We start from the raw sequence: 55,189 nt of genomic DNA on the forward strand, positions 1-55,189 counted from the left end.
ACCAAGGTCGTCGAATTTGATTTTGAGACTTTAAACAAACGGCAGATAAGCGGAAACATCTATCTCGCCAAGGTCACCAGGGTCGAGCCCTCGTTACAGGCGGCTTTCGTTGATTACGGTGGCAATCGTCACGGTTTTCTGGCTTTCGCCGAAATTCATCCCGATTACTATCAGATCCCGGCCGCCGACAGGGACGCCCTGATCGCCGAGGAACAAGCCTATGCCGAAGCGCAAGAGGCCGAGGACACTGGCAGGAAGCGCCGCAGATCTTCCACCAGGGCCGAGAAGGTCCGCAGCGATGACGCCACGATTTCGGCCGAGCCAGAGACCGGCAGTGCCGAAAACGCTGATACATCCGACGAGGGCAGCGCCGAAGAGGGCAGCGCCGAGGCTACAGATGCCGAAGCCTCCGAAACGGATTCCAGTGACGCGGCCGCAAGGGATGACAGCATCGAATCGGTTGCCGATGAGGATGTGACCGAAGAGATCCGCGCGCCACGCAAACCGCGTCCGCGCCGCTACAAGATTCAGGAAGTCGTCAAGGTCCGCCAGATCATGCTGGTACAGGTCGTCAAGGAAGAGCGCGGCAACAAGGGCGCTGCACTGACCACCTATCTGTCGCTGGCGGGGCGCTATTGTGTTCTGATGCCGAATACCGCCCGCGGTGGCGGCATCAGCCGCAAGATCACCAATGCCGCGGATCGCAAGAAACTCAAGGACATTGCGGGCGAACTTTCGGTGCCCAAAGGGGCAGGGCTGATCATCCGTACCGCGGGCAGCCAGCGCACCCGCACCGAGATCAAGCGTGACTATGATTATCTGCTGCGCCTGTGGGAACAGATCCGAGACGTGACGTTCAAATCCGTTGCTCCTGCGCCGATCTATGAGGAAGGCGACCTGATCAAACGCTCGATCCGCGATCTCTACAGCAAGGAGATCGACGAGGTGCTGGTCGAGGGCGAACGCGGTTACCGTGTTGCCAAGGACTTCATGAAGATGATCATGCCGTCCCACGCCCGCAACGTGAAACACTATGCAGACGCGATGCCGCTTTACGCCCGCTTTCAGGTGGAAAGCTATCTGGCCGGCATGTTCAACCCGGTCGTTCAACTGAAATCCGGTGGCTATATCGTCATCGGTGTGACCGAGGCTCTGGTGGCCATCGATGTGAACTCGGGCCGGGCGACCAAGGAAGGCTCGATCGAGGATACCGCGCTCAAGACCAATCTCGAAGCCGCCGATGAAGTGGCGCGGCAGTTGCGTCTGCGCGACCTTGCCGGGCTGATCGTGATCGACTTTATCGACATGGATGAGCGCAAGAATAATGCCGCGGTCGAGAAGCGTTTCAAGGAACGGTTGAAATCTGACCGGGCGCGGATACAGGTGGGCCGGATCTCGGGCTTTGGCCTCATGGAAATGAGCCGTCAGCGGCTTCGCCCCGGCATGCTGGAATCGACCACTCAGCCCTGTCTGCATTGCCACGGCACCGGGCTGATCCGCTCGGATGACAGTCTGGCTCTGACCATCCTGCGCGCGATCGAGGAAGAGGGTACCCGTAAACGCTCTCGCGAGGTATTGATCAAGGCACCTGTCACGGTGGCGAATTTCCTGATCAACAACAAACGCGAACATATCGCAGTGATCGAAATGCGTTACGGCATGTCCGTGCGTGTCGAGGCCGATCCGGCATTGATATCGCCGGATTACGTCATCGAGAAATTCAAGACCGCGTCCCGTCCGGTTGCCGAAAATATGCAACCGGTCCTGACCGTCGATGCCGAGTTGATGGCGACGATCGATGAAGACAGCGATGATGCCGCGCCCGACAGCCCGCCTGAACATCACGATGAGGCGGAAGATGAGGGGAACGAGGGTGGCCGCTCGCGCCGCCGTCGTCGTCGGCGGCGGCGCCGCGGCGGAGAAAACGATGAGACCGCTCAGGACCAGCCGGTCGATAACGCGGCCTCAAACGATGAGGATCGGGATAATGCAGACGCATCGGAAGTGGTCGTTGCGGAACAGGTACTTCCGGCCGTAAGCGAAAGCCAGCCGGAGACCGTGGAGACAGAGACGGCATCCGAGGACAAGGGAGCCAAGCCGCGCCGGCGGAGCCGCTCTGGCGCGCGCAGCCGCAAAGCCGAGAATGAGCCGGCGCAAGAGCAGGAAGCCGGGGCACAGCAGCCGGCCTTCCCCGAGGTCGTGGATCTCCGTGATCGTGCGGAAGGCGCGCGGGCCGAGGAATTTCCCACGCCTGTTGCCACTACTCCGGCCCGCAAACCACGGTCAAGGAAGGCAGCCGCGGCCGAGCCCGCCATAGAGACGGTCGAGGAGACTGTCGTAGAGACGGATGAACCAACCGGAGCGATGACGGTTCCAGAGCTGCCTGTCGCTGAAGACGTCGCCGACGAGCCGAAACCGGCCCCTGCCGAACCAGTCATGCAAACCGGGGAAGCCGCGGCGGAGCAGAGGGCGGCAGAACGCGAAAACCTTCAGCAGGTTCCGGAAAACGAGCCGCAGCCTGAAGATACGGCGCCTGAAGCCGAGGCCGAACCTTCCCGGGCCAAGCGGCGCGGATGGTGGAGCGTCGGCCGCTGAATTCGGTCCGGGCGCGGTGATATCGCGCCCGGTTTCCCGCACGCAACTGTGACCTTCTGTCCTGTTCAGCCTGCTGCGGAATCGGGTAAGCTGCGCCTTGCCTGAACTGGATGCAAAAGGCATGAAAGCGAAGATCCGGCGCGTGCCGCCGGGTCGGAACCCCGTATTTACCCTTTCCCGCCGGGCCGTGGCGACAAGGATGTCTTCAGACGGCCACGACAGGAAGAACCAGTTGCCATGTTTGGAATAGAGCTTGTAACAGCAGCCTTTCTTCCCGCCGCGTTCGTGGCATTGCTGGCGGGTATTCTGTCATTTCTGTCGCCCTGTGTCCTGCCCATTGTTCCGCCTTATCTCGCCTACATGACCGGGGTGAACGTGAATGGGCTGAAAACGGGTAAGCACAGCGCGGTGCTGCCGGCGATATTTTTCGTTCTGGGGCTGTCCACGGTATTTCTGGTCATGGGCTTCGCAGCCTCGGCATTCGGGCGGGCGTTCCTGCAATATCAGGATCTTTTGGCCAAGCTGGCCGGGATCATGATCATCATCATGGGATTGCATTTCCTGCATGTCTTCCGCATCCCGATTCTGGATCAGGAAGCCAGGATAGAGGCGGGCAAACAGGGTGGCGGGGCGTTTGGCGCCTATCTGCTGGGGCTGGCCTTCGCTTTCGGCTGGACTCCCTGCATCGGCCCGCAACTCGGCATGATCCTGTCGCTTGCCGCCACCGGCGGCGAGTTGTCACGTGGGACAGGGCTGCTGGCCGTCTATGCGCTTGGTCTGGGGATACCGTTCCTGCTGGCGGCACTGTTTATCGAGCGCGCCATCGGCGTGATGAACCGGATCAAGCCCTATCTGAAAACCATCGAGCGCGTGATGGGACTTCTGCTTCTGGTGGTCGGGATCATGCTGCTGACAGGCGCCTTCACCAATTTTTCCTATTGGTTGCTGGAAACATTTCCGGGACTTGCCCAACTGGGGTGATTTTCGGTGTTGCCGCGCAGCGCATGGATTGCGGATCATTTCGCCCATGATCTCACATGTTGCGCCTTGGCTCCGGTTTGGGTCATCTGCCAAATAACCCCTGATGCCAAATAACCCCTGATGATAGATGCAGCCTGTCAAAAACCATTCATGGCAGGATATATCCCGAATTGCCGGTGCGTTATTGCCGGTGTCTTCAGGTAGGAGCGGCGAATTGCGGGAGATGCTCGAACGCAAGCAGGTGTGGATTTACTTCGGATGCGTGGTTCTGGCTGCACTGATAGCGGTTGCCGTTCCGGGAACAGAACGATTTGACGCCGCAATCAATCCGGCTCTTGCCTTCATGCTGTTCGTCACCTTTCTCCAGGTCCCGGTTGCCGATATCGGCAAGGGGTCCCGAGAGACGCGCTTTCTTATTGCACTGCTGGTCAGCAATTTCGTCGTAATCCCCATACTCGCCTTCCTTCTGTCACGCCTGGCGATGGATGATGCGCTCTTGCGGCTTGGTATCCTTATGGTGCTGCTGACGCCCTGCATCGATTATGTGATTACCTTCGCCCATCTGGGGCGCGCAGATGCCCGGTTGTTGCTGACCTCTACGCCGATCCTGCTTCTGGTGCAGATGGCGTTGTTGCCGATCTATCTGGCCCTGTTTCTGGGAGAGGCGGCGGCCGATCTGGTGAATGCCGGGCCTTTCCTTCGGGCTTTCCTGTGGCTGATCGCCGTGCCATTCGTGCTGGCGGGCATGGTTCAACTCTGGGCTGCCCGCCACCGAAGCGGCGAAAGACTGGCCAAAGGTCTTGCATTGCTTCCCGTTCCGGCGACGGCTTTGGTGCTGTTTCTGGTGATCGCCGCCACTATTCCGCTTCTGGGCGAAGCCACCGGCCATGCGCTTTCTGCCCTTCCGCTTTATGCCGCTTTCGCGATCCTCGCACCGCTGATCGGGTGGTGCATCGGCCGTGTCTTTGGATTGAAGGCCGAGGCGGGCAGGGCGATTGCATTTTCCTCGGGCACGCGAAACTCGCTGGTCGTTCTGCCTTTGGCCCTGTCTGTCCCGGGGGCGATCCCGGTTCTGCCTGCCGTCATTGTCACTCAGACGCTGGTAGAGTTGATTGCCGAGCTGATCTATATCCGCGTCATCCCAAGATTTCAGGCGTCATAAAATTGATCCCCATACCGGCCATTGAACACGGCGAAAGCCAAAGGTAGCGTCGGTACGAAATCAGTTTCCGGAAGGCAGGATCATGAATAAACCGCAAAGCTGGGAAGCACGCGCCGATGAATTTTCGATGTATGGCTTCACCGATCTGCCAAGCGTCAAGGCGCGCGGAACGGTCGTGGTCACGCATGGCGAAGGTCCCTATGTCCATGACGTGAACGGGAAACGCTATCTGGACGCGAATTCCGGCCTTTGGAACATGATTGCCGGTTTTGATCACGCCGGATTGGCGCAGGCCGCCAAGGCGCAATATGACCGCTTTCCCGGCTATCATGCCTTTTTCGGGCGGATGTCGGATCAGACGGTCATGCTGTCGGAAAAGCTGATCGAGGTTTCACCTTTTGACCGGGGCAAGGTTTTCTACACCAATTCCGGTTCGGAAGCGAATGACACCATGGTCAAGATGCTGTGGTTCCTGCATGGAAGCGAAGGCAATCCGAAACGCCGCAAGATCCTGACCCGGCTGAATGCCTATCACGGTGTAACGGCTGTATCGGCAAGCATGACCGGCAAACCCTATAACGAGGTCTTCGGCCTGCCGATGGAGGGGTTCATCCATCTGACCTGCCCGCATCACTGGCGTTTCGGTCAGGACGGCGAAAGCGAAGAGCAGTTCACGCAGCGTCTTGCCGCCGAACTTGAAGAAACCATCCTGCGTGAAGGTGCCGATACGATCGCGGGCTTTTTCGCAGAGCCGGTGATGGGGGCAGGGGGCGTCATTCCGCCCTCGAAAGGCTATTTTCAGGCCGTCCAGTCGATTCTGAAGAAACACGGCATCCCGCTGATCTCGGATGAGGTGATCTGTGGTTTCGGACGGACCGGCAATACCTGGGGCTGCGAGACTTATGGATTCGTGCCCGACGCGATCATTTCCTCGAAAAATCTGACCGCCGGTCTGTTTCCGATGGGTGCGGTTATCCTTGGACCCGATCTTGCCGACCGTCTGCAGGCGGCGGCCGAGAAGATCGAGGAATTTCCGCATGGCTTCACCGCCTCGGGCCATCCGGTCGGTTGTGCCATCGCGTTGAAGGCCATCGATGTGGTGATGAATGAGGGATTGGCAGAGAATGTCCGCCGGCTCGCTCCGCGCATGGAGGCGGGACTTCGCGCAATCATGGAGCGTAGCGAGCATATCGGAGAATTGCGTGGTATCGGCTTCATGTGGGCGCTGGAGGCCGTGAAGGACAAGGCGACCAAAACCCCCTTTGACGCCAATCTGTCGGTCAGCGAGCGGATCGCCAATAGCTGCACCGATCTGGGATTGATCTGTCGCCCGCTGGGGCAGTCTATCGTGCTTTGCCCTCCCTTCATCCTGACCGAAGAGCAGATGGATGAGATGTTCGACAAGCTCGAACGGGCATTGACCAAAGTCTTTGCCGAGGTTGCATGATCGCACCGTTCAGCCGGGGCTGCGATGCACTGTCGAAACGGTTTGGACAACCGGGTTGCCTGCCTTGAAATCAATCGCGACGGACCCGCTGTAACGCAGTGCGTAGTGATCGAATAACAGGCATTGCTGATCGCGTTTCTTCAATCCGGTGCGTTCCGTCGCGATGACGATGCGCATCGGCAGACAAGCCGCTGCCGCCTGCGCGCCCGAGCCTTTGCCGGTGAAATGCCAGACCTCCCATCCGCCGGGAAGCATGGCGTAGCGTTGCTTCCTGTCGCCTGACCAGCCTGGACGCTTGGCCGATTCCTCTTGCGTGGCGATATCGCCATCCTGCCGCAGCCAGATCCTGGCAGTAAAACTGCCGCCTGCGGGTTTGGATAATGCCCGCCCCGCTGGTGTCATCAGCCCCGCGGCTTCCCCCTGCGAGGCAATCAGAAGCATGGGACGTTCGGTGCGGACCCATAAGAAGCCTGCCGCCGCCGCCATGGTGATGCCGATCACGCAGCCCGACAGGGGCGCGGCTAAGCGTCGTAATGTCTTCCAGGGGCGCCAGCACAGGACCAGTAGGACCGCGCCAGCCCCGAGAAGCGACAGAACCTGCGGTGCCGGTTGGATGATCGCCGTTACCGCGCCGTCTAGCCCGGCGATCCATTCGGCCATGAACAGCATCCATTCCGTACCTAACCCCATGATCCACAAGGCCGGTCCGGCCAAGCCGAATGGCGCTAGCAGCGCGGCAATCACGCCTGCGGGCATGACCAATGTTCCCATCACGGGAACGACCAGCAGATTGGCCAGCAACCCGTAATGCGTCATCTGGTTGAAATGAGCAGCCGCAATCGGAGCGGTCGCCATTCCCGCAATCAGAGAACTTGTGACAAGCATGGCGAATGGCCGCAGCCAAACCGGGATATGACAGGCGATACGTGACCAAAGGCCATAGACCAGGATCAACGCGACAGTAGCCGCGAAACTCATCTGAAAACCCGGCGAGGTCAGGGCCTCGGGCCTGAGCAGAAGGATTATGGTTGCGGCCAGCGCCACAGTGCGCAGGGAAATCGCCCGGCGATCCGCCAGTATCGCGCCCAGCATGACCGCCACCATGATGAAGGCTCGCTCTGTCGCGACGCCGCCGCCGGAAAGCCACAGATAGGTGGCGGCCGCCAGAAGCGCAAAAATTGCCGCGATCTTGTGGGCGGGCAGGGACCGGCCCGTTCCGGCAGCTTGCAGACCGACCATTGCATAGCGAAAGGCGGCATAAACGAATCCCGCCAGCATCCCCATATGAAGCCCCGAAATCGATATGATGTGATAGAGATTCGAACCGCGCATGATCTGGTTGGTCGCTTCGAGAATCCCTGAACGATCGCCGGTCATCAATGCGGCTGCTACTGCGCCTTTCTGACCGCCGATCTGCTGCTGCATCTGTGCGCTTATCGCCATGCGCAGGCGGTGCATCCGCCATTTTCCGCCTTCGGGCGGGGCCAGATTGACGCTGGGAAGACGCGTATAGCCGACCGCGCCAAGTCCCGAGAACCACGCGTTCCAGCGGAAATCGAATCCATGCGGTGACGCTGGACCGGGCGGCGGGCCGAGATGGCCGGTCAAGCGAATACGCTCGCCCAGTGCGGGCAGCGTGACTGCGGCCTGATCCATCAGTGACAGACGAACCCGTCTGGGTGTCCGCTTCTGGCTGATATCCTGCAGGACGACCTGATCCAGTGTCAGGCGGATCCGGTCACGGGTCGAGCGGTCGATCTGAACGACCATTCCCTCGACCGGGCCATAATATCGCCAGCCAAGGACCGGCGCGGCGACATGAGCCGAGCGGATTCCCATCAGGCCAACACCGGCAGCGATCAGGGAGATGGCGAAGCTGCAATTGCGCGTCGTTTCCGCCAGCTGCCATCCGATTCGGCCTTTTGTGGCAAGCAGGATCATGGAATGCCGGAAAATCAGCCCGGATACCGCCGCGATGGTCAATAGCAACCATGACCAGCCAGTCGGGGCGGAAGGCAAGGCAAACCAGATCCCGATCCCCGTCGCGAGGCAACAGGGCAGCCAGGGTAGCAAGCCGGCCCGGCTTACCAGAGCCGGGCCGGATCTGCGCGAACCGGTATGTCCTTTCCCGTTCATGTGGGCCGGAGCAAAACCCTGAGCGGGCGGGGAGACCGGTTGCGCGGCCGGAACCGTTCCATTTCCGGGGAAGACTGTCATTCTTGTCCTTTCCGGGGCGGTTCTCTATTTCTGCTTACGAACCTGACACGACCGGGTTAAGAAATCGCTAACGTGGCATGTGTCATTTAGAAAATTCATCATCAGGAAAACCAGATGTCCGACAATATTCCGATCGTGACCCGTTTTGCTCCGTCTCCGACCGGTTATTTGCATATCGGCGGTGCGCGTACGGCGTTGTTCAACTGGCTTTATGCCCGCGGCCGAGGTGGAAAATTCCTGCTGCGAATCGAGGATACCGATCGCGCCCGCTCGACCCCCGAAGCGACGGAGGCGATTCTGAAAGGGCTTGAATGGCTGGGTCTCGATTGGGACGAGGAGCCCTATAGCCAATATGCGCGCAAGGATCGTCATGCCGATGTCGCCCGGCAGATGCTGGCCAACGGCTCCGCATATAAATGCTTTTCCACCACCGAGGAAATCGCCGCATGGCGCGAGGCGAATCCCCGGCAGCCGTTTCAAAGCCCCTGGCGGGCTGCAAACGATCAGCCGGATGCGCCCTATGCGATCCGCCTGAAGGCTCCGCAAACCGGTGAAACGGTGATTGAGGATGCCGTGCAGGGGGTGGTCCGGGTGGCGAATGATCAACTGGACGACATGGTTCTGTTGCGCAGCGATGGTTCACCCACCTATATGCTGGCGGTGGTGGTGGATGATCACGATATGGGGGTTACCCATGTGATCCGGGGGGACGATCATCTGACCAACACCGCTCGCCAGATCCAGATCTACGATGCGATGAACTGGCCGCGCCCGGTTTTTGCCCATATTCCGCTGATCCATGGCGAGGATGGGAAAAAGCTGTCCAAGCGTCATGGTGCTGTTGGCCTGCATGAATTCGCGGCGCTGGGATATCCGGCCGTGGCGATGCGGAATTATCTGGCCCGGCTTGGCTGGAGCCATGGCGACGATGAATTATTCAACGATGCGCAGGCACGGGAATGGTTCGATCTGTCTGGTATCGGACGTGCACCGGCACGGCTGGACTTCAAGAAGCTTGAACATGTCAGCGGCCATCATATCGGCGAAATGGAGGATGCCGCACTGCAGGCCGCCTTGGATGAATTTATCAAGGAAACAGGCTCCAAGTCATTGACATCAATTCAGAAAGAAAGACTTGGAGCTGCTTTAACAGTTCTGAAACAAAAGGCCCGTACATTACCACAGCTTCTTGAGCAGGCGCGATTTGCCCTGATCGACCGGCCCGTTGAAATTGATGAAAAGGCAGGGAAGGCACTGAATTCGGAATCCCGTGGTATGCTGAAATCATTGACTGCCGCAGTGCAGCATGCTAGCTGGACGCGTGACGAGCTGGAGCGGTCGGCCAAGATCATTGCCGAAGAAAACGGTGTGGGTCTGGGCAAACTTGCAGGTCCGTTAAGGGCCGCTCTGGCCGGACGAACCGCCACCCCAAGCGTGTTCGATATGATGACGGCGCTCGGCCGCGAGGAAACGCTGGCCCGGTTGCGTGATCAAACGGAATTGGCAGGCTAGGCCTGCCCTCACTCGCCGGGGCCTCTCGCATGTTTTGCGCGTTTGGCCTGGCTTAGCTGAAAGGACGTTTTGATGGCTGATTCCAATAATGCCACACTGCGACTTAATAATGCCGAATATGAATTACCGATTCTTACACCGACTCAGGGGCCGAACGTTCTGGATATCCGTAAATTATACGGTCAGGCCGATGTGTTCACCTATGATCCCGGCTTCACATCCACTGCCAGCTGCGATTCGACGATAACCTATATCGATGGCGACAAGGGCGAATTGTGGTATCGCGGCTACCCGATCGAGCAACTGGCACAAAATTCCAATTATATCGAGGTTTGCTATCTTCTGCTTTACGGCGAACTGCCCAGCGCAGAGCAACTGACTGATTTTCAAAGCCGTGTCACGCGCCACACCATGGTGCATGAGCAGATGCACAATTTCTTCCGGGGATTCCGCCGTGACAGCCATCCGATGGCTACGATGGTGGGGGTCGTCGGTGCAATGTCGGCTTTTTATCACGATTCGACCGATATCGGTGACGAATGGCAGCGTGAAGTGGCCGCGATCCGGCTGATCGCCAAGCTGCCGACGATTGCTGCAATGGCCTATAAATACGCGATCGGCCAGCCTTTCGTGTATCCCGACAACGAACTCGACTATGCGTCGAATTTCCTGAACATGTGCTTTTCGGTTCCGGCCGAGAAATATCACGTCGATCCGGCCCTGTCGAAAGCGATGGACCGGATCTTCACGCTTCATGCCGATCATGAACAGAACGCCTCGACTTCGACGGTGCGTCTGGCCGGATCTTCGGGCGCGAATCCCTTTGCCTGTATCGCGGCGGGGATTGCCTGTCTCTGGGGGCCGGCACATGGTGGCGCCAATCAGGCCTGTCTTGAAATGCTGCGTGAGATCGGGACCGTTGACCGCATTCCGGAATATATCGAAAAAGCCAAGGACAAGGACGATCCGTTCCGGCTGATGGGTTTCGGTCACCGGGTCTACAAGAATTTCGATCCGCGTGCGAAGGTCATGAAAGAATCCGCCGATGAGGTTCTGGACCTTCTGGGCATCCGCAACAACCCGACGCTTCAGGTTGCCAAGGAGCTTGAGAAGATCGCCCTCGAGGATGAGTATTTCGTATCCAAGAAGCTTTATCCGAATGTCGATTTTTATTCGGGCATCATCCTTTCGGCTATGGGCTTCCCGACCTCGATGTTCACGCCGATCTTCGCCTTGTCGCGCACTGTCGGCTGGATCGCGCAGTGGAAAGAAATGATCAGCGATCCGCAGAACAAGATCGGCCGCCCCCGGCAGCTTTATGTCGGCAGTGACAAGCGGGATTATGTCGAGCTCGCCAAACGCTGACCGGTCTGGATGACATGGAATAGAGGGCCTCTTCGGAGGCCCTTTTTCGTCGCGGGGCTTGCGCCGGGGGAATGGCAATGGCAAGTGATCTGATATGAGTGAAAATGACAAACCGGACTCTCTCAAACTCGCCGTGATTACCGGCGCTTCGCGCGGGCTTGGGGCGGCTTTGGCCGAGGAACTGGCGGCGCGCGGATATCATGTGCTTGCGGTGGCCCGCACAGTCGGAGCGCTTGAAGAACTGGATGATCGTATTCGGGTGACGGGTGGCGCGGCCACTTTGGCGCCAATGGATGTGGGCGAAGCCCCCGCGATGCAGCAATTGGCCGAGGCGATCGCGAAGCGCTGGGGCGGGGTGGACCTGTGGGCGCATTGCGCTGTGCATGCCGCGCCATTGTCTCCTGCGCCGCATATAGACGGCAAGGACTGGTCGAAATCGCTGCTGGTCAATACCGAAGCCGTGCGCGGGCTGATCGTTCTGCTGGAACCTTTGCTGCGCGCGCGTGACGGAACCGCGCTGTTCTTTGACGATGCCCGTGCCGGGCAGAAATTTTTTGGCGCATATGGCGCAAGCAAGGCAGCCCAGATTGCGCTTGCGAAAAGCTGGCGGGCCGAGACGGTCAATACCGGCCCGCGCGTGGTCATCGCCGAGCCGGCTCCGATGCCGACCTCGGTAAGGGCAAGATTCTTTCCGGGCGAGGATTCTGAAACATTGAAGCCGTGCAAATCCGAGGCTGCACGGATCCTGGATGACCTTGCGGAGTAGCAGTTCGGGCGGAATGATGGACGAAAGAGGGGCGCTGCCCCTCTCGTCGCGATGCTCCTCACGCTCCGGAATATCTGCGTGAAGAAGAAGCAGGTTTCTCAGGCGATGGGTGCGGTGGCCCGATGCAGCCAGTTCCGGGTTTCGGAATCAAGCAGCGGGGAAAGTTCATCGCGGACGCGCATGTGATAGTGATCGAGCCATTCCGCCTCGTCACGGGACAGTGCCTGCCGATCGATGCACCGCCTGTCGATCGGGCAGAGCGTTAGCGTTTCGAAGCCCAGCATGTTGCGGCCCGGCTCGGCCTCGGCCGTGGTGACCGCAAGCAGGTTCTCGATCCGGATTCCAAAGGCGTTTTCGCGGTAATATCCCGGCTCGTTGGACAGGATCATGCCGGTTTCAAGCGGCAGGTCGCTGATACGGCTGATGCGGACGGGTCCTTCATGAACGCAAAGTGCTGCGCCCACGCCGTGGCCCGTGCCATGATCGTAGTCCAGCCCCTGCGCCCACAGAAATTGCCGGGCCAGGGAATCCAGATGTGCGCCGGCGACGCCTGTCGGGAAACGGCTGCGACTGATGGCGATCATACCGCGCAGAACGGCGGTATAGGGGGCGATGGCCGCTTTCGGCGGCTGACCAAGCGGAATAGTGCGGGTGATATCGGTGGTTCCGTCGGGATATTGTCCGCCGGAATCGATCAGCAGCATGTCATTTTCGGCCAGTCGGCGGTTGCTGGATTCCGTGACGCGATAATGCACGATGGCACCATTCGGTCCGGCGCCGCTGATCGTATCGAAACTGATATCGATGATCCCCTCGTCGCGGCGCAGGGATTCGAGTTTCCGCACCACGTCGATTTCGGTCAGACTCGACGGCGGGGTGCTGTCCAGCCATGCCAGCAGGCGGGTCATCGCCACGCCGTCACGCAGATGCGCGGCATGCATTCCCTTTAACTCAACGCTGTTTTTCCGGGCCTTCGGCAGGATAGCGGGATCCGGGGCGCTGGCAATCGCGGTTCCGGCCTGTTCCAGCAGGCGAAAAGCTGCCTCTGGCGCGGTTGCGGGATCAAGCCGGATGGTGCCATCCAGATTCTGCAAGGCAGCGGCCATTTCTCCGGGGGGGCGGATGGTCACGTCATTACCCAGCTTTTCGCGCAGTTGACCGTCGAATTTCACGGGATCGGCGAAGAGCGCGACATGGCCGTCATCCGACAGAATCGCAAAGCTTTGCACGATGGGATTCTTGGGCACATCCGTGCCGCGGATATTCAGCAGCCACGAAATGGAGTCGGGTAGGGACAGGAAGGCGGCGGATTGCCCGCAATCGCGCAGCCCTGCCGCCAGCCGTGCCCGCTTGTCAGCCGAGCTCTCGCCCGCGAAGGCGTCGTCATGCGCCCGTGCCTGGCCTTGCGGCGGCGCGGGACGGTCGGGCCAGATCGCGTCGACCGGATTGCTTTCGACTGCGATCAATTCGATGCCGCTGTTTTCAAGCCCCTTGCGCATCGCCTCGATTTCCTTGCGGGTATGCAGCCACGGATCGAAGCCCGCCCGTCCGCCATCGGGCAATGCCTCGCGAAGCCAGACCGAGGGCCGGGTTTCCGGCCAGGGAACCGGAGTGAAATGCGCAAGGTCGATCTGCGATTTCACCTGTACGCGGTAGCGTCCGTCGATGAACACTCCGGCCTGTTCACGTGTGATGATCGCAAATCCCGCGCTGCCGGTGAAACCGGTCAGCCATGCCAGCCGGGCATCGGCATCGGCGACATATTCGCCCTGATGCGCGTCGGCGCGTGGGACGAAGAAGGCATCAAGCTTCATCGCTGCCATACGTTCTCGCAGCGTGTTGAGACGAGTCGCGTGATCGCCGCCGCCCGCCGGATCTTCGAAAGATTGAAATGCGCTCACAATTCGATGACCTTCAGAATCTCGGGCTCGATCACGGTGACGCCGGGAAGGCCGCTGGCTAAAGCCTCTGCCGATTGTTCCAGCAGGGGGAAAGTTTTGTAGTGGCAAGGAATGACAGTCTTGAAGTCGAAATATTTTTTTGCGGCGAAGGCGGCGCGTTTCATATCCATGGTGAAATGGCCCCCGGCGCAGAGAATGCCGATATCGGGCTGATGATACTCGGCCATCCATTCCATATCGGCCATGATGTCGGTATCGCCGCTGACATAGATCACATGCCCTTCACCGGCGATCATGTAGCCCGATTCATGACCGGCATAGATCGGCCCGTCGGCTCCGTCCATCGAGCTGGAATGGCAGGCATTGACCATGGTCACCTGAGCGCCGCCAAGATCGATGGTGCCGCCCTTGTTGAAGCCGATGCCTTCGACGTTTTCATGCGTGGTCCAGTGGTTGATCAGGTCATAGATGCCGGCAATCGGAATGTTCAGTTCCTTTGCGATGGGCAAGGCGTCTGCGACGTGATCCCCATGACCGTGGGTCAGCAGGATATGGGTTGCGCCGGAGATTGCTTCCTGCCGCCTGTCTTCCGGGAAGACCGGATTGCCGGTCATCCAGGGATCGATCAGGATCACCGCATTCTCGATTTCAAGCCGAAAGCCGGAATGTCCAAGCCAGTTCAGTTTCATCGCAATCTCCTTTCTGGAACTTGCGCGCAGGTTAGCGCGGGCGTCCAGCCGTGGCCAGCCGCAGTTTGAGCGGGCAGGGCAGGGAATGGCGTGAGGCCGGGCGTCAGTCGTTTCGAGCCGGGGGTGCAGTATCGGAACCGGCCGCGGCAGGAGCGTCCTTTGCGGGTGCTGCGGCTGGTTCCGGGGCCTCGGGTTTCGCCTGGACAGGCCGGATCTCGGGTTCGCGCCGCTCTTCGCCGGCCGGATCGGTCGGCGCGGCTGCTGCGGAAACCGAAGATGCGCTGTCTTCCCCGGCCTGCGACGTCGCGCGGCGGAAAATCAGGAGATTGTGATAGACGGTCGAGCGGCCGGTCAGCCCGGTTCGTTCCTCGCTGGGCAGGACATCGGCGCGAATATATTCCCACCCATCCGCAGCCATCCGGTTGAGTTCGTCCGACAGCGCCAGCGCATAGCGTTCAGCCGGTGTTTTGGCGTCTTTTGCTTTCTCGCCACGGGTGGGGGCCGGGATGGCGGTATATTCGAATTGCATGCTTTGATCCTGCATCACATTATCGCGCCGGGCGACCGGATTATTCGCCCAGCTTCTTGCTGACAAGTTCATTGACCGCCGCCGGGTTTGCCTTGCCGCCGGTGGCTTTCAGCACCTGTCCGACGAACCAGCCCGCCAGCTTGGGATTTTGCTTTGCCTTTTCGACCTGACCGGGATTCGCGGCGATGATCTCATCGACGGCCTTTTCGATCGCACCCAGATCGGTGACCTGTTTCATGCCGCGGGACTCGATGATCTGAGCCGGATCGCCGCCCTCGGTCCAGAGGATCTCGAACAGATCCTTGGCGATCTTGCCCGAGATGTCGCCCTTGGCGATCAGGTCGATCACCCCGCCAAGCTGACCCGAGGAAATGGGCGAAGTCTCGATGTTCAGCCCTTCCTTGTTCAACCGCCCGAACAATTCATTGATGACCCAGTTCGCGGCCTGCTTGCCATCGCGACCTTGCGCCACCTCTTCGAAGAAATTGGCGTTCTCGACATCGGCGGTCAGGACACCGGCATCATATTCCGACAAGCCCATGTCGCGCACGAAGCGGGCTTTCTTTTCGTCCGGCAGTTCGGGCATGCTGGCCGCGATATCGTCGACCCATGCCTGTTTGATTTCCAGCGGCAGCAGGTCGGGATCGGGGAAATAGCGATAATCATGCGCCTCTTCCTTGCTGCGCATGGACCGGGTTTCGCCCTTGTCGGGATCGTAAAGCCGGGTCTCCTGCACGACCTTGCCGCCATCCTCGACAATGGCGATCTGGCGGCGGGCCTCAACGTCGATGGCCTGCTGAATGAAGCGCATCGAGTTCATGTTCTTGATCTCGCACCGGGTGCCCAGATGGCTGAAATCGCCCGTTTCGATATATTTCTCATAGGCGCCCGGAGGGCAGATCGAGACATTTACATCTGCGCGCAGATTGCCGTTCTGCATATTGCCGTCGCAGGTGCCCAGATAGCGCATGATCTGGCGCAGTTTGACGACATAGGCGGCGGCTTCCTCGGGGCTGCGGATATCGGGGCGGCTGACGATTTCCATCAGGGCGACTCCGGTCCGGTTCAGATCCACGAATGACATGTTCGGATCCATGTCATGGATCGATTTTCCGGCGTCCTGTTCGATATGGATCCGCTCGATCCGCACGCGGCGGGCGACGCCGGGGGCCATGTCCACGATCACCTCGCCCTCGCCGACGATGGGATGATAAAGCTGGCTGATCTGATAACCCTGCGGCAGGTCGGGATAGAAGTAATTCTTGCGGTCAAAGGCCGAACGCAGGTTGATCGCCGCTTTCAGGCCAAGGCCGGTGCGTACCGCCTGCGCCACGCAGAATTCGTTGATGACCGGCAGCATTCCCGGCATGGCAGCATCCACGAAGGCGACATTGCTGTTCGGCTCGGCCCCGAATTCGGTCGATGCGCCCGAGAACAGCTTGGCCTTGCTTGCGACCTGCGCATGCACCTCGAGTCCGATGACCAGCTCCCAGTCACCCTTGGCGCCGGCGATGGTTTTCGGTTCAGGAGCGGTGAAGGACAGATGGTCAAGCATGAAAATCTCGTTGTCGCTGTGGCGGTGTTGCAGCGGTTTTAGGGCAGCGCGCGGCACTTGTCACGAGGCGCGATGCGATAAGATTGCGGCGGTTGTTTGGTCGGCCTAAGGCGCCGGATCAAATCGTCAGGCGATGAAACACCCCTGATCACGCGATATCTCTGCCCAAATGCCGGGTGAGTTGCGCGATTCTGGCGTGAAATCGCCGATGCCGGCCCGGAAAGCTTGCATGACTTGCATTTGCCGTTAAGGCGTTTTGCGTCGAAACTGCCTTACGGGGATTTAATGCGTTCTGTTCTTCTGCTTGCCGCTCTGGCTTTGCTTGCCGCCTGTGACATGGAAACCGGCCCTTCATCGGAAGAGCTTGCCCGACAACAGGCGCAGCGCAATCTGCTTGCCGTCAGCCCGCCGATGCGGTGGCAGCATAAGAGCGGCTCGGATGACTGGACCCGCGCGACACTTGTGGCGCTTGAGCGCGAAGGCGTGGCGATGATGTCCCGGGTGCCGCATGATATTCAGACCTATTGCCCGAATTACGCCGAGCTTGGACGGACCGAGCGCAAGGCGTTCTGGGCCGGATTGATGTCCGCGCTTGCCAAGCATGAAAGCACCTATAACCCAAGGGCGTCGGGCGGCGGCGGTCGCTGGTTGGGTCTGATGCAGATCGCTCCGGCGACGTGGCGCAGCTATGACTGCAGCGGCCATATCACCAACGGTGCCGACAATATGAGTTGCGCGGTCAAGATCATGTCGCGTCAGGTCGGGCGGGACAACGCGATTGCGCGCGACGGCAGCGGCGGATGGCGCGGTGTGGCGCGCGATTGGGCGCCGATGCGCAGCGCCAGCAAACGCGCGGATATCGCCGAATGGACCAGCAGCCAGAGCTATTGCACCGCACCGGCGGAAGGCTAGGCGGGCCGCGTCGCTTCCCGCTTGAGGCGAGAAAGGCTTTGTCGTAACCACTACGCTATGAGAATATTATTTCTTGGCGACGTCATGGGCCGCGCAGGTCGCCGCGCGATTATCGAGAGATTGTCCGGATTGCGGCAGCGGCTTGGGGCTGATTTCGTCATTGTCAATGGCGAGAATGCCAGCGGCGGACGTGGGATTACTGCGGGTCATGCGCAATTGCTTCTGCAAGCCGGGGCGGATTGTCTGACGCTTGGCGACCATGCATTCGATCAGAAGGATCTTCTGACCTTTGTCGAACGTGAACCGCGCATTATCCGCCCCCTGAATCTGGCGAAAGAGGCTCCGGGCAGGGGCGCGGGCGTGTTCAGTGACGCGCGGGGGCGTAAATTACTGGTGACGCAGGCGTTGGGGCAGGTGTTCATGTCGCGTCCCTATGATGACCCCTTCTCGGCGCTTGACGGCGTGCTGCGCGCGCATCCCCGTGGCGGGATGGTACAGGCCGCGATCGTGGATTTCCATGCCGAGGCAACCAGCGAAAAGATGGGCGCGGGCCATTTTTGCGACGGGCGCGCCAGCCTTGTGGTCGGCACCCATACGCATGTCCCGACAGCCGATGCGCAAATCCTTCCGCGCGGCACCGGCTATTTGTCGGATGCGGGAATGTGCGGCGATTACAACAGCATCATCGGCATGGAAAAGACCGAGCCCCTGCGCCGCTTCGTTACCGGCATGGCCCGTGATCGGTTCACTCCGGCCGAAGGCGAGGCAAGCCTTTGCGGCGTCATGATCGAAACCGATGATCGCAGCGGCGAATGCCGGAAAATCATGCCTGTCCGGGACGGCGGACGGCTGGAGCAGACCCATGCGAAGGCTATCGAGTGACGGTTTCTTGCTGAAATGCGCCGTCCCTGCGGCGGAAGTAGGGTTTCCATTTATCTTTACTTGCGGGCGGATCGGGTTTCCGATCAAACTATGCCCATCGTGCCGATGAGGTTTATTTTGAGAGCACTATATGTTCGGATTTGAATTGAGCGGCACAGTCGCTGCCGTTACCACGATATTTATCATTGTTGGTATGCTGACCCTTTTCATCCGCGAGGTCTATCCGCCGGAAGTTACCGCGATTCTGGGCGCAGTCGTGCTGCTTGGGCTGGGTATTCTGGATATCGATAGCATTGCGGGTGTCTTATCGAACCCGGCCCCCTGGACCATCGCCTTCATGTTCATCATCGTCGGCGGTCTGGTGCGCACAGGCGCGCTCGACTGGATCGGGCAGCGTGCCGCGCGGCATGCGGGTGACCATCCGTTCATGACGCTGGCATCGATCTCGGTGGTTGTCTGCGTCTTGTCGGGTTTCGTCAACAATACGCCGTTGGTTGTAGTGATGATGCCGATTTTCATGCAGCTTGCCAAAGAGATGGGAAAGTCGCCCTCCAAGCTGCTGATCCCATTGTCATATCTGTCCATTTTGGGCGGAACGATGACAATGATCGGTACATCGACAAACCTGCTGGTCGATGGCGTCGCGCGCAGCTCGGGGATGGATGCGTTCTCGATCTTCGAGATTACCCCGGTCGGCCTGCCGATGGCGATTATTGGTGTGACCTATCTCTTGCTGGTCGCACCGCATCTGCTGCCCGACCGCAATTCCATGTCTCAGCTGATGTCGGGCCGATCCAAAGCAAAGTTTTTTACCGAAGTCGCGATTCCCGAAGAATCATCTTTGATCGGGAAGGCATTGGACGAGGTGGATATTTTCACCCGCGACACTGCCCGCGTGATTGACGTCCTTCGCGGCGATGCTTCGTTGCGCCGGGATCTGACCTCCGTAAAGCTGGAGGCCGGGGACCGCGTGGTTCTGCGCACTCCCATGTCCGAGGTGCTGGGCCTTCAAAGCCACAAGGAATTGCGCATGGTGGACAAGCTGAGCTCGGTCCAGACCTCCACGGTCGAGGTGCTGATCACGCCGGGTTGTCGCATGGTCGGGCGCAGCCTTGGCGCGATGCGGCTGCGCAGGCGCTATGGCGTCTATGTATTGGCGGCACATCGCAGGAACCAGAATATCGGCCGTCAGCTTGACGATCTGGTGGTGCGTGTGGGCGATACCCTGCTGCTGGAGGGGGAAGCCGGGGATATCCAGCGACTGGCAATCGATATGGAGATGGTCGAGGTAAACGTGCCAACCGATCGCGCCTATCGCCGCCGCCATGCGCCGATCGTGGTGGCGACGCTGTTAGCGGTCGTGGCTCTTTCGGCTTTCGATATCGCGCCGATCCTGCTCCTGGCATTTGTCGGCGTGGCGGTTGTCCTGGGTACTCGCTGCATCGACGCGGATGAGGCGCTCAGCTTCGTTGATGGCCGGCTGATGGCACTGATCTTCGCCATGCTTGCCGTAGGGGCCGGGCTCGAAAACTCAGGAGCGGTCGAATTGCTTGTTACGCAGATCGCGCCATGGCTGACTCAGGTTCCGCCATGGGGACTGGTATTGTCAGTGTATCTGCTGGCGACGGTTTTGACCGAGACGGTGACGAATAACGCCGTTGCGGTGATCGTCACACCGGTGGCGATCTCGCTGGGCAACCAGTTGGGCGTCGATCCTCGTCCTTTGGTAATTGCGGTGATGATGGGCGCCTCGGCCAGTTTCGCGACGCCGATCGGGTATCAGACCAATACGCTGGTCTATGGTCCGGGTGGCTATCGCTTTGCCGATTTCATCCGGGTCGGCGTTCCGCTGAACGTTCTGATGGCCATAACGGCAGCCATTGTTATCCCGATCTTCTGGCCGCTGTAACTTGTGCTTTCTGCAATGCTGCCATGCAGCATTGCGGCTTGTTATCATGCTGCACCCGCACAATATTGAATGCAGGGGAGGAAACAGCTTTGTGCAACACAAGGAGTTTCCGATGGCTGGAACCGGAATTGTCGAACGTCATAACGGGCCGAATCATTCCATACTCGGCACGCTGGCCATACCATTTGTCGCCTTTGGGCGTTTCATGGTCCTGCTGGCAGAATCCAATTCGAAAATGCGTGCGATGACCCGTCTCAACGAGTTGTCAGATTCCGCATTGGCGGCCCGGGGCCTGACCCGCGATGCCGAGATGCGCCGGATCATGGGCATAGACGCCAATCTCTGAAATGCTCCGGGTGATGTTCCGAAGCGCGTGCCCCGGGGCGCGCGCTTTGCCATATCCGCCGGTGAGGGGAACATATCGCCGAAGATCTCGGGCAGCATCTTGCGATTACCTGCCTTGCTGGACTAAAAGCGCCCAAATCTTTGCGTAAACACGACTGACGAAGGGCGACCGACCATGGCGGGTCATTCCAAATGGGCCAATATCCAGCATAGAAAGGGCCGGCAGGATGCCGTCCGATCGAAGCTGTTCTCCAAGCTTTCGAAAGAGATCACCGTTGCCGCGAAGATGGGCGACCCCGATCCGGAAAAAAACCCGCGCCTGCGTCTGGCGATAAAGGAAGCCAAGTCGAATTCGGTTCCGAAGGACGTGATCGAGCGGGCTATCAAGAAATCACAGGGCGGGGACGCCGAGAATTACGAAGAAATCCGTTACGAGGGTTATGGCCCCAATGGGATCGCGCTTGTCGTCGAGGCGATGACCGATAACCGCAACCGCACCGCCTCGAATGTGCGCAGCTATTTCACCAAGTCGGGTGGCGATCTTGGTCAGACCGGTTCCGTCTCTTTCATGTTCGACCGGGTGGGCGCGATCATGTATCCGACCGCTGCCGGGGATGCCGACACGGTGATGCTGGCCGCGATCGAGGCCGGCGCGGATGATGTTCAATCCGATGAGGAAGGGCATTGGATTTATTGTGCGGATACCGATCTGAACGAGGTCTCGACGACGCTTGAAGAAAGTCTGGGCGAAAGCGAATCGGCGAAACTGATCTGGAAACCGCAGGCTCCGACCGAGATCACTGATCTGGAGACGGCTCAAAAACTGATGCGCCTGATCGACTCGCTGGAAGATGACGATGACGTGCAGAACGTTACCGGCAATTTCGATCTGTCCGACGAGGTTGCCGCCCAGCTTTAGGCGGATTCAGTCATTCATGCAGAAGAAACCGTCAGGGCAGCAATGCTGTCCGGGCGGCTTTTTTAATGGCGCGGGTCAGCGGCATAAGTGCCGGAGCGGAGATCCGCGCGATTTGCCAATATAGCGGTATATCCAGCGGCTGATCGGGGGCAAGATCGATCAGTTGGCCCGAATCCAGATCAGCCGCGATCATCACCTCGGGATTCATGCCCCATCCCAATCCAAGCCGGGTCGCTTCGGCGAAGGCCTGGGAAGACGCGATCCGATGCAGGGGCAAAGCGATCCGGCGGCCAGCGATCCGCCTTGCCCATCGGTCTTGCAATCCATCCTTGCTGTTGAAGCTTAGTGCCGGCGCGCGTCCAAGGCTTCTGGAATCCGGGCCGTTCGGGAAATACCGGGCGATGAATTCCGGGCTGGCCGTGGCGCGATAGCGCATCCGGCCAAGCGGGATGCTGTCGCAGCCGCTTACAGGTCGGCTGTCGCTGGTCAGGGCGGCAGTGACATGGGCATTCCGTAGCCAGTCAAGCGCATGATCCTGATCATCGATCACCACATCCAGCAGGCCGGGCGCTGCAGTCAGCGGCGGCATGGCCCAGGTTGCAAGGCTGTCGGCATTGATCGCAAGCCGGATGACGGGCAGCGCGTCCGGGATGGTCTGGATCAATCCGCGTTCCAGCAGCCGGACCTGATCGAGATGGGCGGCGAGGCGCAGTCCAGCCTTGGTCCCCTGAACCGGCGGGCCGCGATCGATCAATACGGTGCCGCTGCGATCCTCAAGATTGCGGATCCGCTGCGAGATGGCAGAGGGCGTAATGGATAACGCATGGGCGGCTGCCTCGAAGGAACCGCGGCGAATGATCTCGGCCAAAGCTTCGAGGGCAGGGTAGTCCAGCATCAGTTTTACTTCATTAGGATAAGATATATTCGTTTTACTTAAACCAGAGCGACATGCATCAGCAAGCCGGAAGGAGTGTCATCATGGTCTCTTACCTTGCCGGAATGGGCACGGGATTGTCACTGATCCTGGCGATCGGTGCACAGAATGCCTTTGTCCTGAAACAGGGGCTGGCCCGGCGGCATGTGCTGGCGGTATGCCTGTTTTGCGCGATTTCCGATGCGATCCTGATCGCTGTCGGTGTAGGCGGCATGTCCGTGGCGGGGGCCGGAATACCCTGGCTGTTCGAGGTGATGCGCTGGGGCGGTGTCGCCTTCCTGCTTTGGTACGGTTTGCGGTCTTTCAGGGCAGCCTTGACAGGGGGTGAGACGCTGCGGCCCGAGGGTAAAAGCAATGGGATGGCGGCGACGCTTGCCGCTGTTGCGGCGATCACATGGCTGAACCCGCATGTCTATCTGGATACCGTGGTCCTGCTTGGTTCGATCGCGTCGCAATGGCCTGATCGGGTTGCTTTTGCCTGGGGCGCAATCAGCGGTTCTTTTCTGTTCTTCTTTGCCCTGGGATACGGAGCGCGATTGCTGGCGCCGGTCTTTGCCCGGCCGCGCGCCTGGCAATGGCTGGAGGCCGGGATCGGCTGCGTGATGTGGGGCATCGCGTTGAAACTGGCATTGGGCTAGGGGTCAGACCACGGCGCCTATCTGCCAGGGCAGGAATTCATTGTCGCCCAGCCCGAGGGCCTCGCTTTTCGTAACCTGCCCCGAGGCGGTCGCGAGGATCAGCCTGACGATCTGTTGCGCTTTCTCTTCAAGACTGACGCCTTCCGACAGGATATCGCCGCAATTCAGATCCATATCGTCGCGCATGGCAAAGAACAGGCGGTCATTCGTAGCCAGCTTGATCGTCGGCGCAGGTTTGGAACCAAAGGCCGAGCCGCGCCCGGTGGTGAATACGATCAGCTGAGCCCCGCCGGCGATCTGACCGGTGGCAGAGACCGGATCATATCCGGGTGTATCCATGAAATTCAGGCCCGGCACACGGATCGGCTCGCCATATTCCAGCACGGCTTCCAGCGGCGCTGCCCCGCCCTTGGCGACGGCGCCCAACGATTTTTCGAGGATGGTCGTCAACCCGCCAGCCTTGTTGCCGGGGCTGGGATTATTGTCCAGTGTCGCGCCGAATCGGGCAGTGTAATCTTCCCACCAGCTTATCCGTTCCAGCAGTTTATCGGCGATCGCCGACGAGGCGGCGCGATCCAGCAGCAGGCGCTCGGCCCCATAAATCTCGGGCGTTTCGGACAGGATCGGGGATGCTCCCTGTGCCGCCAGCATATCCGCGGCCAGACCAAGCGCCGGATTGGCGGTGATGCCCGAGAACCCGTCCGAGCCGCCGCATTGCAGCCCGATCTTCAGCGCGCTTGCGGGTGCAGGCGACCGCCGGGCCCGGTTGACCTTTGGCAGCATGTCACGGACGTGCTTCTTGATCGCGTCGATGGTGCGCCGCGTGCCGCCGTTTTCCTGAATGGTCAGCCCGTGGAAACGGGCGGCGGCACCGAGTTCCTGTTTCATCCGGGAAATCTGCATGACTTCGCAGCCCAGACCGACGAACAGCGCCGCCGCGACATTGGGGTGTCCGGCATAGCCCGTCAGCACCCGCTGCAAGGCCCGCCAGCCCGGTCCGCTATCGGCCATGCCGCAACCAGAGCCGTGGGCAAGCGCCACCACGCCATCGACATTCGGGTAATCGTGCAGAACACCCTCGAAGCGCAATTCCTCGGCGGCGTGGCGTATGGCCGTGGCCGAGCAATTCACGGTCGAGACAAGCGCGATGAAATTCCGCGTCCCGACCTGTCCGCCGTCACGGTGATAGCCAAGAAACTCCAATCCCCGCGAAGGGTGCCGGGCAAGCGCCTGACGGGCAATTTCCAGTCCCGCGCCGGGGGTATAGTCCCGGTCATGTAAACCGAAGCTGCAATTATGGCTGTGAACATGTGCCCCTGCCGGGATCGGTTGCGCCGCGTAGCCGATAATCTGCCCGTATTTCACCACGGCATCACCGGCTGCGATATCCTGGCGCGCGATCTTGTGGCCCGCCGGAGCGACGGTTTTCCGGGTCAGGATCGCCACATTGTCAGAGGGGCTCAGGATCAGTGTCTCAGCCATGCAGTTTCTGCACCATGGCCCGCGCGCCGTCCGCCATCAGTCCGGTCAGGGCAGCGGTCAGATCATCGGCAAAGGCGGTGTCTTCGCGAAGGGCGGTTGGAAAGACCGCTTCCAGCTTCAGGAAGCCCTGTACCGTCTGCGCCGGATCCTCGTGCCACAGCGCTGCCAAACTGGGGGCAAGAGGGTCCTTCACCTCGATCGGCTGATCTGCTTCGTCGCGGCCAGAGACATAACGCATCCATGCGGCGACCGCCAATGTCAGCCCGGGCACGTGCCGTCCTGCAGCCCGTGCCTCGGCGATGGTGGCAAGGATACGCTGTGGAAGTTTCTGGCTGCCATCCATCGCGATCTGCCATGTCCGATGCCGGATGGCGGGATTGGCGTAGCGGTCATGCAAGGCCGTGGCATAGTGTTGCAGATCCGTGCCGGACGGAGGGGTCAGCGACGGGATGATCTCGTGCTGCCACAATGCCCTGACATAACCCGAAAAGGCAGAATCCGCCACGGTATCGGCAATCGTCTCATGCCCTGCCAGATAGCCCAGATAAGCCAGCGAGGAATGGGTGCCGTTCAGCATTCGCAGTTTCATATGCTCGAATGGTGTCACATCGGCGACCATCTGCACCCCGACTGCTTCCAGATCCGGGCGCGATCCGGCGAAACGATCCTCGATCACCCATTGACGGAAGGGTTCATGCATAACCGGCGCTTCGTCGCGCATGCCGGTCAACACCTGCAGCCTGTCCAGATCGGCGGCGCTGGTGGCGGGCACGATGCGATCCACCATGGTCGAGGGGAATGCGCCCCGCATGTCGATCCAGGCGGCCAGAGCCGGATCGATGGCTTCGGCCAGCTCAAGCACGACGCCGCGCACCACATGGCCGTTTTCGGGCAGGTTGTCGCAGCACAGGACCGTGAAAGGAGGCAATCCCAATGCATGCCGCGCCTGCAGGGCCCGCACCAGAAAACCCGGCGCAGATTTCGGCAGCGGATTGTCCAGATCATGCCGGATATCGGGATGCTCGCGATTCAGCCTGCCGGTAGAGGGCTCGTGACAATAACCCTTCTCGGTGACGGTCAGGCTGACGATCTGCACTTCGGTTGCGGTCATTGCGTCCAGCACGGCTTGCGGATTTTCCGGCGCGACCAGAACATCGCGCAGCACATCCACGATCTGCGGCTTTTCACCGTCGGGGCCAAGCTTGACAGCCGTATAGGCCCAGCCTTGGGGGCGCAGCCGGTCGCGTGTGCCAGAAGATTGCAGCGATACGCCGGTGATCCCCCAATCCTCGCCCGAACTCTTCATCGCCTCGGCGATATAGATCGCGCCATGGGCGCGGAAAAACGCGCCAAGCCCCAGATGCACGATACGTGCCGGAGTTTGTCGGGGTTCCCGGAAGAGCCTATCTGGCAAGCCAGCCTCCATCGACATTCAGCACCGCTCCGTTGATATAATCCGAGGCGGGCGCGGCCAGAAATACGGCTGTCTGGGCGATATCTTCGGGCTGTCCCCAGCGTCCCGCCGGGATCCGGTCAAGGATTGCCTGCGACCTTTCGGGATCGTCGCGCAATGCCTGGGTGTTATTCGTCTCGATATATCCCGGGGCGATGGCGTTCACGTTCAATCCCCGTGCAGCCCATTCATTCGCCATCAGCTTTGTCAGTCCAGCAACGCCATGTTTGCTGGCGGTATAAGAGGGCACCCGGATGCCGCCCTGAAAGCTGAGCAAAGAGGCGATATTGACGATCTTGCCCCGCCCCCTGGGCAGGGCGGCGCGGGCGAAGGCCTGACATGTGAAAAACAGCGCCTTCAGATTGACGTCCATGACCTCGTCCCAATCGGCTTCCGAGAAATCCACGGCATCCTCGCGCCGGATGATGCCCGCGTTATTGACCAGAATATCGATGGGCTCCTTCGCGAATACGTCTTTCGCGGCATGCGGATCGGAGAAATCCAGATGCAATGTCCGGCCCGATCCCATCAATGCCAGGGTTTCATCGCAGCCCCGGCGGCCAGCTGCGATCACGCTGGCCCCGGCCTGTGCCATGGCAATCGCGATGGCCTGTCCGATCCCGGTATTCGCGCCGGTGACAAGCGCGGTCTGTCCCTGTAGTGAAAACGGGCTCACCGCAGATCCTCCGGCTGGAGGAAGTCCATATCGGTGAAATCGACATTATCTCCGGCCATGGCCCAGATGAAGGTGTAGCCGCCGATCCCCGCGCCGGAATGGATCGACCATGTGGGTGACACCACCGCCTGCTCATTGGCCACGAAAAGATGCCGCGTTTCCTGCGGATCGCCCATCAGGTGCAATACCCGTGCCTCTGGCTCCATGCCCCAGTACAGATAGGCTTCCATCCGGCGATCATGAATATGGGCGGGCATGGTGTTCCAGACCGAGCCATCCTCCAGCGTCGTATAGCCCAGCACGAGTTGGCAGCTTTCCATCACCAGCGGATGGATGAATTGCCGGATGGTGCGCTTGTTCGAGGTCTCGACCGCGCCAAGCTTGACTTCTGCCGCCTCATCCACTGTGACCAGCCGGCAAGGCAGTTCACGATGTGCCGGGGCCGAGGTGATATAGAACCGGCCCTGACCCGAGAATGTCACCGGCCCCGAACCCATGCCCAGATAAAGCACATCGCCCTGTGCCATGTCCCAACTTTGACCCGCGGCCTCGACCCGGCCGGGTCCGCCGATATTGACGATGCCCATCTCGCGACGGTCAAGGAAGGTCGGGGTCTTGGTCTCTTCGATCCTGTCTAGTGTCAGCGGCTTGCCCTTCTTCGGTACCGCGCCGCCAAGGGTGAAACGGTCGTAATGGGTATAAACCAGCCGGATTTCATCATCGACGAACAGATCTTCTGCCAGGAAATGCTGGCGCAAGCTGGCGGTGTCCATTCCCTTTGCATGTTCGGGATGGATCGCGTGGCGGGTTTCGACATGAGTCATGCGGGCTCCTGATTCAGAATGGTTTCAGCGATTTCACAGAAAATCGTCGCGGCGGGGGGTAAAGCTGTCGATCAGCTCGCCCGGCTCAAGGCACAGGCAGCCATGCTCCGCCCCCGAAGGGATCACGAAGGCATCGCCCGGCCCGATCTCGAACTCATCGCCCTCCATGCTGAAGCGATAGCGGCCCGACTGCACATAGGTTGATTGCACATGCGGATGGCTGTGAAGCGCCCCCCGGTCGCCCGCCTGAAAAATAAAGCGGACGACCATCAATTCGGGAGAATGGGCAAGAATGGTACGGATCGGATCGCTCATTTGAACACCGCCGGAAGCCAAAGGGAAAGCGCGGGAATATAAGTGACCAGCATCAGCGTTACGAAAGCGGCGCCGTAGAATGGCCAGATGGTGCGCATGGCCTGCCAGATGCTGATCTTTCCGACGGCGCAGCCCACGAACAGCACCGCTCCGACAGGGGGGGTGCAGAGGCCGATGCCCAGATTCAGGATCAGGATCACGCCGAAATGGACCGGATCGACACCGAAGGCCTGCGCCACCGGCAGGAAGATCGGAGTCGTGATCACGATCAGCGGCGACATATCCATGAAAGTGCCGAGGATCAGCAGGATCAGATTCATCAGCAGCAGGATCACCAGCGGATTGTCCGAGATGTTCTCGAGAAAATTAACAAGCTGCGCCGGCACCTTGAGATAGGCCAGAAGCCAGCCGAAACAGGCTGCGCAACCGATAACCAGCAGCACCATCGCCGTGGTGCGCACCGCGCCCAGCGTGGCCTCGACGAATTCGCGCCAGGGCAGGCTGCGATAAACCAGTGCCGTAATCAGCAGCGCATAGACCACCGCGATATTCGCGCTTTCCGATGCGGTAAAGACACCCGAACGCACCCCGCCGAAGATGATCGCCACCAGAATCAGACCCGGCATGGCCGAGACGAACAATGTGCCCATGATGCGAAAACCGGGGAAAGGTTCGGTCGGATAGCCTTTTTTCCGCGCGACATACCAGGCGGCAACCATCAATGTGAGGGCAAGAAGCAGGCCCGGTATGATACCGGCAGTGAACAGATCGGCGATGGACAGACGACCGCCGGCGGCGATGGAATAGATGATCATGTTATGAGATGGCGGGATCATCAATGCGATGATCGAGCCAACAACCGTAATATTCACAGCATAATCAACATCATATCCGCGTTTCTTCATTTGCGGAACCATCAGGCCGCCGACTGCGCTCGCATCCGCCGCGGCAGAGCCCGAGACGCCGCCGAACATGACGGAGGCGAGGATGTTCACCTGTCCCAGCCCGCCGCGCATATGACCGACGAAACTGCCCGCAAGCGCGACCAATCGTCGGGCGATATCGCCGCGGACCATCAGGTCGCCTGAATAGATGAAGAACGGAATGGCCATCAGTGCGAAAACCGAGATGCCCGAATTGAGCCGCTGGAATACCACGACCGGCGGCAGACCCAGATAGACCACGGTAAAGAAGCTTGACGCGCCAAGGCAGAAGGCAACCGGTGTGCCGATCAGCAAAAGCAGGGTAAAACTGCCGAAAAGTATCCAATATTCCATCGGTTCAGTCTCCGCTATGCATCATGCCGGTTTCCGGCTCGTCGGTGTCTCCGAACCGGAGGGTCCGCAGCCCTGCGGCACGGCGAAGGATGCGCTCGACCGAGAACAGGATCAGCAATGCACCTCCACCGACCAGCGGTGCGAAATTCCACATGCGCGAGATGCCCAGTCCGGCAATATCCCCATTCGCCGCCTTCGCCGCGAGTTGCCAGCCGAACCAGACCATGCCGAAACCGAAGGAGGTCACCACCAGATCAGAGAGGCTGTGGAACCACGGTGTCCAGCTTTTGGGCATGATCATCAGGCCAACGTCGAAAGACAGATGATATCCCTCTTTCACTCCGACCGCCGCGCCCAGCAAGATGAACCAGCCCATCAGCATCACGCTTGCGGGCTCGGCCCAGAACAGGCTGCTGCCGAGCAGGTAGCGGAAACAGACCTGAGCGAAGACGAAAACCGTCATCAATATCAGGCCGATACCCGCAACCCACAATCCGGCGCGGGCAATCACGCCGGTCCATCCGGCCAGTTTCACCAATGCGTCACGCATATCCCCTCCAATCAAGCGAACCCGCCCGCGGGATGACCTGCGGGCGGGGTATAATTACTCGGTTTCCTGAATGCGTTTGACCAAATCCTGCGCCTCGGGCGTGGTCACGTATTTCTCGTAAACGGGAGCCATGGCATCAATGAAAGGGGTCTTGTCGATTTCCTTGACGATTTCGGCTCCGGCCTCGACCACCTTGGCCTCCGATGCCGCTTCCTGCTCGGCCCAAAGCTTGCGCTCCAGCACTGCCGAATTCTGTGCCGCTTCGCGCATGATTTCCTGATCTTCGGGGGGGAGATTATCCCATGCGGTTGTGGAAACGGCCACGACTTCGGGAACCATCAGATGCTGGTCCAGCGTGAAATACTTGGCTACTTCGTTATGCCCGGCGCTGTCATAGCTTGGGAAATTGTTTTCGGCGCCATCGATCACCCCGGTCTGGATCGCCGAGTAAACCTCGCCATAGGGCATGGGGGTTGCGTTGGCGCCCAGCGCATCCATCATATCGACGAAGACGTCATTTTCCATGACGCGGAATTTCAGCCCCGCCAGATCCTCAAGCGTCTCGACGGGCTTCTGCGAGTTGTAGAAGCTGCGCGAACCGCCGTCGTAATAGGCAAGCGCGACCAGATCATGCTCGGCGAAGGCCTCGGCCAGTTCGTCGCCGATGGGGCCGTCCATGACCTTGTACATATGTTCCTGATTGCGGAACAGATATGGCAGGGAAAAGAGCTGCGTTTCCGGTACGATATCGTTGAACGTGCCGAATGAGGCGCGGACCATGTCGATCACGCCGAACTGGGTCTGCTCGATCGTGTCTTTCTCTTCACCAAGTTGGGACGAGGGGAAAACCTCGATACATATCCGGCCTTCGGTCTTTTCCTTGACCTCTTCGGCCATGGCCTTCACGCCTTCGACCGTCGGATAGCCATCGGGATGGGTATCGGATGACCGCAATGTGGTTTCGCATTCGGCGGCTGCTACCGTCGCCAGGGCAGCCGAGGCCAGCAGCCCGGCCAGAGTTGTTGTCACGAACTTCATTCTTTTTCCTCCCAGTCAGAAGCTCAAAGTTTATAGGCCCGTTTGGCGAGCCCATATGTCAGGTCATGTGCGACCTCATGCGCCTCGTCTTCGGCCAGCCGGCCAGTCGTGACCAGCGTCGCCAGATAAGCGCAGTCCACCCGCCGGGCGACATCGTGCCGGGCGGGTATCGAACAGAAGGCGCGGGTGTCGTCGTTGAAGCCGACCGTGTTATAGAAACCCGCCGTCTCTGTCGTCATTTCGCGAAAGCGGCGCATCCCCTCGGCACTGTCGAAGAACCACCATGCGGGGCCAAGCCGCAGACAGGGATAGACCCCGGCCAGAGGTGCCAACTCGCGTGCATAAGAGCTTTCGTCCAGCGTGAACAGGACCACAGTCAGGTCGGGCCGCATCCCGACCGCGTTCAACAGCGGGCGCAGCGCAGTAACGTAATCGGTGCGGCCCGGAATGTCGAAACCCTTGTCGCGTCCGAAAGTCGCCATCACCTGATCCGAGTGATTGCGCCGCGAGCCGGGATGGATTTGCAGCACCAACCCGTCTTCAAGGCTCATCCGTGCCATTTCGGTCAGCATATGGCCCCGGAATGCATCGGCTTCCTCGGATGAACATTCCCCGCGCAGCGCCTTCTGAAACAAGGCCGCCGCGTCTGTCTGCGGCAAATCCTCGGTCCGGGCGGTGGGGTGCCCGTGATCGGACGAGGTTGCCCCGAATTCCTTGAAATAGGCGCGGCGGGCCCGGTGCGCATCCAGATAGCCGCCCCATGTAGATGTATCAAAGCCGGTCTGCTGTCCCATCAGGGCGATATTTTCTGCGAAACCGTCCATTTCGGGATCGACCACACCATCCGGGCGATAGGCAGTGATCACCCGCCCATCCCAATCGGAGTCCCTGATCATCCGGTGCCAGCGAAGATCGTCGGTGACGGCCTCGGTCGTTGCGATCGCCTCGATTCCGAAACGGCGATACAGGGCGCGGGGGCGGTATTCCGGTGCGGCCAGGCATTCCGCGATATGGTCGTAATACCAGTCTGCGGTTTCCGCGCTTAACTTCCGGTCGATGCCGAAGACATGCTGAAACGAATGATCCAGCCACATCCGCGAAGGCGTTCCCCGGAACAGGTGGTAATGGCTGGCGAAAAGCCTCCAGATCTTGCGCCCATCCGTTTCGACTGCGCCACCATCGGTGCGGGGAACGCCCAGATCAGTCAAAGCGACACCCTGCGAACACAGCATACGGAAGACATAGTGATCCGGTGTCACGAAAAGCTGGGCAGGGTCGGGAAATGCCGAGTCCTCGGCATACCAGCGGGGATCGGTATGGCCATGCGGGCTGATGATCGGCAACTCACGGATCCCGGCGTAAAGGGCTTTCGCCACGTCACGGACGCGGGTCTCTGCCGGGAATAACCGATCCTCGTCAAGCAATGCCATGCGTCTCCCCCCGACTCGCTTGCTCTTTTGCTAGTCATCTAATATGCTAGTTTACAAGGAAGGTCAACTGGAGCCGTTTGCATGCCGACACAAAAGATTTCGCCCCGCCCAGTTTTGCCGGCACTTGATGAGATGCGCCCGCCTACGGTGACGGATCAGGTTTTCGAACAGCTTTACAAACGGGTGATCGACCTGACCTTGCCACCCGGCAGCAAATTGTCCGAGGCAGAGGTTGCGGCGACGATGGGAGTCTCGCGGCAGCCGGTCCGGGATGCCTTCTACCGGTTGTCCCAGCAGGGCTTCATCGAAATTCGTCCGCAACGCGCCACTGTGGTTACGGCGATTTCGGAAGAGGCGATCCTGCAGGCGCAATTCATCCGGCTGGCGCTTGAAACGGCCTGTCTGCGCAAGGCTGTCGAGCGGCTGACAACCGAACATCTGGCGGCTCTTGATGAATTGGTCGAGCGTCAGGAAGAGGCGGTCGCAGGAGACAAGCGTGCCGAATTCCACGCGCTTGATGATCAGTTCCATCATGACATCTGCGATTATTCCGGGCTGGAATTCGCATGGACCCTGATCAAGGAAACCAAGGGGCATATGGACCGGGCGCGCTATCTTTCGCTGTCATTCGGCGCGGCGCGGGCCTTGGCGGAGCATCGCGACATCATGCGGGCGCTTCATGCCCGTGACGCCGAAAGGGCCGTTATCGCCTGCGAAAAACATCTTGGCCGGATTGCCGAGATCTTTCCCCGGCTGCGGGCGGACAATCCGAACGCATTCGGGCGCGATTGATCGTCCCCGGGAAATAACGGCGATCAGATCGCATCGGCTATGTGTTCAAGGATATCTTGAAGTGCGTCAGGTCAGGATGCGGGCTTCGGTCACGGCCTGAACCTCTTCAAGGCTGTTTCCCTCGGCCAGATCGATCAGTTTGAATCCTTCGGGCGTCACTTCGAGGACGCAGAGATCCGTATAGACGCGGGTCAGAACCCCGGCGCCGGTCAGCGGATAAGTGCAGCGCTTCAGCACTTTGGGCGTACCATCGCGCGAGTTGTGGCGCATCAGTGCATAGATCTGCGGCACGCCCGCCACGAGATCCATCGCCCCGCCGACGGCAGGCGGAAAATTCTGTTCAAGCGTCGCCCAGTTCGCCAGATCGCCATTTTCGGCCACCTGATACGCGCCCAGCACCGCGATGCTGAGATGATTGCCCCGCATCATGGCGAATGAAAGCGTATGATCGAACAGGGATGCCCCCGGAACCATCGTGATCAGTTTCTTGCTGGCATTGATCAGTTCGGGATCTTCCTGTTCCGCTTGTGGCATGGGGCCGACGCCCAGCAGGCCATTTTCGGTGTGATACATCACTTCGCGGCCTTCAGGGACAAAATGCGCGACCCGGTTTGGCAGGCCGATCCCCAGATTGACATAAGCGCCGTCCGGAATGTCCTGCGCGAGCCGCGCCGCCATGCCGTTTTCATCAAGCGGTTTCATGGCCTTACCCCGTATTCCACTACGCTGTTTACGAAAATTCCCGGTGTGATCACGGCTTCCGGTTCCAGCGGTTCTTCGGCCAGAATGCGCACCTCGGCGATGGTGTGCTTTGCGGCCGTGGCCATCACCGGATTGAAGTTCCGCGCAGTGGCGTGATAGCGCAGATTGCCCCAGCGATCCGCCTGTTCGGCACGGATCAGGGCAAAATCAGCGGGCAGGGGTTTTTCAAACACATAGCCGACCCCGTCGATGACCCGCGTTTCCTTGCCTTCCGCAAGCAATGTGCCGTAAGCGGTCGGAGTGAAGAAACCGCCTATGCCGGAACCTGCGGCGCGGATCCGCTCGGCCAGTGTTCCCTGCGGCACCACCTCGAGTTCGATCAGACCTTCCTCGTAACGTTTCTCGAACCAGACCGAACCGGGCGAGCGCGGATAAGAGCAGATCACCTTGCTTACGCGGTTTTCCCGCAGAAGCAGGGCAAGGGCATCCTCTCCGGTTCCGGCGTTATTGGCGATGATCGTCAGATCCCGCGTGCCGTGATCCAGCAATGCGGCCAAAAGGCCAAAGGGAATGCCCGAAGTTCCGAACCCGCCAATCATGATCACTGCGCCATCGAAGATCGGCGCGACCGCCGTGGCCAGATCGCTGACCCTTTTGTCGATCATGAAGTCGTTCCCCGGTTGTTGCGCAGAAGGAAAAGATGCGTGGCATAGACGCACAGGATTAACGCCAAGCCGATCAGATCCGAATAGAATTCGGGGATGATCGCCATCATTCCGGCTATGCCCATCAGGACCCGACTGAGAAAGTTGGCCGGGCCGATACCGTAGAGGTAACCCTCGAAAGCGGATGTCAATGCCCAGAGGGCTGCTGCAGCGATCAGGAAGGATCGGATGATGCCGAATATGGAACCTTCGAAGATCAACCCGTTATCATGGATGAAGATGAAAGGTAGCACGAATAGCGCGCCGCCAAGCCGCATCGAATAGAGTCCCGTCTTCATCGGGTTGGCTCCTGCCAGATTGGCTGCCGTGATGGATGCCAGCGCCACAGGCGGGGTGATGTAGGACAGCATCCCCCAATACAGGATGAACAGATGGCTGGCCAACGGATTCAGCCCCGCCTCTATAAGCGCTGGCGCAAGCAGGATGGACAGGAAGATGTAACAGGCGCTTACCGTCATCCCCATCCCCAGAACGAAGCTGGTCACGGCGCCGGCAATGAGCATCAGTGGCACGTTGTTCCCGGCATAAAGCAGCAACTCGCGCGAGAATGCACCGGCGACGCCGGTATAGGACAGCCCGCCAACGACCAGACCGATCCCGGCGAGAATGGCGACGAGCGAGGCGATGTTGCTGGCCGTATCCACCAGCAGGGCCTTTGCTCGTTCAAGATCCAGCCGGGTTTCGCCACGTAATGCGGTCGTGACAAGCAAGACGACGGAAGCGGCATAGGGTGAATATGTCTCAAGCCGCATCACCATCAATACGAAGATCAGCACGGACAGGCACAAAAGATAAGGCCAGCCATCCAGCAGGACTTTTCCAAGAGGACGAAGATCGGAGCTGGGCAGGCCTTTCAGGCCGTTGCGTGCGGCGTACATATCGACTTGAAACAGCAGCGCGATATAGAACAGCAATGCCGGCAGGAACGCAGCGGCGACGACGTCGGCATAGGGTACGCCCAGAAATGACGCCATGATGAAGGCGACGGTCCCCATCACCGGCGGCATCAATGTCGCCCCGGTGGAAGCGCAACTTTCGATCGCAGCGGCGTAGGTCGCCGGATAGCCGATCTTCTTCATGGTCGGAATCGAGAACGGTCCGCTCGTCAGGATATTCGAGATCACACTGCCCGATAGCGACCCAAGTATCCCGCTGCCCAGAACCGCGACCTTGGCCGGTCCGCCGCGGCTGCGCCCCAGAAGCGCTGTCGCCAGATCCATGAAGAAATCCGCGCCTTTCGTCGCGGTCAGGACAGAGCCGAAGATGACGAAGCCGATCACCAGTTCGGCAACGACCTGCATCGGTATGCCGATAATGCTCTCGACGCCAAGAACATGGATCCGGATTGTTTCCGTGAAGGAGAAGGAAGTGCCCCAGAGGAATCCGGGCATGTAATCGGCAAATAGCGGGTAGGAGCCGAACAGCAATGCGGTTCCCAGAAGCAGCGGACCGCCCCCGCGCCTGACTCCCTCAAGTGTGGCAAGCAGGACCATGCCGGCGGCGAAATTTGCCTCGGTCGGTGCCGAGAATTCCCAGCCCTGCTGAATGATGTCGATGCCATGCAGGCCCAGATAGCCGCAGGCGATCAATGTCAGGGCTGACAGAACCCAGTCAAACCAGTCCACCCTGCGCGAGGCAGAGCGCCGTGCCGGGATGGTGATGAAGGCGATGGCGAGAAAGATGCCGATCAGGTAATAGAGGTAAGAGTTTCCAAGCGGCTGAAAACCGAACAGATTCAGCAGGAATACCTGATTGATCGCAAGCAGCAGTCCGGCCGCTCCGAGAATATAGACGGCAATCGCGGCGATGCCCGAAATGCGGGATGTATCAACGCCGGGCACCGGCGGCGCGCCGGTTGCATCTGGATCGGTCTGGTCCATGCAGAAATTTCCTTGATATCGAGAATGCCGGGCCAAGCGCGAAAAAGGGAATGGCCCGGCTGGTCAACGGCGCATGCTATGAGTCCAGAGATTCAAGAACTTCCTGCTGCTTTTCCTTCCATTTTGCCGAAAATTCCTCGGGAGGCAGGTCTTCATTGGCGGGTTTGAATTCCTCCCACGCGGCGAGCATCGCATCCAGCCGCATGACGCGTTTCTGGTTCCATGCCTCTGCCTCGTCGGTCCAGATTCCCTTTTCCTTCAGATAACGGATTGCGCCTTCGTGGAACGGCACATCGGCCGGGGGCAGGCCGGATTGCTCCAGATCCCAGCGGGTCATCGTGGCGGTGCCGTCCTTGTAAAGGTCAAAGGTCTCGTCCAGGGCCTTGACGAAGGCATAGACCTCATCCGCGGATTTATCCGCCTTTGTGGCAATGACCGGGTAACGATATGCGGCCATCGCCACCGTTTCGCCATCTGATAGTCCCGCCGCGATATCCTCTTCGAATGGCGACATGATCGGCAGGACGGCGTCCAGCGCCGCCCAACCTTCCTTGTTATCGGCATCAAGCGGAATCCAGCGGATACCGCGCGGAGATTCCGCCAGTTCGTAAAGCTGGCTCGTGGTCGGGGTCGTGCAGGTGAAATCCGCTTCGTTCTTCGTCATCGATGACATGGCGGCGGCATAGGTTGGAAACATCACCACCTCGACATCGTCGGTCGTCAATCCGCCGAAAGCGAGAATCGCTTCACATTTGAGGTTGACCGAAGGGTTGCCAACCACGAAGGCCGCGCGCTTGCCCTTGGCATCCGCAACCTGCTCGATTCCCGCGTCGGCCGCCGTGACCATGGCGAATGACGCGGGCCGCCCTGCGATCGCGCGCAGATCCTGCGGCCCCCATTCCGGTGTCGAGAAGTCGAATTCGCCTTCGGAAACGAAGAAAGATTCGGTTGCGAGGAAACCGTAATCGGCGCGTCCGGTCAGGACGGGCTGCAAACGGCCGACGGATGATCCCGACGGCTGAATGCGGATCTTGGTGCCGAATTTCTTGCCGAATGCATCCGCTATCGCCGAAGCTTCGGCATATCCGGCGGAGCCGACATCATAGGCCGACCAGACCATTGTTCTTGGCAGTTCCTGCGCCGCGGCCGGCACAATTCCAAGTGCCAATGCGGTCACCCCCAGAAATCTGGTGATAATCATGGTATTCCTCCCCCATTGTTTTTCAGGCGTCGTTTTGTTGTTCAGGCATTTGCCCTGCGCCCATGGTTTGCCGCGCTCCTCCTCAGTCGGCGGCTCATACAGTATTGCGCAGTTTTGTCGCATTCGGGCCATATTTCAAATGCATTGAGGATCTATCAGCGATAGCATGACGGCATCATGGAATTGCGTCAGCTTCGAAATTTTGTCCGTATCTGCCGAATGCGCAGCATCACCGCAGCTGCCGAGCGGTTGAATATCGCCCAGCCGGCGCTGAGTCGGCAGGTTCAGGCACTTGAAGAGGAACTGGGCGTGGCGCTTCTGCGTCGTCACGGCCGTGGTGTCGAGCCGACCGAGCAGGGGGAGCGGCTTCTGGCGCGGGCCGAACGGTTGTTGGCCGATGCCGACGGTATCCTGCGCGACCTGCCCGGCAATGACGGAGAATTGCGCGGCACATTGACGCTTGGCCTTCCTCCGGTTGTGGCAGAGATATTGGCCGAGCCGCTGATCGCGCATTTCATCTCGCGCTATCCGCATGTCCGGCTGCGGATCGCTTCGGGGTTTACCGGCCATGTGAAGGAATGGCTGCAACGCGGCACGATCGATCTGGGCATCACCTATGAGATGGGTCCCGTCAATGATCGCCACGCGCGGCCACTGGTCTACGAACAGCTTTACCTGCTGTGTCCGGCTGTGCCCGAAGGCATATCGGCCCCGATTACGTTCAGCGAAGCTTTTGCACAGCCGCTGATCTTGACCACACCGGCCCATAGTCTGCGCCGATTGCTGGAAGCGGCGGCCGCGCAGCAGGGGATCACCCCCGATGTCGTGCTCGAGGTCGATATCGTGCAGGTCATGCTCAGCCTGGTGCGGCAGGGCCATGGGAATACCATTCTGTCGCGTGCCGCGTTCCGGAAGATGCAGGACCGCAACGAAATCATTGCCCGTCCGATCATCTCGCCCGAATTGGGACGGAACGTCGTTCTGTGGACACCCGAACGCTATGGCGAAAGCATGCTGATCAAGCGGTTTGCAGAGACGTTGATCAGTCAGGTGAAACAGCTGGTGGATTCGGGCGTCTGGGATGCCCGCTGGCTTTGACGTGCCTGTATTGCCGCGGCGCAGATGTCCGGGGCAGCGTGGCGCAGTATCATCGTCGTCTGGCCGGGGCATGGATAACATCGCCTGTCGCTGATCCTGTTCCACCCAGTCTGTCGACAGCTTCCAGCAGGGCGGGACCATAATCCCGGTGGAGTTCTTCCGGAGTAACAAGAAATGACGGGCCGCCAACATTCAATCCGTAAACGCTCGTGCCGTCCAATGACCGCAATGGCGCGGCGATCCCGGTGATTTCGGCCCGCCAATCGCCAAAACCTGTGCAATAGCCATAGTTTTCGTAATCCTGCAGCAGCTTGCGAAGACTATGTTCCATCCGCTCGCGCTGTTCGGGAAATTCGGCGATTGCCTCTGCCAGCGCCTCTTCCCGCCCGGCTTCATCCATGCTTGCGATGATGGCGCGTCCGATGGCCGAGTAGAACAGGGGCAGTCTTGCGCCAACATTCAGCGACAGGGCAACCGCCTGTTGCGAGCGTTTGACGGCAAGATAGATGGCCCTGTTCCGGCTGCGCTCGGCCAGGGCAATCGTGACATAGGGATTTGGGCCGTTCGCAAGCCTGTCCATATCGGGACCCGCACGGTCGGAAAGGTCGGTGGCGGCAAGGGCACTGAATCCGAGTTGCAGCACCTGTGCCCCAAGGCGATATTCGCCGCTTGAAGCGTCCCGCCGCAGATGACCAGTCCGAGTCAGCGTATAGGTCAGGCGCGATACCGTGGGTTTTGCCAGACCGGTGCGTGCCGCGATTTCGTGATTGGACAGATAGCGATCGCTGGCACGAAAGCAACCAAGGATATCGAGCCCTCGCGCCAATGCACTGACGAATTGCCGGTCGGAGGATTCATCCTCATCCATGTGGTCTGTAATCCGGGTCATCTTGTGCTCGGGTGATATTTTCACCGCTTCCGTTCTTCGTTGCTGAGATAAGGTCAACATGGGAGATTAACCTTAGGGGGTTCGTTCGGATTCTGGTGGCTTCTGTCAACCCCGGCAGCGTTTCCAGGGGGGCCGAAGCAGCAGTTGGCTATTTGACTGGTTTTCCAGTCTTTAGCACGAAGCGATGGATTTCAAGATGTTTCGTATGGCGAACGAATATTTTGCATCGCGGTACAATTGACTCGGCGTGCCTCATTCAATAATCGTTCGCTATGCGAAACGAAAGTTCGCATATATCTCGTGACAGGCCGGTCCGGAAACTGCGGGAAGAGGGTATGACGATCATCGCAGGGATCCCTGCCAGTGCCAGAGTTACAAGTTGCAGATCTTCGGCGCGGTCCTGATCGATGGCCGGCATTCTGATATTCTGATCCCTGCATAAGGGGATCATGGCAGGCATGGTACCTAGGAACAGACGGTCGAAGCATTTCAGGGCGCAACAAGACAGGAAGGAGTGGGACGACCATGCTTGAAGGGTATATTTACGATGGGCTGCGCAGCCCTTTCGGGCGCCATGCGGGCGCTTTGGCCGGAATTCGTCCCGACGATCTGGCCGCAACGGTTATCCGCGCTCTTGTCGAGCGTTCGGATCTGCCCGTCGACCGGATCGAGGATGTCATTCTTGGCAATGTCTGCCAGTCTGGCGAGGACAGCCGCAATGTGGGGCGATTTTCGGGCCTTCTCGGTGGTGTCCGGATGGAGGCGGGCGGGCTGACCGTCAACCGGCTTTGCGGCTCGGGCATGTCTGCGGCTCTGGATGCGGCGCGGTCGATCACCTTGGGCGAGGCCGGGTTATATGTGGCGGGCGGGACCGAAAGCATGACGCGCGCGCCTTTCGTGATCGGCAAATCGTCAAGCGCATGGGGTCGTCAGGCACAGATGTACGATTCGACGATCGGCACGCGTTTCCCCAACAAGGCGTTCGCCAAGCAATTCGGCGATTTCGCGATGCCGGAGACAGCGGATAATCTGGCCGCCGATTACGAGATCGGCCGCGAGCCATGTGACGCTTTCGCCTATGCGAGCCAACAGAAATACGAAGCTGCGCGGGCGGATGGTTTTTTCAGGGACGAGATCCTGCCCATCGAGATTCCGGGCCGGAAAGGCGCGGTGACAATGGTCGATGCGGATGAGCATCCGCGACCGGATACGTCACTGGAAAAGATGGCCTCGATGAAGCCGCTTTATGAAGGCGGGGTCGTGACGGCGGCGAATGCCTCTGGCGTCAATGACGGGGCAGCCGCGCTGCTGATCGGCGCGAAGAATTTGGGTCCACGGCCGCGCGCGCGGATCGTTTCGGGCGCGATTGCGGGTGTACCGCCCCGGATCATGGGGATCGGGCCGGGATTTGCGGTACCCAAGGCGCTTGAGCGTGCGGGGCTGACCATGAAGGACATGGACCTGATCGAGATTAACGAAGCCTTTGCCTCCCAGGTGCTGGCCTGCTGCAAACAGCTGGAACTCGATCCGAACGACAGCCGCCTGAACCCCAATGGCGGCGCGATTGCGGTGGGTCATCCGCTGGGTGCCTCGGGCGCGCGGATCGTCCTGACCGCGATGCGGCAGCTGGAGCGCATGGGTGGACGCTATGCCTGCCTGTCGATGTGTATCGGCGTGGGGCAGGGGATCGCCATGGTTATCGAGCGGGTTGGCTGAAACAGCGGAACGGAGGGAATGATGAGTCAGAATGAATCACCGGTGAAGGTCGAGACACAGGGCGAGATCGGCCTGATTGGCCTGAACAATCCGCCCGTAAACGCGCTTGGTGCGGCCGTCCGGCAGGGGCTTGTCGATGCGATTGCGCAGCTGACGAAAGATGCATCGGTCAGGGTTATTGCGATTTATGGCGAGGGCCGGGCACTGTCGGCTGGTGCCGATATCCGCGAATTCGGCAAGACTCCGATTGAACCGTCTCTGCCCGACGTGCTGAATATCGTCGAGGCCAGCGAAAAGCCGGTAGTGGCGGTTGTGCATGGCACGACATTCGGCGGCGGGCTGGAGCTTGCGCTTGCCTCGCATGCCCGCATTGGTCTGCCGGGAGGGCGTGTCGGATTGCCCGAGGTGACATTGGGCATCCTGCCCGGTGCGGGCGGGACGCAGCGTCTGCCGCGCCTGATCCCGCTACAGAACGCGATCGAGATCATCAGCACGGGCCGCCATTTGCCGATATCCGAGGCGCATGAACTGGGCATTCTGGACCGGATGGGGGAAGGTCAACCGCGTGAGGCAGCTTTGGCTGCCGCGCAGGCCGTACTGGCGGGAGAGCTGAAAACCCGCCGGACAGGCGAGATTTCCGTGACGCCGGATTCCGCGATGATCGACGCTGCGCTTGAGAAACTGCGCAGCAGGCGCCCGGCGCTCGAAGCCCCGATCAAGGCGGTGCAGGCCATCGGACATGCGGGCAAACCCATTGCCGAGGGGCTGCAGGCCGAGCGGGCGCTGTTCATGGAGCTGATGGCAAGCCCCGACCGTCAGGGGCTGATCCATGCATTCAATGCCGAGCGGGCGGTCAAACATATCCCCGAGGCCGGCGCGGTTCCCCGGGAGATTGCGAGCGCCGGTGTTATCGGTGGGGGCACGATGGGCGTGGGAATCGCGACTGCGCTGTTGACCGCGGGGATCCCGGTCACGCTGGTCGAAATGGCACAGGACCGTGCCGATGCCGCCAAGACCGCGATCACCAGAAATCTTGACGGTGCGGTCAAACGCGGCAAATTATCCGCCGAGGCCCGCGACAAGGCCGCAGCAGCCTTGACCGCAACGACGGAGCTGGAAAGCCTCGCGCAGGTCGATCTGGTCATCGAAGCGGTTTTCGAGGATATCGGCGTCAAGAAAGAGATCTTCGGCAAGCTGGACAGGATCTGCAAAGCCGGCGCGGTTCTGGGTACGAATACATCTTATCTGGATGTGAACGACATCGCCGCCATGACATCGCGCCCGCAGGACGTGATTGGCCTGCATTTCTTCTCGCCCGCGCATGTCATGCGCCTGCTGGAGGTGGTGGTGGGCGATAAGACGGCGCCCGAGATCGTCGCGACCGCCTGGGCTTTGGCCGCAAGGATGAAGAAGGTGGCGGTTCGTTCGGGTGTCTGCGACGGCTTCATCGGCAATCGCATTCTGGCGCATTACCGGAAAGCCGCCGATTACATGATGCTTGATGGCGCTTCATTCGAGCAGATCGACCATGCGCTTGAAGATTTTGGCTTCGCCATGGGGCCATTTGCCGTCGCCGATCTGGCCGGGATGGATATCGGTTGGGCGACGCGGAAGCGCAAGGCACCGACCCGCCCGCCCGAGGAACGCTATGTCAGGATTGCCGACCGCATATGTGAACAGGGCTGGTTCGGACGCAAGACCGGGAAAGGATATTATCTCTATGACGATCCCGGCAATCGCACACCGAATCCGGATGTCGTGAAAATCGTCGAGAGCGAGCGGGCAGAGCAGGGCATCGCACCCCGCGAATTCAGCGATGAGGATATCGTGGCCCGCTACATGACGGCAATGATCTCCGAGGCAGCCCGCGTCGTCAGGGAGGGCATCGCCCAGCGGCCCGTCGATGTCGATGCGGTGTTCCTGTTCGGCTATGGTTTTCCCCGGCACCGTGGCGGACCGCTTAATTATGCCGATCAGATCGGCGCGATGGAGCTGGTCAGGAGGATCGAGGAATATGCGAAAGAGGATCCCCATTACTGGCAGGTCCCTGCGCTTTTGCGGGAACTGGCCGAAACGGGCCGCAGCTTCGCCGACCTGAACAGGGAATAGGTCAATGGATCTGGAATTCACCCCCGAAGAACGTGCTTTCCGCGATGAGGTCCGCGCCTTCCTGAAGGAGAAGCTGCCCGATGAGCTTGCCGAGAAGGTTTCTGCCGGCAAGGAACTGACAAAAGAGGATCTGTTGCGCTGGCAGTCCATCCTCCACGAACGCGGCTGGCTTGCGGCGACATGGCCCAGGGAATATGGCGGCACCGGCTGGAATGCTGTCGAACGGCATATCTTCGCAGAGGAATGCGCATTGCATTCCGCACCGCGCCTGCTTCCCTTCGGTTTGAACATGCTTGGCCCGGTTCTGTTCAAGTTCGGCACCGAAGAGCAGAAACGTGATATCCTTCCCGGAATTCTGGATGGCAGCGACTGGTGGTGCCAGGGCTATTCCGAACCCGGCGCGGGATCGGATCTGGCCAGCCTGAAGACACGGGCGGTCCGGGACGGCGATCATTACATTGTCAATGGCCAGAAAACCTGGACCACGCTGGGCCAGCACGCGAACAGGATTTTCTGCCTTGTCCGGACCTCGACCCAAGGAAAGCCACAGGAGGGTATCAGTTTTCTGCTGATGGACCTGAATACTCCCGGTATCGAGATGCGTCCCATCCGGCTGATCGAGGGCGGAAGCGAAGTGAACGAAGTGTTCTTTACCGATGTCCGTGTTCCCGTTTCCAATCTTGTGGGTGAAGAAAACCAGGGCTGGACCATCGCCAAATATCTGCTGACGCATGAGCGGACGAATATCGCCGGCACCGGGTTCTCTATCAAGGATATGGAACGCTATCACCGCCTGTCCCGCCAGATCACCCGTGATGGAAAACGGATAGCGGATCATCCTGTTTATGCCACCCGTGCTGCCGAGATCGAGGCGGAACTTGAAGCGATGCGCATCACCAATCTGCGGATGCTTGCCAATGCCCGCGAGGGTGCGGCCGGCGGAAGGGAAAGCTCGATGCTCAAACTGAAAGGCACGCAGGTCCGGCAGGCCATTCAGGATCTGTATCGCTCCGCCCTGGGCCACAATGCAGCGCCGATGGCTTCGGAGCTTTCCGAAAACGAATTGGCGGTGCCGGTAGAGGCGGCCCGCGCGGCACCGGTTTACTTCAACCACCGCAAATTGTCGATCTATGGCGGCTCGAATGAAATCCAGCGCAATATCGTTGCCAAAGAACTGTTCCGGGGGTGATGTGAATGGATTTCAACCTCTCTGACCACCACCAGATGCTGGCGGACAGTCTGCGCCGGTTTTTGGCCGATAATTACGAGTTCGAAACCCGCAACAAACAGGTCTATGCCGAACCTTGGCATTCGCCGGAAATCTGGTCGGGTCTGGCCGATCTGGGTGTGATGGGCGCTTTCGTAACGGAAGAGCAGGGCGGTTTCGGGGGCAGCCCCGAGGACGTCCTTGTCATCTTCGAGGAAGTCGGCCGCGGTCTCTGCGCCGAGCCGCTGCTGGGGACGTTGCTTGGCATTCGCCTGCTGGCGGCACTGGGCCGCCGTGAAATGGTTGGCGATATTGTTGCCGGAACCGCCCGGACGGCGCTTGCCGTCTATGAACCGCAGGTGGCTTGCGATCTTTCTTATCTCGAGGCGGACGCGCGGAAGAGCGGCGACAGATGGCGTCTGACCGGACGGAAATCGGCTGTATATGGTGCGGCCGGGGCGGATCACCTTCTGGTCGCGGCCCGCACGGATGACGGTATCGGGCTGTTCCTGCCCGAAAATCCCGAACTGATTTCGGCCACCATGGTTGATGGCGGAAATATCGCCGATCTGATCATGGACGATCTGCCCGCAGAATGCGTTTCCGCCGATTGCTGCGGGGCGTTGGAGGACGCGCTTGATCTTGGCCGCATCGCGCTTTGTGCCGAGGCGGTCGGTGTGATGACCCGGTTGATTGATCTGACCGTGGATTATCTGAAGCAACGCCAGCAATTCGACAGGCCGCTTGCCGCGTTCCAGGCCCTGCAGCACCGGGTCGTGGATATGTTGGTGGAACTGGAGCAATGCCGCTCGATCACCATCGCTGCGGTAGCGGCATTCGGAGGCAGCGATCAGACCCGCAGGGTATCGCAGGCCAAGAACCTGATCGGACGCATGGGGCGGAAAATTGCGGAAGACGCGATCCAGATGCATGGGGGTATCGGCATGACCTGGGAATATCCCGGTGCCCATTATGCCAAGCGCCTGGTCATGATCGATCATCAGCTTGGCGATCACGTCGATCACGTGCAACGTCTGATCCTGATGCCGGATAAGCCAAACGCGCCGGCGTGATTGCAAACCGGTACAGCGCGGCAGAAGGAGCGGATTTCTTCTGCTGGCTACCGGGCGGAAACGCATTCCGAACGACGCGGTCCCGCTGAGAAAAACGGCAAGGCCCTATGCAATCTGGGCGAAACGCGGCGATGCGGTGCGATTGTCGAAGAAGGGTACGGTATCGGGCTGCGGAAGCGGCGCATGATAGGGGACCGATCCGGTCAACTCGGTGATCTCGGCCAGCACGACTTCCGTGATGAAGGGAAGATTCAACGTTCTCGCCTCTGCCAGCGGAACCCAGTGAAGATGCGAAAGCTCGTCACAAGCGCGGCCAAAATCATCCGGATTGCCGCTGATCCTATGCGCATCGACAACAAAGAACCGTGCGTCGAAACGCCGGGGCCGACCGGGTGGGGTAATGGCCCGAAAGACATAGTGCAATTGCGAGGCATCCGGACTCAGGCCGGTTTCGGCATATCCCGGCCATGTGCTTTGCGGACCGTCCTGCAAGCCGATCAGCAGCCCGGTTTCTTCGGCCAGCTCGCGCAGGGCGGCGGCGGAAATGGCATGCGGATCCGGTGATATGCCTTCGCGCGGCTCGGCAACAAGGCGCTGCCGGTGCAGTTCGCCAATCGGGCGGGCAAGAGGGCTTGCCGCATCCTCGTGATCGACGGCGCCGCCCGGAAAGACGTATTTCGAGGGCATGAAGGCTGCCTTCGCCCCGCGCATACCCATCAGAACAGAACTGCCGCCTTCATCACGCCTGACCAGAATGATCGTTGCGGCGTCCCGGATCGGCGGATTTTCTAGTTGGTTCATGATGAGAGGGTTCCGGGGGCGGTTCCGGAATCTTTGCTGAACCCATGCATGCGCCGTGCCCATTGCAGCCCGACCATGCCACCCTTGATCCGTGGCAGTAGAAGAAGCGAAAGGATCACGGTTCCAAGCCCGAATATCAGGATCATTGTCATCGCACTCGGCCGCCACGCGATATAAGAGGCCAGAAGCAGCGGCGCAGCAAGATGCGAGACCAGAAGGATCGTCAGATATGCCGGCCCGTCATCCGCGCGCTGATGGTGCAATGCCTCGCCGCAATTCGGGCAATGATCCACGACTTTCAGGTAAGAACTGAACAGCCTGCCGTCGCCGCATGAAGGACAACGACCTTTCACCCCGCGCATCATCGCCTCGCGCAGGGGGCGTTCCTGTACGGCAGACAGGTTTGTATCGGTTTGGGTCATCGCAGCATATTCCTTCGCTCGCACGGCCGTCGGAGCCTGGGCTCAACATAACGTCTTGACGCTGGCACCGCCATAGTTAGCAGTAATACTGTGCAGATATGCCGCAGAGTCTCAACCTTTCGGAGGAGAAATGAGCTATAGCATCCAAGCGGCGGAAAAGCTTGCATTGCAGGCTCTCTCCCATATCGCCGCCCGCCCCGAACTGGTATCTGCATTATTCGCCAGCAGCGGCCTTGATCCCGAAACATTGCGCAAGGCGGCCGAAAGCCCGGATTTTCATGCGCATTTGCTTGATTTCCTGCTGGAAGATGATCGTCGGGTACTGGATTTTTCCCAGGCGATCGGCATCCGTCCCGAGGAAGTTCTGGCCGCCCGTACGGTGATTGGCGGACCGGGCAGTTTCGGTTGGGAGCCGGACTGAGTTTTCTGCGTCGCCTTTCGTACTTCCTTTACAGATAGGGATTATTGATCGTTCCAGCGGAGATATTCATGAACTGGCTGGTCCGACACTCTATCGAATCCTATATGCGGCAAAATCACGGTCGCCAGTTTTTGGATTCTGCCCATGCGGCCATGGAAGCCGACTGTCATTTCTCATCCTTCTCGGCCCGAGACGGTATCGCATTGATTTCCAAGGCGGCGCATCTGCTGGGGAAGCCCGAGACCGAAATATTCGGCGATTTTGGCGAATGGATCGCGCGTATAGAACCGGTTCGGAACGCGCTGCGCGTCATGGGGCGCGATTTCAGCGAGTTTCTGACCAATCTCGGCATGCTTCCGGATCGCCTGCGTCTGGTATTGGGCGAAGCCGCCATTCCCCAGCTTCGGGTCCGCAGTGCCGGGGGCAAGGCGGTATCCGTGGAACTTCCCCCGGGTCGGGGCGGGTGGAGCGATCTTCTGGCCGGAATGCTGCGCGTGATGGCAAAGGACTACGAGGCAGATACCGGGATCGTTGCAGGTGAAAACCACGTCGAAATCCAGGTGAGGGCCACGCAGGCCGCAATTTCGGCCATCGGTTGCAATGACGGCAATTCTGAAGGTGAAAACGCCATGAAGGACGAATTGAAAACAGCTTCGTTCACCATAAGCGACGACGCTATCTCGATATTGCTGCCAATGCATCTTATCGTGGACGGGCAGGGAAACCTGTTGGGCGCAGGGCCGACATTACGGAAGTTCCTGCCTGCCCATGCCAGCAACCTGGACGAGGCCTTCACAATCATTCATCCGGTTTGCGACGGCTTGGCGGTGGGGGTTCTGGATGATGCCGCTCGGCGTGGTCTTCGATTGGAGCTTCGCCTGAACGGATCTGCGCAGATCACATTATATGCTCATCCGGTCCGGATCGGGGCGGATCGGCTTCTTCTGGATTTAAGCTTTGGGGCGGGGCTGCCTGATGCGATAAAGAAGCTGCAACTGGACATTTCCGATTTTCCGGCCTCCAGCCTCGCATCCGAGCTGGTTTTCCTGCATGACGCCAATCTTTCAGTCATGCGGAATTTGCCGCGACTGGAACAGGATCGTCGCCGGGCGCAACAGAACGCGGATAACCGTGCAATGATGGATCCATTGACCGGATTGCTGAACGTTCAAGGTTTCGAAAAGGCATTTCTTGGCATGCCGGGCAGCGACCTGAAAAAGGAATACGGTTTTGCGCTGGCGCTGCTGGAACTGGAATATCTTGATGAAATGGTGGAATTTTACGGCCACGTGGCAGGTCATCGGATCATTGCGCAGGTTGGGCGGATCATCGGCGATGCGGTGGCAAAGGGCGATATCGCGGCAAGGCTGGAATGGAACCGGATCGCATTGATCCTGCCCAATATTCACGACGGAATGCAGGCACGGGCACTATGCGAGCGTATTGCCTCGGCCATTGCAAAGCCTGTTCCTTGCGGGGAGTCTTACTGCCACGTCGCCGCCAGTTGGGGTATTGTCATGTCGAGTGTCGGTCCTGGTCGAAATCTCGAAGCAATGCTGTCGGATGCCGAGGCGGCGCTTGACGGTTCAAAGCGAAGTGGCGGCGGGCAGGTGACGGTACTGAACCTATCCGAAAATCCTTACCTTCGGCCGCATAGCGGAACGATCTGGCAATAGTGATCGCTGACAAGATCCTGCGTTGGCATTACCCGCCCGATTGGATAAATCGAGCGGATGATCGCAAAAACACCCCTTGTCTTGCCGGGAATGCGTATCGGCCTGTTGGGCGGATCTTTCGATCCAGCCCATGAAGGACATGTCCATATCACCGAAAACGCCCTGTGCCGGTTTGGGCTCGATCGGGTATGGTGGCTGGTCAGCCCCGGAAATCCGCTCAAGACGCAAGGCCCCGCACCGATCGATGCGCGGATCGACAAGGCCCGGCAGCTTATGCGTCATCCAAAGGTGGATATAACCGATATCGAGGCACAGTTGGGAACCCGGCTGACCGTGGACACGATCGCCGCGCTGCAACGGCAATGTCCGGGCGTGCATTTCGTCTGGCTGATGGGCTCGGACAATCTGGTGCAATTCGATCGCTGGGATCGCTGGAACGAGATCGCGCAGCGTGTTCCGCTGGGAGTACTGGCGCGGCCGGGATCGCGTCTGGCGGCACGAAGATCCCGGACTGCGCGAATATTGCGCCGGTGGCGGCTGCCCGAGGCGAATGCCCGCCTGTTGCCGGTCATGAATACACCTGCCTGGGTTCTGGCGAATTTGCCGATGTCGCATTTGTCTTCGACACTTATTCGGCTGGGGCGCAGCCCGCAAACTGAGGAAACAGGATGAGACGGTATTCACGACGCGAGTTGCTTCAGGGTGCCGTTGCTCTTGGACTGACGGCGCAAGGCGCCTTTGCGCAGGACGTTGAGGTCAAAGCGATCCCGGGGCAGGGGCTTGCCGCAAGGCCGCCCGTCAGGCCGTTGCCGGATAGCCGGGCGGTTATCGCCGCCGCAGATCTGCCGGGGCGGGTCCGTTACGCTCTTTTTGATCCGGCGACAGGACAGATGCTTGAGGAACATGAGGGCGCTGTGCCCGTTCCTCCTGCCAGCACGCTCAAGACCATAACCGCGCTTTATGCGCTTGACCGGCTGGGCGCGTCGCATCGGTTTCGCACCCGCGTGCTGCGCTCGGACGGGATGCTGATACTGGCCGGGGGCGGAGATCCGGTTCTTTCCAGCGACGATCTGGCCAGTCTTGCGGACGATCTGACAAAGGCGGGGACAACATCACCCCAGCGATTCGCGGTCTGGGGCGGTGCCTTGCCGCGGATCGAAGAGATCGCGCCACCGCAGGAAGATCATCTCGCCTATAACCCGGCACTCTCGGGGATGATCCTGAATTTCAACCGCGTGCATCTTGGCTGGCGCCGGGCAAATGGCGATTATCAGATGTCTCTGGAGGCGCGCGCCGCCAGAAACTCGCCGCGTGCCTATACCGTTACCGCCCAAGCTGCCGCGCAATCGGACCTGTTCAGCTATCGCTTTGACGGAGGCCATGAAATCTGGACCGTTGACCGTTCGGCCATGGGGCAGGCAGGGAGTCGCTGGCTGCCTGTGCGCCGGCCCGAACTATATGCCGGCGATGTGTTCCAAACCTTGTGTCGCGCCAGTGGATTGGTCCTGCCTTCCCCCGAGGTGATTCAGGACATTCCGGCGGGTGAAGAGATTGCCATCCATGAAAGCCCGCCACTCGGCGAAATCGTCAGGGATATGCTGTATTATTCGACCAATCTGACCGCCGAGGTGATTGGGCTTCATGCCAGTTCCGCACCCGATCTGAAAAGCTCGGCGGAGTTGATGCAGCAATGGGTGGAAACCCGGATCCAGCCTGCGGACATGACGCTGGCGGATCATTCCGGCCTGTCCGCGGATAGCAGGGTCACCGCGGCAGCCATGACAAGGCTGATGGCCGGCCCGGGACTGGACGCGAAACTCCAGGATTTTCTCAAACATGATCCGTTGGCCGAATCCGTGAAGACCGATACGAAGACGATGGCAGAGGTGGTCGCCAAGACTGGCACGCTCAATTTCGTCTCGAATCTGGCAGGATTTGCGACCGCGCCTTCCGGTCGCAGGTTGGCTTTCGCGATTCTCTGTTCTGACCCGGACCGGCACGCAGCAACACAAGGGCAGGACCTTCCCTCCGGCGTAATCGGCTGGACCCGGAAAGCCAAGCGGGTTCAGTATGATCTGATCGAGAACTGGATTATGCGCTTCGCTTGAATTTGTTGCGGTTTCAATTGGAAATGGCGGAGGCGGTGGAAAGGTAACTAAATACCTGCACGTTCCGTAACCTTCCTAAGTACATAGAATTGATTGGATATTTTCTCTTGCGTTGTTCCCGCATGTTCCGTTAATGTTCATGTTGTTCCCGCGCCAAGTGGGGGAAGTTATGGCGGAAAGAAAGGTTGGGATACCTGTTGCGCAAACCGGCTAAAACACTCACCGCCCGCATGGTGCAGACCGTCACCGAGCCGGGGAAATATTTCGACGGCCACGGCCTCTATCTGCGGGTCGATAAGCCCGGTGGCAAGTTCTGGGTCCAGCGCATTGTCATCAACGGAAAGCGTTGTGAACTCGGCCTCGGCAGTCTTGATTTCGTGTCGCTGGCTGATGCCCGGATCGCGGCCTATGAGAACCGCAAGCTGGCCCGAGCCGGTGGCGATCCTCTGGCGGAGCGCAGAGAGGCAAAGGCAGTCCTGACATTCGAGGAAGCGGCCCGCGAGGTTCACCGCATCCACCTGCCGACCTGGAAGAACCCCAAGCACGGCGATCAATTCCTCAACACGCTGGCGACCTATGCCTTTCCCACGATGGGATCGACTAAGGTGCCGGACGTGACCTCAGGCGATATTCTGGCCGTCCTGCAACCGATCTGGCTGACCAAGGCTGAAACCGCACGCCGGGTGAAACAGCGGATCGGCACCGTCATGAAATGGTGCATCGCTAAGGGCTGGCGCAGGGACAATCCCGTTGATTCGGTAGATAAAGGCCTGCCTAAGCAGACGGCTAAGACGACGCACCGGAAATCCCTGCCATATGATCAGGTCGCGGGCTGCCTCGATACAGTCGCCGCGACAAGCGCCGGCCTATCGACCAAGCTGTGTTTTGAATTGCTGGTGCTGACATGCGTACGATCGGTCGAGGTGCGCGAAGCCCGCTGGTCAGAGATCGACATGACGGCCAAGGTCTGGGAAATTCCGGCCGATCGAATGAAAATGGATCGGCCTCATCGCATACCGTTGTCCGCCCGCGCGATGGCGGTGCTGGAACGGGCAGGGGGACTGGATGATGATCTGGTGTTCCCCGGCACCAAGAAGGGCAAGCCGCTGTCAGACGCCACGCTGCTCAAGCTGATCCGCGAAAACGGCTTCGATGTGGACATTCACGGCTTCCGCACGTCCTTCCGCACATGGGCGCAGGAAAAGACGAACTTCCCCCGCGAGGTGGCCGAGGCCGTCCTGGCGCACCTGTCAGGGGATGAGACTGAAAGAGCCTATGCCCGCAGCGACCTGTTCGAGAAGCGGCGCAAGATGATGGACGCATGGGCAAGGTATCTCGCGCAGGATAGCGCCAAGGTTGTGAGGATTGGCTGATGTTTGCGCCGGAAGGTTTTATCCCATTTGATGTTGTTATTTCGCAGATATACGATGCCAGCATTTCCGCTTGGGCGTGCGAGAATACACGGCGCCTCGATGCAGGTTGGAAACCCACAAAAGGCTTTGCATTAAAATCTTTTTGTGCGCGAGAAGTTCTGAATGCGTGGATGATCGCGAGAACAATTAACAGTTATACGATTTACGCAGCTGCGCCGCATGGCCAGGTGATGCAGATTTCAACTCCGTTTTTGACACATCGGGATCAACTCAACTGGTATGATTGGGAATTTCCTGACGTTGAGGGGTATAGTGGTGAGTTGACGGTGCCTTTTCATCGTGCGTTAGAAAATACAGATTCACTTGGTAAGCGGCCATCGAATTCTGATCCATTTGAACGATTTACATTCTGCGATTTCCACACCTCCACAATCGATGTCACTGAGGATCGTATCTCACGAATTGCTGTCGATTTTTCGGAAGAGGAACTGTCTAATTTATTGCGTATTGTGAGAAATTTCGATGGGTGGGCGATCTGTGTTAAGCCCGATGAGTTCCCAAAAGATATTGACGAGCTTTTGTCTGGAATTGGTTTTGATTATCCAAGGTTCGAGGTCAACGCATCCAATAACGCTATAGGGCGAAAAGGACGACCTCAACTGCAAAATATTGCACTTGAGGCTTATAAACTTGCATATCCTAACGGGCATGGTTCTACACATTGGTCTGTTGTTGAGGATCAGATAGAAGAAGTGGCCGGGAGAAGGATTAGCCAAAAGACTATCAAGCGCGCTTTGGACAATAATCAGGACAAAATGGACTAAACCGCCGATATTCTTGCCTGTCCATTATTGTCCTTTCTGTCTCATTTAATTGTATAAGTTATACCCCCATCATTCCAGCAGTTGTCAAACAATCGCAGGAGTGACCGATGGGAAAGCGATATATTCGCCGCCCTGAGGTGGAGACCATGACCGGCCTTTCTACCTCGACTATTTACCGCATGATGAGTGAGGGAGAGTTTCCGCGCCCGATCAAGTTGACCCGCAAGGCGGTCGCATGGGCCGAGGACGAGATTGCCGACTGGCTGGCCTCGCGCCCTGTTGCTGCGTGACTGAGGGGTGGTCTGATGATTGCGATCACGCAATTCACAGCCGAACCGTTCAGCGACCTTGCAGAATGGAACCAATGGTTCACCGAGAATATCGATCGGCACGACAAGGCGAAGGCGGCGGCGATGGCAATCCACGATTGCGCCCCGGAGGATAGAATCCCGGTTCTCGAATTTCTGACGGATTTCTACAGCGCAGGCGCACCGATCCCGGCTTTTGGCAGCGTAATGGCCGAGGCGACCGATTGGGCGGCATACGCCAGACCGGTCGAGCATAAGGCTTACTGTCTCGCCTGTTTCAACCGTCTCAGCGTCCGTGATCAGAACGCATTCCTTGCCTATGTTCAGGAAAGGAGCGCCGCTTGAATGTATTCGCCCACCTGGACCAACAGGATCGGCACAATCCCTATACCGAAGATCCCACGCCCCGGGCATCAGAGTTCTATTCCGCTGCCTCACTGCAAGGTATGGAGGTTCCGCTTCGCAACTGGCTGGTCCGCGATCTGGTTCCTTCTGGAACCGTGACACTGCTTGGAGGTGACGGCGGTACGGGAAAATCGCTCCTGGCCCTGCAACTGGCCTGCGCTGTTGCTACAGGCGGCAAATGGCTGGAACGGCAGGTGACAGGGGGAGGGACCTTATTCGTCAGTGCCGAGGATGACGATGCCGAGTTGCACCGGCGGCTTGATGACATAGTACGCTCCGCTGGCCATCAGTTCAGTGACCTTGATCGCCTGACGATCCGAAGTCTCGCTGGTGAGGATGCCTTGCTGGCTCATCTGGACCGCGGTTCCGGGGTGCTGTCACCATCACCGTTATTCGCTGACCTGAATGCCCGTCTCGATGAGGAAAAGCCGACGCTTCTGGTGCTGGACACCTTGGCTGACCTTTTCCCCGGGAATGAGAATGATAGGGCGCAGGCGCGGCACTTCATCGGTCTGTTACGCGGGCTGGCCATTCGCCATGACTGCGCGGTGATCCTGCTGGCGCATCCGTCTTTGTCCGGCCTCAACAGTGGCAGCGGCACAAGCGGCTCCACGGGCTGGAATAACAGCGTACGATCGCGGCTTTACCTCGAACGCATCTCAGAGGATGGATATGAGGCCAACCCTGATGCACGCGTGCTGTCCACCAAGAAGGCCAACTATGGCCGCACAGGCGGCGAGATCAGCATGACATGGCGCGATGGTGTATTCATTGCTGATCCTGCTGAGACAGGGCTGGATCGCATGGCCAGAGGCGCCAAGGCCGAGCGCGTGTTTATCAAGCTGCTGCGTATCCTTGATGCACAAGGACGCAAGGTCAACACAAGCGGCGGCCAGACCTATGCACCGAGTGTCTTTGCTGTGCATCCCGACGCGGAAGGTGTCAGCAAGGCGGCATTCAGATCGGCAATGGAGACACTGCTCGCGCAGGGTAAGATCAGAGCCGCTGAACATGGGCCACCCTCCAAACGCAGGCAGTTTTTGGAGCTGGTCGAATGATGTTCCAACCCCCTTCCAACGGTAAAATAATACCGTTCCAACCCCCTTCCAACCTATGCCCCAAAACCTTCCAACCCTGTTCCAACCCCCTTCCAACC

General features: G+C 59.5%; 50 protein-coding genes (1 of these 50 running past the window's edge). 28 read left to right on the forward strand and 22 right to left on the reverse strand.

What is annotated here, in order from left to right; genetic code table 11:
* The 4 genes from D3P04_RS17220 to D3P04_RS17235 all read left to right on the forward strand — a co-directional run.
* A protein-coding gene (locus D3P04_RS17220; protein ID WP_119751140.1) for an Rne/Rng family ribonuclease crosses the window boundary here: on the forward strand, nucleotides 1–2,595 show its 3' portion. Its footprint begins 66 nt before the window's first position; the window shows 2,595 of its 2,661 coding nt (coding positions 67–2,661); its start codon lies beyond the left edge, outside the window; the stop codon is at nucleotides 2,593–2,595.
* 237 nt (nucleotides 2,596–2,832) lie between these two features.
* A complete protein-coding gene (locus tag D3P04_RS17225) occupies nucleotides 2,833–3,576 on the forward strand; it encodes a cytochrome c biogenesis CcdA family protein (protein WP_119751047.1) in 744 nt (247 codons plus the stop codon).
* Between the two features lie 223 nt (nucleotides 3,577–3,799).
* On the forward strand, nucleotides 3,800–4,738 hold the full coding sequence (locus D3P04_RS17230; RefSeq protein ID WP_232845065.1) for an arsenic resistance protein: 939 nt from the start codon (nucleotides 3,800–3,802) through the stop codon (nucleotides 4,736–4,738).
* An 82-nt stretch (nucleotides 4,739–4,820) separates the two neighbouring features.
* Nucleotides 4,821–6,185 carry an aminotransferase gene (locus tag D3P04_RS17235; RefSeq protein ID WP_119751050.1) on the forward strand — a complete coding sequence of 455 codons (1,365 nt, stop codon included), beginning with the start codon at nucleotides 4,821–4,823 and terminating at the stop codon, nucleotides 6,183–6,185.
* 9 nt (nucleotides 6,186–6,194) lie between these two features.
* Here D3P04_RS17235 and D3P04_RS17240 read toward each other — a convergent pair whose 3' ends face one another.
* Entirely contained in the window at nucleotides 6,195–8,402 is a 2,208-nt protein-coding gene (locus D3P04_RS17240) for a ComEC/Rec2 family competence protein (RefSeq protein WP_119751052.1), read from the reverse strand.
* Between the two features lie 114 nt (nucleotides 8,403–8,516).
* Here D3P04_RS17240 and gltX point away from each other — a divergent pair, with 114 nt between their 5' ends.
* The 3 genes from gltX to D3P04_RS17255 all read left to right on the forward strand — a co-directional run bounded on the left by gltX (nucleotide 8,517) and on the right by D3P04_RS17255 (nucleotide 12,045).
* Complete coding sequence (gltX, locus tag D3P04_RS17245) at nucleotides 8,517–9,914, forward strand: glutamate--tRNA ligase (protein ID WP_119751053.1); 1,398 nt, start codon at nucleotides 8,517–8,519, stop codon at nucleotides 9,912–9,914.
* A 72-nt stretch (nucleotides 9,915–9,986) separates the two neighbouring features.
* A complete protein-coding gene (locus D3P04_RS17250; protein WP_119751055.1) occupies nucleotides 9,987–11,279 on the forward strand; it encodes a citrate synthase in 1,293 nt (430 codons plus the stop codon).
* A gap of 94 nt (nucleotides 11,280–11,373) precedes the next feature.
* A complete protein-coding gene (locus tag D3P04_RS17255; protein ID WP_119751057.1) occupies nucleotides 11,374–12,045 on the forward strand; it encodes an SDR family NAD(P)-dependent oxidoreductase in 672 nt (223 codons plus the stop codon).
* A 98-nt stretch (nucleotides 12,046–12,143) separates the two neighbouring features.
* Here D3P04_RS17255 and D3P04_RS17260 read toward each other — a convergent pair whose 3' ends face one another.
* The 4 genes from D3P04_RS17260 to gatB all read right to left on the reverse strand — a co-directional run bounded on the left by D3P04_RS17260 (nucleotide 12,144) and on the right by gatB (nucleotide 16,719).
* Nucleotides 12,144–13,946, reverse strand: a complete 1,803-nt coding sequence (locus tag D3P04_RS17260; protein WP_269902632.1) for an aminopeptidase P family protein — start codon at nucleotides 13,944–13,946, stop codon at nucleotides 12,144–12,146.
* A complete protein-coding gene (locus D3P04_RS17265) occupies nucleotides 13,943–14,635 on the reverse strand; it encodes a metal-dependent hydrolase (protein ID WP_119751058.1) in 693 nt (230 codons plus the stop codon). The genes D3P04_RS17260 and D3P04_RS17265 overlap by 4 nt, the downstream gene beginning before the upstream one ends.
* 103 nt (nucleotides 14,636–14,738) lie before the next feature.
* Nucleotides 14,739–15,164: a DUF4177 domain-containing protein gene (locus D3P04_RS17270; protein ID WP_119751059.1), complete on the reverse strand. Its 426-nt coding sequence runs from the start codon at nucleotides 15,162–15,164 to the stop codon at nucleotides 14,739–14,741.
* 40 nt (nucleotides 15,165–15,204) lie between these two features.
* The gene (gene gatB / locus D3P04_RS17275; RefSeq protein ID WP_119751060.1) at nucleotides 15,205–16,719 is read right to left on the reverse strand and encodes an Asp-tRNA(Asn)/Glu-tRNA(Gln) amidotransferase subunit GatB; all 1,515 of its coding nucleotides are present in this window, start codon (nucleotides 16,717–16,719) and stop codon (nucleotides 15,205–15,207) included.
* 285 nt (nucleotides 16,720–17,004) lie between these two features.
* On the opposite strand from gatB, the gene D3P04_RS17280 reads away from it, so the two are divergent.
* From D3P04_RS17280 to D3P04_RS17300, 5 genes are all read left to right on the forward strand, one after another.
* The gene (locus D3P04_RS17280) at nucleotides 17,005–17,631 is read left to right on the forward strand and encodes a transglycosylase SLT domain-containing protein (protein WP_119751062.1); all 627 of its coding nucleotides are present in this window, start codon (nucleotides 17,005–17,007) and stop codon (nucleotides 17,629–17,631) included.
* A 57-nt stretch (nucleotides 17,632–17,688) separates the two neighbouring features.
* Nucleotides 17,689–18,513: a TIGR00282 family metallophosphoesterase gene (locus tag D3P04_RS17285; protein ID WP_119751063.1), complete on the forward strand. Its 825-nt coding sequence runs from the start codon at nucleotides 17,689–17,691 to the stop codon at nucleotides 18,511–18,513.
* Between the two features lie 130 nt (nucleotides 18,514–18,643).
* Nucleotides 18,644–20,422 carry an SLC13 family permease gene (locus D3P04_RS17290; protein WP_119751065.1) on the forward strand — a complete coding sequence of 593 codons (1,779 nt, stop codon included), beginning with the start codon at nucleotides 18,644–18,646 and terminating at the stop codon, nucleotides 20,420–20,422.
* Between the two features lie 112 nt (nucleotides 20,423–20,534).
* Nucleotides 20,535–20,768, forward strand: coding sequence for a hypothetical protein (locus D3P04_RS17295; protein ID WP_119751067.1), 234 nt, complete (start codon nucleotides 20,535–20,537; stop codon nucleotides 20,766–20,768).
* A gap of 174 nt (nucleotides 20,769–20,942) precedes the next feature.
* Nucleotides 20,943–21,686: a YebC/PmpR family DNA-binding transcriptional regulator gene (locus D3P04_RS17300; protein ID WP_119751068.1), complete on the forward strand. Its 744-nt coding sequence runs from the start codon at nucleotides 20,943–20,945 to the stop codon at nucleotides 21,684–21,686.
* A 31-nt stretch (nucleotides 21,687–21,717) separates the two neighbouring features.
* Here D3P04_RS17300 and D3P04_RS17305 read toward each other — a convergent pair whose 3' ends face one another.
* On the reverse strand, nucleotides 21,718–22,581 hold the full coding sequence (locus D3P04_RS17305; protein WP_119751070.1) for a LysR family transcriptional regulator ArgP: 864 nt from the start codon (nucleotides 22,579–22,581) through the stop codon (nucleotides 21,718–21,720).
* A gap of 83 nt (nucleotides 22,582–22,664) precedes the next feature.
* Here D3P04_RS17305 and D3P04_RS17310 point away from each other — a divergent pair, with 83 nt between their 5' ends.
* The gene (locus D3P04_RS17310; protein WP_119751071.1) at nucleotides 22,665–23,258 is read left to right on the forward strand and encodes a LysE/ArgO family amino acid transporter; all 594 of its coding nucleotides are present in this window, start codon (nucleotides 22,665–22,667) and stop codon (nucleotides 23,256–23,258) included.
* 3 nt (nucleotides 23,259–23,261) lie between these two features.
* Here the strand turns inward: D3P04_RS17310 and D3P04_RS17315 are convergent, their stop codons facing one another.
* From D3P04_RS17315 to uxaC, 9 genes are read right to left on the reverse strand one after another with little or no spacing between them, the layout of a single operon-like run.
* Nucleotides 23,262–24,740 (reverse strand): UxaA family hydrolase, encoded by a 1,479-nt coding sequence (locus D3P04_RS17315; protein WP_119751073.1) that lies wholly within the window; start codon nucleotides 24,738–24,740, stop codon nucleotides 23,262–23,264.
* Entirely contained in the window at nucleotides 24,733–26,166 is a 1,434-nt protein-coding gene (locus D3P04_RS17320) for a mannitol dehydrogenase family protein (RefSeq protein ID WP_232845066.1), read from the reverse strand. The genes D3P04_RS17315 and D3P04_RS17320 overlap by 8 nt, the downstream gene beginning before the upstream one ends.
* A complete protein-coding gene (gene kduD / locus D3P04_RS17325) occupies nucleotides 26,144–26,869 on the reverse strand; it encodes a 2-dehydro-3-deoxy-D-gluconate 5-dehydrogenase KduD (protein ID WP_119751076.1) in 726 nt (241 codons plus the stop codon). Before kduD ends, D3P04_RS17320 begins: the two co-directional genes overlap by 23 nt.
* Entirely contained in the window at nucleotides 26,866–27,693 is an 828-nt protein-coding gene (kduI, locus tag D3P04_RS17330) for a 5-dehydro-4-deoxy-D-glucuronate isomerase (RefSeq protein WP_119751078.1), read from the reverse strand. Before kduI ends, kduD begins: the two co-directional genes overlap by 4 nt.
* Before the next feature lie 33 nt (nucleotides 27,694–27,726).
* Nucleotides 27,727–28,008 (reverse strand): cupin domain-containing protein, encoded by a 282-nt coding sequence (locus D3P04_RS17335; RefSeq protein WP_119751080.1) that lies wholly within the window; start codon nucleotides 28,006–28,008, stop codon nucleotides 27,727–27,729.
* Complete coding sequence (locus D3P04_RS17340) at nucleotides 28,005–29,285, reverse strand: TRAP transporter large permease (protein WP_119751081.1); 1,281 nt, start codon at nucleotides 29,283–29,285, stop codon at nucleotides 28,005–28,007. Before D3P04_RS17340 ends, D3P04_RS17335 begins: the two co-directional genes overlap by 4 nt.
* Before the next feature lie 4 nt (nucleotides 29,286–29,289).
* A complete protein-coding gene (locus D3P04_RS17345) occupies nucleotides 29,290–29,835 on the reverse strand; it encodes a TRAP transporter small permease (protein ID WP_119751083.1) in 546 nt (181 codons plus the stop codon).
* Between the two features lie 54 nt (nucleotides 29,836–29,889).
* A complete protein-coding gene (locus D3P04_RS17350; RefSeq protein WP_119751085.1) occupies nucleotides 29,890–30,873 on the reverse strand; it encodes a TRAP transporter substrate-binding protein in 984 nt (327 codons plus the stop codon).
* 23 nt (nucleotides 30,874–30,896) lie between these two features.
* Nucleotides 30,897–32,303, reverse strand: coding sequence for a glucuronate isomerase (uxaC, locus tag D3P04_RS17355; RefSeq protein WP_119751086.1), 1,407 nt, complete (start codon nucleotides 32,301–32,303; stop codon nucleotides 30,897–30,899).
* Nucleotides 32,304–32,384: 81 nt separating this feature from the next.
* Here uxaC and D3P04_RS17360 point away from each other — a divergent pair, with 81 nt between their 5' ends.
* Nucleotides 32,385–33,095 (forward strand): GntR family transcriptional regulator, encoded by a 711-nt coding sequence (locus D3P04_RS17360; protein WP_182912908.1) that lies wholly within the window; start codon nucleotides 32,385–32,387, stop codon nucleotides 33,093–33,095.
* Between the two features lie 66 nt (nucleotides 33,096–33,161).
* Here D3P04_RS17360 and D3P04_RS17365 read toward each other — a convergent pair whose 3' ends face one another.
* From D3P04_RS17365 to D3P04_RS17380, 4 genes are all read right to left on the reverse strand, one after another.
* A complete protein-coding gene (locus tag D3P04_RS17365; RefSeq protein ID WP_119751088.1) occupies nucleotides 33,162–33,797 on the reverse strand; it encodes a 3-oxoacid CoA-transferase subunit B in 636 nt (211 codons plus the stop codon).
* The gene (locus D3P04_RS17370) at nucleotides 33,794–34,462 is read right to left on the reverse strand and encodes a 3-oxoacid CoA-transferase subunit A (RefSeq protein ID WP_119751090.1); all 669 of its coding nucleotides are present in this window, start codon (nucleotides 34,460–34,462) and stop codon (nucleotides 33,794–33,796) included. Before D3P04_RS17370 ends, D3P04_RS17365 begins: the two co-directional genes overlap by 4 nt.
* Complete coding sequence (locus D3P04_RS17375; RefSeq protein ID WP_119751092.1) at nucleotides 34,459–36,402, reverse strand: TRAP transporter permease; 1,944 nt, start codon at nucleotides 36,400–36,402, stop codon at nucleotides 34,459–34,461. Before D3P04_RS17375 ends, D3P04_RS17370 begins: the two co-directional genes overlap by 4 nt.
* A gap of 76 nt (nucleotides 36,403–36,478) precedes the next feature.
* Nucleotides 36,479–37,603 carry a TAXI family TRAP transporter solute-binding subunit gene (locus D3P04_RS17380; protein WP_119751094.1) on the reverse strand — a complete coding sequence of 375 codons (1,125 nt, stop codon included), beginning with the start codon at nucleotides 37,601–37,603 and terminating at the stop codon, nucleotides 36,479–36,481.
* A gap of 177 nt (nucleotides 37,604–37,780) precedes the next feature.
* Here D3P04_RS17380 and D3P04_RS17385 point away from each other — a divergent pair, with 177 nt between their 5' ends.
* Nucleotides 37,781–38,701, forward strand: a complete 921-nt coding sequence (locus D3P04_RS17385; protein WP_119751096.1) for a LysR family transcriptional regulator — start codon at nucleotides 37,781–37,783, stop codon at nucleotides 38,699–38,701.
* Nucleotides 38,702–38,750: 49 nt separating this feature from the next.
* Here D3P04_RS17385 and D3P04_RS17390 read toward each other — a convergent pair whose 3' ends face one another.
* On the reverse strand, nucleotides 38,751–39,590 hold the full coding sequence (locus D3P04_RS17390; RefSeq protein ID WP_232845060.1) for an IclR family transcriptional regulator: 840 nt from the start codon (nucleotides 39,588–39,590) through the stop codon (nucleotides 38,751–38,753).
* Nucleotides 39,591–40,115: 525 nt separating this feature from the next.
* Here D3P04_RS17390 and D3P04_RS17395 point away from each other — a divergent pair.
* Genes D3P04_RS17395 through D3P04_RS17410 form a run of 4 tightly spaced genes read left to right on the forward strand, consistent with a single transcriptional unit; the run spans nucleotide 40,116 to nucleotide 45,695 of the window.
* Nucleotides 40,116–41,306 (forward strand): acetyl-CoA C-acyltransferase, encoded by a 1,191-nt coding sequence (locus D3P04_RS17395; protein ID WP_119751099.1) that lies wholly within the window; start codon nucleotides 40,116–40,118, stop codon nucleotides 41,304–41,306.
* A 21-nt stretch (nucleotides 41,307–41,327) separates the two neighbouring features.
* Nucleotides 41,328–43,415, forward strand: a complete 2,088-nt coding sequence (locus D3P04_RS17400; protein WP_119751101.1) for a 3-hydroxyacyl-CoA dehydrogenase NAD-binding domain-containing protein — start codon at nucleotides 41,328–41,330, stop codon at nucleotides 43,413–43,415.
* Nucleotides 43,416–43,419: 4 nt separating this feature from the next.
* A complete protein-coding gene (locus D3P04_RS17405; protein WP_119751102.1) occupies nucleotides 43,420–44,604 on the forward strand; it encodes an acyl-CoA dehydrogenase family protein in 1,185 nt (394 codons plus the stop codon).
* Nucleotides 44,605–44,609: 5 nt separating this feature from the next.
* Entirely contained in the window at nucleotides 44,610–45,695 is a 1,086-nt protein-coding gene (locus D3P04_RS17410) for an acyl-CoA dehydrogenase family protein (protein WP_119751103.1), read from the forward strand.
* A 105-nt stretch (nucleotides 45,696–45,800) separates the two neighbouring features.
* On the opposite strand, the gene D3P04_RS17415 is transcribed toward D3P04_RS17410, so the two are convergent.
* Together D3P04_RS17415 and D3P04_RS17420 are read right to left on the reverse strand one after the other, a co-directional pair.
* Nucleotides 45,801–46,496, reverse strand: a complete 696-nt coding sequence (locus D3P04_RS17415; protein WP_119751105.1) for an NUDIX hydrolase — start codon at nucleotides 46,494–46,496, stop codon at nucleotides 45,801–45,803.
* The gene (locus D3P04_RS17420) at nucleotides 46,493–46,918 is read right to left on the reverse strand and encodes a DUF983 domain-containing protein (RefSeq protein ID WP_119751107.1); all 426 of its coding nucleotides are present in this window, start codon (nucleotides 46,916–46,918) and stop codon (nucleotides 46,493–46,495) included. The genes D3P04_RS17415 and D3P04_RS17420 overlap by 4 nt, the downstream gene beginning before the upstream one ends.
* A 130-nt stretch (nucleotides 46,919–47,048) precedes the next feature.
* Here D3P04_RS17420 and D3P04_RS17425 point away from each other — a divergent pair, with 130 nt between their 5' ends.
* From D3P04_RS17425 to D3P04_RS17465, 9 genes are all read left to right on the forward strand, one after another.
* Nucleotides 47,049–47,339 (forward strand): DUF3572 domain-containing protein, encoded by a 291-nt coding sequence (locus tag D3P04_RS17425; RefSeq protein WP_119751108.1) that lies wholly within the window; start codon nucleotides 47,049–47,051, stop codon nucleotides 47,337–47,339.
* Nucleotides 47,340–47,407: 68 nt separating this feature from the next.
* Nucleotides 47,408–49,015, forward strand: coding sequence for a diguanylate cyclase domain-containing protein (locus D3P04_RS17430; protein WP_119751110.1), 1,608 nt, complete (start codon nucleotides 47,408–47,410; stop codon nucleotides 49,013–49,015).
* A gap of 57 nt (nucleotides 49,016–49,072) precedes the next feature.
* Nucleotides 49,073–49,687 carry a nicotinate-nucleotide adenylyltransferase gene (locus D3P04_RS17435; protein ID WP_119751111.1) on the forward strand — a complete coding sequence of 205 codons (615 nt, stop codon included), beginning with the start codon at nucleotides 49,073–49,075 and terminating at the stop codon, nucleotides 49,685–49,687.
* The gene (gene dacB / locus D3P04_RS17440) at nucleotides 49,684–51,123 is read left to right on the forward strand and encodes a D-alanyl-D-alanine carboxypeptidase/D-alanyl-D-alanine endopeptidase (protein WP_119751113.1); all 1,440 of its coding nucleotides are present in this window, start codon (nucleotides 49,684–49,686) and stop codon (nucleotides 51,121–51,123) included. The genes D3P04_RS17435 and dacB overlap by 4 nt, the downstream gene beginning before the upstream one ends.
* A gap of 197 nt (nucleotides 51,124–51,320) precedes the next feature.
* Nucleotides 51,321–52,496 (forward strand): tyrosine-type recombinase/integrase, encoded by a 1,176-nt coding sequence (locus D3P04_RS17445; RefSeq protein WP_232845061.1) that lies wholly within the window; start codon nucleotides 51,321–51,323, stop codon nucleotides 52,494–52,496.
* Nucleotides 52,496–53,320, forward strand: a complete 825-nt coding sequence (locus D3P04_RS17450; RefSeq protein WP_119751116.1) for a hypothetical protein — start codon at nucleotides 52,496–52,498, stop codon at nucleotides 53,318–53,320. Before D3P04_RS17445 ends, D3P04_RS17450 begins: the two co-directional genes overlap by 1 nt.
* 107 nt (nucleotides 53,321–53,427) lie before the next feature.
* The gene (locus D3P04_RS17455; protein WP_119751117.1) at nucleotides 53,428–53,610 is read left to right on the forward strand and encodes a helix-turn-helix transcriptional regulator; all 183 of its coding nucleotides are present in this window, start codon (nucleotides 53,428–53,430) and stop codon (nucleotides 53,608–53,610) included.
* 15 nt (nucleotides 53,611–53,625) lie between these two features.
* A complete protein-coding gene (locus D3P04_RS17460; protein WP_119751119.1) occupies nucleotides 53,626–53,973 on the forward strand; it encodes a hypothetical protein in 348 nt (115 codons plus the stop codon).
* Entirely contained in the window at nucleotides 53,970–55,091 is a 1,122-nt protein-coding gene (locus tag D3P04_RS17465; RefSeq protein WP_232845062.1) for an AAA family ATPase, read from the forward strand. The genes D3P04_RS17460 and D3P04_RS17465 overlap by 4 nt, the downstream gene beginning before the upstream one ends.
* Nucleotides 55,092–55,189: the final 98 nt, after the last annotated feature.

This window comes from Paracoccus onubensis (genome assembly GCF_003591515.1).
Lineage (GTDB): Bacteria > Pseudomonadota > Alphaproteobacteria > Rhodobacterales > Rhodobacteraceae > Paracoccus > Paracoccus onubensis.

Excerpts from the sequence above, each read along its gene's own strand:
- D3P04_RS17425 (WP_119751108.1), top strand. The coding sequence starts at position 47,049 with ATGAGCTATAGCATCCAAGCGGCGGAAAAGCTTGCATTGCAGGCTCTC.
- dacB (WP_119751113.1), top strand. The coding sequence starts at position 49,684 with ATGAGACGGTATTCACGACGCGAGTTGCTTCAGGGTGCCGTTGCTCTT.
- gatB (WP_119751060.1), bottom strand. The coding sequence starts at position 16,719 with ATGCTTGACCATCTGTCCTTCACCGCTCCTGAACCGAAAACCATCGCC.
- D3P04_RS17310 (WP_119751071.1), top strand. The coding sequence starts at position 22,665 with ATGGTCTCTTACCTTGCCGGAATGGGCACGGGATTGTCACTGATCCTG.
- D3P04_RS17405 (WP_119751102.1), top strand. The coding sequence starts at position 43,420 with ATGGATCTGGAATTCACCCCCGAAGAACGTGCTTTCCGCGATGAGGTC.
- D3P04_RS17270 (WP_119751059.1), bottom strand. The coding sequence starts at position 15,164 with ATGCAATTCGAATATACCGCCATCCCGGCCCCCACCCGTGGCGAGAAA.
- D3P04_RS17410 (WP_119751103.1), top strand. The coding sequence starts at position 44,610 with ATGGATTTCAACCTCTCTGACCACCACCAGATGCTGGCGGACAGTCTG.
- D3P04_RS17400 (WP_119751101.1), top strand. The coding sequence starts at position 41,328 with ATGAGTCAGAATGAATCACCGGTGAAGGTCGAGACACAGGGCGAGATC.
- D3P04_RS17365 (WP_119751088.1), bottom strand. The coding sequence starts at position 33,797 with ATGAAACCGCTTGATGAAAACGGCATGGCGGCGCGGCTCGCGCAGGAC.
- D3P04_RS17380 (WP_119751094.1), bottom strand. The coding sequence starts at position 37,603 with ATGATTATCACCAGATTTCTGGGGGTGACCGCATTGGCACTTGGAATT.
- D3P04_RS17290 (WP_119751065.1), top strand. The coding sequence starts at position 18,644 with ATGTTCGGATTTGAATTGAGCGGCACAGTCGCTGCCGTTACCACGATA.
- D3P04_RS17345 (WP_119751083.1), bottom strand. The coding sequence starts at position 29,835 with ATGCGTGACGCATTGGTGAAACTGGCCGGATGGACCGGCGTGATTGCC.
- D3P04_RS17455 (WP_119751117.1), top strand. The coding sequence starts at position 53,428 with ATGGGAAAGCGATATATTCGCCGCCCTGAGGTGGAGACCATGACCGGC.
- D3P04_RS17420 (WP_119751107.1), bottom strand. The coding sequence starts at position 46,918 with ATGACCCAAACCGATACAAACCTGTCTGCCGTACAGGAACGCCCCCTG.
- D3P04_RS17295 (WP_119751067.1), top strand. The coding sequence starts at position 20,535 with ATGGCTGGAACCGGAATTGTCGAACGTCATAACGGGCCGAATCATTCC.
- D3P04_RS17315 (WP_119751073.1), bottom strand. The coding sequence starts at position 24,740 with ATGGCTGAGACACTGATCCTGAGCCCCTCTGACAATGTGGCGATCCTG.
- D3P04_RS17265 (WP_119751058.1), bottom strand. The coding sequence starts at position 14,635 with ATGAAACTGAACTGGCTTGGACATTCCGGCTTTCGGCTTGAAATCGAG.
- D3P04_RS17285 (WP_119751063.1), top strand. The coding sequence starts at position 17,689 with ATGAGAATATTATTTCTTGGCGACGTCATGGGCCGCGCAGGTCGCCGC.
- D3P04_RS17385 (WP_119751096.1), top strand. The coding sequence starts at position 37,781 with ATGGAATTGCGTCAGCTTCGAAATTTTGTCCGTATCTGCCGAATGCGC.
- D3P04_RS17240 (WP_119751052.1), bottom strand. The coding sequence starts at position 8,402 with ATGACAGTCTTCCCCGGAAATGGAACGGTTCCGGCCGCGCAACCGGTC.
- D3P04_RS17435 (WP_119751111.1), top strand. The coding sequence starts at position 49,073 with ATGATCGCAAAAACACCCCTTGTCTTGCCGGGAATGCGTATCGGCCTG.
- kduI (WP_119751078.1), bottom strand. The coding sequence starts at position 27,693 with ATGACTCATGTCGAAACCCGCCACGCGATCCATCCCGAACATGCAAAG.
- uxaC (WP_119751086.1), bottom strand. The coding sequence starts at position 32,303 with ATGGCATTGCTTGACGAGGATCGGTTATTCCCGGCAGAGACCCGCGTC.
- D3P04_RS17450 (WP_119751116.1), top strand. The coding sequence starts at position 52,496 with ATGTTTGCGCCGGAAGGTTTTATCCCATTTGATGTTGTTATTTCGCAG.
- D3P04_RS17360 (WP_182912908.1), top strand. The coding sequence starts at position 32,385 with ATGCCGACACAAAAGATTTCGCCCCGCCCAGTTTTGCCGGCACTTGAT.
- gltX (WP_119751053.1), top strand. The coding sequence starts at position 8,517 with ATGTCCGACAATATTCCGATCGTGACCCGTTTTGCTCCGTCTCCGACC.
- D3P04_RS17375 (WP_119751092.1), bottom strand. The coding sequence starts at position 36,402 with ATGGACCAGACCGATCCAGATGCAACCGGCGCGCCGCCGGTGCCCGGC.
- D3P04_RS17415 (WP_119751105.1), bottom strand. The coding sequence starts at position 46,496 with ATGAACCAACTAGAAAATCCGCCGATCCGGGACGCCGCAACGATCATT.
- D3P04_RS17250 (WP_119751055.1), top strand. The coding sequence starts at position 9,987 with ATGGCTGATTCCAATAATGCCACACTGCGACTTAATAATGCCGAATAT.
- D3P04_RS17335 (WP_119751080.1), bottom strand. The coding sequence starts at position 28,008 with ATGAGCGATCCGATCCGTACCATTCTTGCCCATTCTCCCGAATTGATG.
- D3P04_RS17235 (WP_119751050.1), top strand. The coding sequence starts at position 4,821 with ATGAATAAACCGCAAAGCTGGGAAGCACGCGCCGATGAATTTTCGATG.
- D3P04_RS17390 (WP_232845060.1), bottom strand. The coding sequence starts at position 39,590 with ATGACCCGGATTACAGACCACATGGATGAGGATGAATCCTCCGACCGG.
- D3P04_RS17350 (WP_119751085.1), bottom strand. The coding sequence starts at position 30,873 with ATGAAGTTCGTGACAACAACTCTGGCCGGGCTGCTGGCCTCGGCTGCC.
- D3P04_RS17305 (WP_119751070.1), bottom strand. The coding sequence starts at position 22,581 with ATGCTGGACTACCCTGCCCTCGAAGCTTTGGCCGAGATCATTCGCCGC.
- D3P04_RS17280 (WP_119751062.1), top strand. The coding sequence starts at position 17,005 with ATGCGTTCTGTTCTTCTGCTTGCCGCTCTGGCTTTGCTTGCCGCCTGT.
- D3P04_RS17300 (WP_119751068.1), top strand. The coding sequence starts at position 20,943 with ATGGCGGGTCATTCCAAATGGGCCAATATCCAGCATAGAAAGGGCCGG.
- D3P04_RS17460 (WP_119751119.1), top strand. The coding sequence starts at position 53,626 with ATGATTGCGATCACGCAATTCACAGCCGAACCGTTCAGCGACCTTGCA.
- D3P04_RS17370 (WP_119751090.1), bottom strand. The coding sequence starts at position 34,462 with ATGATCGACAAAAGGGTCAGCGATCTGGCCACGGCGGTCGCGCCGATC.
- D3P04_RS17225 (WP_119751047.1), top strand. The coding sequence starts at position 2,833 with ATGTTTGGAATAGAGCTTGTAACAGCAGCCTTTCTTCCCGCCGCGTTC.
- D3P04_RS17395 (WP_119751099.1), top strand. The coding sequence starts at position 40,116 with ATGCTTGAAGGGTATATTTACGATGGGCTGCGCAGCCCTTTCGGGCGC.
- D3P04_RS17340 (WP_119751081.1), bottom strand. The coding sequence starts at position 29,285 with ATGGAATATTGGATACTTTTCGGCAGTTTTACCCTGCTTTTGCTGATC.
- D3P04_RS17255 (WP_119751057.1), top strand. The coding sequence starts at position 11,374 with ATGAGTGAAAATGACAAACCGGACTCTCTCAAACTCGCCGTGATTACC.
- D3P04_RS17430 (WP_119751110.1), top strand. The coding sequence starts at position 47,408 with ATGAACTGGCTGGTCCGACACTCTATCGAATCCTATATGCGGCAAAAT.
- D3P04_RS17230 (WP_232845065.1), top strand. The coding sequence starts at position 3,800 with ATGCTCGAACGCAAGCAGGTGTGGATTTACTTCGGATGCGTGGTTCTG.
- D3P04_RS17320 (WP_232845066.1), bottom strand. The coding sequence starts at position 26,166 with ATGGAGGCTGGCTTGCCAGATAGGCTCTTCCGGGAACCCCGACAAACT.